This is a genomic window from Oryzophilus luti (assembly GCF_059726245.1).
This window is the reverse complement of record NZ_AP040874.1, coordinates 691,818-749,488: the sequence shown is the minus strand read 5'-3', so window position 1 is coordinate 749,488 and position 57,671 is coordinate 691,818. Positions and strand designations below refer to the sequence as shown.

Genomic DNA, 57,671 nt, shown 5'->3' with positions numbered 1-57,671 from the left:
GATACGCTGACTTGCGCTCGTGCCAGGGGGCCTTGCGCTCGTCGGCGGCCACAAGGCTGTCGCTCAGCCCCTCCACCATGCGCGAGACTTCCCCGCCAAACTGCACGGTAATCTCCTCGAGCCGCACGCGCCCGCCGTGGTCTTCGGCCACGTCATGCAGCACGGCGGCCAGCACCATCTCCTCGGTGACGGGGAATTCCACGTAGCCATGCTCGCCCATGACGAGGGCCGCCACGCCGATCAGGTGCGCCATGTAAGGGACACTGGTTCCCTTGCGATGCTCCGTGTGGTGTCGCCGGGCATACTCCACCGCCTCCGTGAAGCGCACGGTCAACACCAGCGGCGGCAGATCAGGAATCATGACGCTCCCCTGCTTGAGAGGGGGATTGTAGGCACAGGCGGGGTGCGGTTGCAAGCGAGGGGAGGAACTTGATTTGCCAGTTTCAGGTTTCGAGTTTCAGGTTTCAAGTTTTGGCGCTCATTATTGAAGCGTGGGCGGAAGCGTATCCCCGGTTAGCCGCTAACGGAAGGCGCCGAACCTGGGACACCCGATAAGCCGTGGCGCACACAAATGACATTCAATTCCTGTCCCCTGTTCTCTTTCCTCTAAGCCCTAGTCCCTACCCCCTAATCCCTGTTTCCCGATCCCTACCGTTTGCTCCTCATTCCTCACGCTTTACACGTTGATGAATGCGTCTGCGGCGGGCCACGCGCACCCCGGCAATGTGATAGCCTTTTCATGGGTGTGTCGTCTGATGAGAGGAGAGAAAGTGGGCTTTCCTCGGACGAACGCACAGGCATTTATCCAAAAGTTTCTGCAGATGAAAGCCGCCGCGCCGAGATCGCTGCCGGCGCGCGCCGCGAAAAGGACTTGCCACATTGATTAACAGCCTGATTGCCAAGGTGTTTGGGACCCAGAACGAGCGCGAAGTCAAGAAGCTGATGCCGCGCGTCGAGCGCATTAACGCGCTGGAACCGGAGATCAAGAAGCTCACGGACGAGCAGTTGCGGGCCAAGACCGACGAATTCCGCAAGCGCATCGCCGACCGTCTGGCGCAGATTCAAGACGACCCGGACGCCGATGCCGACCGCCAGAAGCAGTTCGAGAAGGAGCGCCAGGCGGCCATTGCCGAAGTGCTCGACCAGATTCTGGAAGAGGCCTTCGCCGTCGTCCGCGAGGCCGGACGCCGCGTGCTCAACATGCGCCACTTTGACGTGCAGTTGATTGGCGGCATGGTGCTGCACCAGGGCAAAATCGCCGAGATGAAGACCGGCGAAGGCAAGACGCTGGTGGCCACGCTGCCCGTCTACCTGAACGCCCTGCCGGGACGCGGTGTGCACGTCGTCACCGTGAACGACTACCTTGCCAAGCGCGACTCCGAGTGGATGGGCAAGCTGTACCGCTTCCTCGGGTTGAGCGTCGGCGTGATTGTGCATGACCTGAGTGACGAGCAGCGCCGCGTTGCCTACGGCTCCGACATCACCTACGGCACCAACAACGAGTTCGGCTTCGACTACCTGCGCGACAACATGAAGTTCGACCTGAGCGAACTGGTGCAGCGCGAGCACAACTTCGGCATTGTCGATGAAGTCGACTCGATCCTCATCGACGAAGCCCGCACGCCGCTCATCATCAGCGGCGCCAGCGAGGAATCGACCGACAAGTACGAACGGGTGAACAAGATCATTCCCCGCCTGGAGCGCGGCGAAGAGCTGCCCGGCCCCGATCCGCAGACCAAGATCATGACCGGCGACTTTGTCGTCGACGAGAAGCACAAGAACGCCACGGTGACCGAGCAGGGCTGGGAGAAGGTCGAGAAGATGCTCGGCATCACCAACATTGCGGCCCCGGAAAACTGGGAGCTGAAGCACCACGTGGAAGTCGCGGTGAAGGCGCACAACCTCTACCGGCTCGACGTTGAGTACGTGGTGAAGGATGGCGAGGTCATCATCGTCGACGAGTTCACCGGTCGCCTGATGCCGGGCCGCCGCTGGTCCGATGGCCTGCACCAGGCCGTGGAAGCCAAGGAAGGCGTCAAGGTGGAGCGTGAGAACCAGACGCTGGCCACCATCACCTTCCAGAATTACTTCCGCATGTACAACAAGCTGGCCGGCATGACCGGTACGGCCGAGACGGAAGCCGCCGAATTCGACAAGATTTACAAGCTGGAAGTGGTCGTCATTCCGACCAACCGTTCACTGGCGCGCATTGAGTACCCCGACGTTGTCTACCGCACGGAGCACGAGAAATACTTTGCGGTGGCTGACGAGATTCAGCAGATTCACGAGAAGGGCCAGCCCGCGCTGGTGGGCACCACGTCCATTGAGAAGAGCGAGCGCCTGAGCGAGCTGCTGAAGAAGAAGGGCGTGGACCACGTGGTGCTGAACGCCAAGTACCACGAGCGTGAAGCTGAGATCGTGGCGCAGGCCGGTCGCTTCGGCATGGTCACCATTGCCACCAACATGGCCGGCCGCGGCACTGATATTCTGCTGGGCGGCAACCCGGACTTCATGGCCAAGCAGGAGTGCGTAAAGAAGGGCGTAGCGCAGCCCGTAAAGGCCGCAGAAGGCGCGCTGGAAACCCAGCCCGACGACCCGACCACGACCTACTGGTACTACCAGGGGCAGGAATTCCTCGTACCCACCGAGCAGTGGAACGAAGTCCTGGCTAGGCACAAAGCCCTCACGGACTCCGAGCACGCCAAGGTCATTGAGGCGGGCGGCCTGTTCATTCTCGGCACCGAGCGCCACGAAGCACGACGCATTGACAACCAGCTTCGCGGACGCGCCGGACGTCAGGGCGACCCGGGCGCTTCGCGCTTCTACCTCTCGCTCGAAGACGACCTGATGCGCATCTTCGCCAAGGAGTGGGTGAGCACGCTGCTGCAGCGGCTGGGCATGGAAGAAGGCGTGCCCATCGAAAGCCGCATGATCACCAACCGCATTGAGAAGGCGCAGCGGGCGGTGGAAGCCCAGAACTTTGAATCGCGCAAACACCTGATCGAGTACGACGACGTGATGAACAAGCAGCGCGAGGCCGTCTATGGCCTGCGCCGCCAGTTGCTCGAAGGAATCGACCAGAAGGAGCTGATCCTCGACGACTACGTGCGCGACATGCTCGCCACCATGCTCGATAAATATGCCGGTGAGCATGTGCACCCGGAGAACTGGGACATTGCCAGCCTGCGCAAAGAGGTTCTCGGCAGCTTTGGCGTGGACTTCAAGCTCGACGGCGTAAAGCCCGAGGAGCTGAACCGCACCGAGCTTGGCGACGCCATCTACAAGTGCCTGGTGGACCGCTACGAGGCCAAGGAAAAGCTGGCCGGACCCGAGCAGATCCGCGGCAAGGAGCGCTTCTTCATGCTCCGCGCGCTGGATACGCTCTGGAAGGACCACCTGCTTGGCATGGACCACCTGAAGGAAGGCATCGGTCTGCGCGGCTACGGCCAGCACGACCCGCTGGTGGAGTACAAGAAGGAGTCCTTCGAGATGTTCGAGCAGATGATGCAGAGCTTCGAGGAGCAGACCGTCCGCGACCTGTTCCTGATGCCGATCATCGATGAGGTGGGCCAGCCCATCCAGTACGGCCCGCACTCGGAGCCGATTCTGCGCGCCGTGCCCGTGGCCAGCCACGAGCCGCAGCGGGCGCAGATGAGCAAGGACGACGAAGAGCAGTTCCAGCGCCGCAAGCGCCGCGAACTGGAGCAGGCGCGCATGGCCGGTCAGAACGAGCCGGAGCAGGTGCAGCAGGTCATCCGTGGAGAAAAGATCGGCCGCAACGATCCCTGCCCTTGCGGCAGCGGCAAAAAGTACAAGAAGTGCCACGGAGCGGGCCAGTAGGCTGGCTTCCGGATTCCAGTGGTGCAAAGGGCGAGGCCAACGGCTTCGCCCTTCGTTTTTGCAGAGGAACCGTGTTCCAAGGCGGCCTAACCGCCTGTTTTTCAAATTCTTTACGATTTCGCGCAACGGAAATTGTGCGGGTGGGTTTAAGGTTTGTGAGACGGTGTTCCGGTAGCCGGCCCTTGGGAAGCCAGGATTACCGGAGGGAGGTCTACGAGACCATGAAAGCAATGAAAGCAACTCAGCCGCTCTGGCTTACGGTACTGGGCATTCTGCTGCTGACGGGTATGGCTCTGGCGCAGGATCAGGTTCCGTATGACGACCAGCAGGCGCAGAATTCGCAGGACCCGCCTTCGCGCGTGGTGCGCTTGCGCTACCTGCAAGGGTCTGTGAGCCTGCAACCGGGCGGGGTCAATGATTGGGTAGAGGCGACACAGAATCGTCCGCTGACCACCAGCGACCGCGTCTGGACCGACAAGGGCGCGCGCACGGAGATGACGCTGGATTCCGGCTCCCTGCGCATGAACAGCGAAACCAGCCTGACCTTCACCAACGTCAGCGACAACACCACCCAGATCGAACTCGATCAGGGCGTGCTGGAGCTGACCATCACCCGTCTGTACCAGGGTGAAATCTACGAGATCGATACGCCGAACATCGCCTTCACCATCAACAAGGCCGGCGTCTACCGCTTTGACGTGCTGAATGAGGCTGACGAGACCTGGGTGACGGTGCGCCACGGCGAGGGCGTTGCCACCGGCGACGGCCCCTCCGTAAAAGTCACGCACGACCAGCAGGTTCGCTTCCGCAGCGGCACCACCATGGCGAATTCGCGCGAGCGTGCGCCGTATGAAGACCCGTTCGACCAGTGGTGTTCAGTGCGCGACCAGCGCGAGAGCAGCAGCGCTTCCTCGCAGTATGTTCCGCCCGGCACCATCGGCGCCGAGGATTTGGACGATTACGGTTCCTGGTCGGTTGTGGGCGACTACGGCCCGGTGTGGTATCCGCAGGTGGCCGTGGGCTGGGCTCCGTACCACTACGGACACTGGGTCTATATCTATCCGTGGGGCTGGACCTGGGTTGACGATTCGCCGTGGGGCTTTGCGCCCTTCCACTACGGACGCTGGGCCTACATTGGCAACCGCTGGGGCTGGTGCCCCGGCCCGTACTACGGCAGCGGCGGCGGATGGCATCATCCGCGCCCGATCTATTCCCCGGCACTGGTGGCGTGGGTCGGCGGCAGCAATTGGGGCGTCAGCGTAGGCATTGGCGGACCGGCGGTGGGATGGTTCCCGCTGGGCTGGCGTGAGCCGTATTACCCGTCATACCGCGTGAGCAATCGGTACATCACCAACGTCAACATCACCAACACGCGCATTGTGAACGTGAACAACGTGGTGCGCGACTATAACGGCGGCCATCCGCGCATGGCACCGATGAACTACGCCAACCGCAACGTGAATGGCGCCATGACGGTGGTGGCGCGCGACACCATGACGAACGCGCGCCCGGTGGGCAACCACTCCATCGCGCTCAACCAGAACCAGATGCGCTCGGCAGGCGTCATGCAGAATCCGGGCGTTGAGGCGCAGCGCAACAGCGTGCTTGGCCCTCGTGCCGGCGCACCTTCGGCCGTGCCTCCGAGCCGCGCCGTGGATCGCAGGGTATTCCGGCAGCAGCCGGCACCGACCATCACGCGTCCGCGGATCATGGGCGGACCGGTTCAGACGAACACGAACAATGCTCCGCTGACGCGCCAGGGCGGCAACGCTCCGGGAGCCAGCACGGGCACGACCCCGAATATGAATCAGCAGGGACGCCAGACTCCGGGCCAGGTGACGCCTGGCAACCGCGGAACGGCAGCCCCCGGTTCGGGATCTCGTGTGTGGACCAATGAAGGCCAGGGTGTCCCGACGCAGCAGCCCCAGGGCAACCAGGGGCAGGGGAACCAGGGGTACCAGCGCGGCAACCAGAACATGGGCAACCAGCCGTCCACGGATAGCGGACGCCAGCCACGGTACGTGCCGCGGCCTCCGGCGGCCGGTGGACAGCCGGCGCAGCAACAGCAGCAGCCTTCCGGTTCGCAGCCGAACTACCAGGGCGGGCAGGGCGCACGTCAGGCTCCGTCCAGCACCTCCGGCTCGCGCACCTATACCATGGAAGGCACGCCGAGCAATACGCAGCAGCAGAACCGCCAGGGCAATGCTCCGGCTGGCAACACTGCCAATCCGAATGTGCAGCGTCCGCAGTACAACGCTCCTCAGGCGGAGCAGCAGCGGCAGCAGAACACGGCCCCGCAGAGCCAGCCCAACGTGCAGCGCCCGCAGTACAGCGCTCCACAGAGCAGCACTCCGAGCCGCCAGCAGCAGCCGAGCCAGCAGCCTCAGAGCAACCAGGGCGGTGCTCGCTACGAACAGCAGCAGCGTCCGCAGGGCGGCGGCCAAGTGCACCGTCCGGCAGAGGGCAGCAAACCCAAGCAGGAATCCCATCCGAAGGAGGAGCCGAAACGCTCCTCCTATTACGACGGCGGGGGCAGCAGTTATGGGCGAAGCTACTCCGCGGATGCAAACAACAGGGGCGCCTATGGCGCCCCTTCGTACTCTAGAGGCAGCCGCGACTATGCACCGGCTTCCACCTATCGTGAAAGTCCGAGCTACGGCGGACGCAGCAGCTATCCAGCTCCGTCCAACAACGGCTACTACAGTGGGCGTAGCGACAGCCAGAGCTACTACGGTGGCAGGCGCAGCGCGTCGCCTTCCTATGGTGGGAACTACAGCGGCAATTACGGTGGACGCAGCAATGCCACGGCGCCTTCCTACGGCAGCCGCGGCAACTACTCTGCGCCATCCTCTTCGTATGGCGGAGGACGCAGTTCCAGCGCGCCTTCAGTACGCAGCACGCCCAGTGCCCCGGCGCAACACAGTGCCCCGGCTCCGCGCTCCAGCGGCGGCGAGTCGCACGGCGGACGCCGTATCTAACAGGTTTTTCTGATTGGTCTCCGGGCGCCCCGCGTGGGCGCCCTTCCCTTTTGTGGCGTAGACGGCCCGCGTTACTTTGCGCGCGGATGCGTCTGGTCGTAGACGTCCAGAACCTGGCGGGTGGTGAGCTGTGTATAGCGCTGGGTGGTGGAGAGGCGCTCGTGGCCGAGCATCTCCTGTATGGCGCGCAGGTCGGCACCCTCCTCCAGCATGTGCGTGCCGAAAGCGTGACGCAGAGTGTGCGGATGCACGTCTGGCGGCAGGCCGCGTGCGATGGCAATGGCCTTCACAATGCGTCCGACGCTGCGCGTGGTCAGCCGCTCGCCGCGCTGGTTCAGGATGAGCGCCGCCGTGTCGGACTTCTTTTTCTCCGCCAGCAACTCTGCACGGCGCGGAAGATAGGCACGCAGGGCCTGGGCCGCCGCGTCTCCGAACAGAACGTAGCGCTCTTTCTTCCCTTTGCCGCGAACCTTGATGGCCTCGCGCGCCCAGTGGATGTCGCCGAGGTTGATGCCGATCAGCTCGGAGTTACGCATACCGCAGCCGTAGAGCAGCTCGAAGATGACGCGGTCACGCTGGGGAAAGGCCGCGACTTCCGGCATCGCGGCATCCAGCACGCGGTTGATCTCCTCCTCGGTTGGCACGCGCGGCAGCTTCTTGGGCAGCTTGGGCGTGGCCACCAGCGAGGCCGGATTCTTCTGCACAAGGTTCTCGCGGGCCAGCCACTTGTAAAGCGAGCGCACAGCGGCCAGCGCGCGCGCCACGGAAGGCTTGCTCAAACCGCGTTCATACAGTTCGGCGAGAAATGAGCGGATGCGGACGTGATCCACATCACTCAACTTCTCCGTGCCGATGAAGTTGGTGAAGCCCTCCAGGTCGAGCGTGTAGGCCTTGATTGTGTGCTCCGAGGCATTGCGCTCCACCAGCGAACGCAGGAAGCGCTGCACCAGCTTTTCCGCTGGAGTCTCCGGCTGTTTTGCAGCCGTGGCTTTTACGGGCGTGGCGTTACCGGCCTTCGTCTTGTCCCCTACGCGGCTCATTCCTTGCCCTCGTCAGCAATCTGCGGACGCCGCTGCGCGCGCGGATGGTGCAAGCGGTAGACGCTGGTAAGCCGGTCGAGCGCGAGGTGCGTATAGACCTGCGTGGTTGAAATGTCCGAGTGCCCGAGGATGGTCTGCACCGTGCGCAGGTCGGCGCCGTGCTCCACCATATGCGTGGCCGCCGAGTGCCGCAGCATGTGCGGGCTGGCATGGCGGCCTGCCGCCTCCGAGGCGGCGTTGACAATCTGCCACAGCCGCTCGCGGGTCAGCTTCTCCCCGCCGCGCGGAAGAAACAAATAGGGCGAAACGTGCGGCCCGGCCAGCAGCGGCCGCGCGGTCTGCAGGTATTCGCTCACGGCCTCGACGGCGGCGCGCCCCAGCGGCACAATGCGCTCCTTGTCGCCCTTGCCGCGCACCATCATGTAGCCCTGGTCGAGCTTGGTGTCCGTAATGCGCACGCCAGCCAGTTCGCTCACGCGCAACGCCCCGGCGTAGAAGACCTCCAGCATGGCGCGGTCACGCATGGCAATCGCCGCTGTCACCTTGTCGGCCTTGCGCGTAGCTGCCCGCCCGGCCTCGGCGCGGTGTTCAGCCGCGCTCAACATTTTCTCCACCTCGGGCTGCGCCAGAGATTTCGGCAAGACCTTCCACTGCTTTGGCGTCTCAAGGTTCAGCGTGGGGTCGTGTTCAAGGTAGCGGTCGAGCAGCAGGTAGCGGTAGAGCTGGCGCAGGGCGCTCAGCTTGCGCGCCACGCTGCGGCCATCGTAGACCTTGCCTGTCTTCTCGTTGGGATGGCTGAAGAGGTGGTCGAGAAAGTCGCGCACATCCTGGCGTTCCGCCGTCATAAGAACGCGATGCCGCAGGGCGAGGAACTCAGCAAAATGCGCAAGGTCGCGCTCATAGCTCTGGATGGAGAGCGTGGCCAGCCCCTTCTCCACCTTCAGATAATCTCGAAAGCGGGCCAGCACCTGCGGGTTGTCTCGAACAGCCACGAGGACAGTATGGCAAGCGCCTGAGGCGCGGACAATGACCAACCGGGTACACGCCGCATGAGTCACGCAGGAGGCCTGCGCAGGCGCTCAGTACTCGCCGCGCATCTTCATCTTCACCGAGTGGGCCAGCTTCTCAATCTGCTCCAGCTTGTGCTCGGTGTCGGCCGGGTTAAGCTCCGCGCTGCCATCAGCGCTTCGCTTTAGTTCGGTGGCCAGCTCCAGCAGCCGCTGGCTCTCGCTCCGGATCTCCTTGTAGCGGCGCTTCTGGCGCTCCACGGCCATTTCATGCAACTGGCGCTCATCCGGACCTGTGTCTCCCCATCCCGGCGGACGTCCATGAGGCACCTGCACCTGAGAGCCGCCGAGCGTTGCCAGCGCCAGCACAGCAACCAGGCACGCCGAGCACCACTGCAACGGTTTGTGCCAGCGGGTCATTGCTGCCCCCGCGCCCGGCCACGCATCTCATGCGTGAGCTTTTCAATGGCCTCGGCCTTCCGCATCATGCCGAGCGAGAGCACGCCCTCGTTCGAGCGGTCGACTTGCTGCTTCAGGTCGGTGGCCAGTTGGAGCAGCCGGGCGGTGTCATCCTGGAATTGCTTGCGCTGAGGACTTACGGGCATAGTGGCGGCAGGGGCACTCACTTCCGCAGGCGTGGCAGGTTTCCCCTGCGGGGGAACCGCAACCGGTTCCTGCGCCGCAGTGGCCGCCAGCAACAGCAGCAGCACGCAGAAGATGAGCCTGGTACGCATGCAATGGGACCTCGGGCCCGCTCGTGATTCCCTGTTCTACACCCGCTCCGGCGGCCGCGCAATCGGCAATCAGCGGCAACTATATTCGACCGGGAACAGCCTGTGGAACATCCCGGGCGGGAACAGGTTATAATTCATTGCAGTGTGCGCCCGTAGCTCAGCTGGATAGAGCGAATGCCTCCGGAGCATTAGGTCGGGAGTTCGAATCTCTCCGGGCGCACCATTGAACTTTCCTTTCCGTTCGGCAATCTTCCCCTCCAGACTTCGCAGGCATTGATCGCTGGCAGATCCACTTGTTTTTTCGTGCTTTTGAGTCAACTTGCGCGTGTTTCCACGGACGCGGTTTGAGCAACCGGCGCTAGAATGTTGGCCCCATGCCGAGAGAGTCCATCTCCGAGCTGGTGGAACGCTTTGCCGCGCTTGGCTCCGAGCCGGCCTGCGTGGCGCGCTGCGGCCTGCGCACCGAGCGCTGGAGCTACGGCGATCTGACGGCCTGTGCCCGCCGCTTTGCCCACGAGTTGCAAGCGCGCGGGGTGCAACCGGGCGAGCGCGTCCTGCTCTGGGGCGCGAACTCTCCTGAATGGGTGGCCGCGTTCTTCGGCTGCGTCCTGCGCGGAGCGGTAGCCGTGCCCATGGACGACGGAGCGGCCCACGACTTTGCCCAGCGAGTGGCCCGCGAGGTTGAGGCCAAGCTCGTTGTCGGCGGGCGCAGGCATTCGCTCCCGGGGCTTCCCCACCTGGTTCTGGAAGAGTTGCGCGAGCGCATCGCGGCCCATCCGGCGGAGTACACGCCATATCCCGCGCACCGTAACGACACGCTGGAGATCATCTTCACCTCCGGCACCACCAGCGAGCCGCGCGGCGTGGTCATCACCCACGGAAACGTGCTCGCCAACCTGGAGCCGCTCGAACGCGAAATTGCGAAATATCTGTGCTGGGAGCGCTGCGTGCATCCGCTGCGCCTACTGAACCTGCTGCCGCTCAGCCATGTCTTCGGACAATTTCTGGGGCTGTTTGTGCCGCAGGCGCTCGCCGCCACAGTCGTCTTTCATGACTCGCTAAATCCGGCGGAGATCATCCGTCTCATCCGGCGCGAGCACGTTTCGGCCTGCATTGCCGTGCCGCGCATGCTGCAATCGCTACGCCATGAAGTGGAGACGCAACTGGAGCGCGCCGGACGCGGCGAGTGGCTCCGCCGCAGCATGGCGCAGACCGAAGGCAGGCACTTCTTATTGCGCTGGTGGCGCTTCCGCCGCGTGCATAACCTCTTCGGATGGAAGTTCTGGGCGTTCATCTGCGGCGGTGCGGCGCTGGACGAGCCAACCGAGCAGTTCTGGTCGCGGATGGCCTTTGCCGTGGTGCAGGGTTACGGCATGACGGAGACGACTTCGCTGGTCAGCGTGAATCACCCCTTCAAGATGGGGCGGCGCTCCATTGGAAAACTGATGCCGGGGCACGAAGTCAGGCTGGCGGCGGATGGAGAAATTCTTGTACGCGGTGAGAACATTGCCCGCTCCTACTGGCAGAATGGCGCGGCGCACCCAGCCGCCAGCGACGATGGCTGGCTCCACACCGGCGACCTTGGCGAGTTTGATGCCGCAGGCAACCTCTACTTCAAGGGGCGGAAGAAGAGCGTGATCGTCACCGCCTCCGGCATGAACGTGCACCCGGAGGACTTGGAGGCCGCCCTGCGCACGCAGCCGGGCGTGCGTGACGCCGTGGTGGTGGGCGTGCCCTTGGGTAGCGATATGGAGCCCTGCGCGGTGCTTCTGCTGGCCTCAGGGGCGGAGGCCGCGCCACTGGTTGCCGCCGCCAACGCCACGCTCGCCGAGCACCAGAAGATCCGCCAGTGGCGCGTGTGGCCGGAGCAGGACTTTCCGCGCACGCCGACGCAGAAAACACGACTTGGTGAGATTGAGGCCTTTGCGCGCGCAGGCGGGCAGCACGAGAGCCACGCCACGGTGCTGGGCTCGGTGCTGGCGCGTCTGCGTGGCGGCCACCCCCCGGAACTGGGCAATGACCTGACGCTCGACGCGCTCAACCTCAGTTCAATGGACAAGGTGGAGTTGATGGCGGCGCTGGAGGAGCGCTACCAGGTGGAGTTGCCGGAGCAGGCGTTCGCCTCAGCCAGCACGGTCGGCGAGATCGAGCGGCAGTTGCGCGAATCGACTGCGGAGGCCGAGGAGGTTGTCTACCCCTCGTGGCCGCTGACGCCTGCCATGCGAGCTTTGCGCACGGTCGTCTACTACGCGCTCACCCGGCCGGCCACGCGCTGGATGGCCCGCCCACGAGTGATTGGCGCGGAAAACCTGCGAGGCGTCACGGGACCGTTATTGGTGGTGGCCACCCACGTCACCTTCATCGACGTGGGTTTTGTGCTGCATGCGCTGCCTCACCGGCTGCGCTCGCGGCTGGCGGTAGCCATGCGCGCCGACCTGCTGATGCAGATGCGCCACCCACCGAAAACAATGAGCTGGCTGCGCCGGAAGCTTGAACGCCTAAGCTACATACTCGTGATCGGGCTGTTCAACGTCTTCCCCCTGCCGCAGGGAATGGGTTTCCGCCGCAGCTTTGAATTTGCTGGCCGCGCCGCCGACGAGGGGTACAGCGTGCTGATCTTCCCCGAGGGACACCGTACGCAGTCCGGAGAGATGGCCGCCTTCCAGGCCGGGGTGGGCGTTCTAGCCAACAAGTTGGCGCTGCCGGTGGTTCCCATCCGCCTGGACGGACTCTGGGAGGCCGCACAGTCGCACCGGCACTTCCTCCGAGCCGGGGAGATCACCGTCCGCGTTGGCGCGCCAGTGCGCTACCAGCCGGACGAGAATCCGAGCTCGATTGCGCAGGATCTGGAGAGGCGCGTGCGCTCGCTGTGAGGAAGCCCCTCTCAGGAACCTGTACGCAGCGTGCCACCTTGAAAGAAAGATGGATCGGAGACATTGTTCAAGTATTGCTTGAAGCTGCAATCGGCTCCTGCATGGTGTGATTGAAGCAGCAAACGCAGCTCCTTCCCCAGCTCCAGGGCGGTCCAAAGCTTGTTCTGCCGAAGCTCCGCCTGAAGCAGTTCGGCGGTTCCGAGGACGCGTTCGTGCTCCTGCTGGTGGGGAGTCCGCTCGGGGTAGGCCGAGCGCGACATGGAGGCCGTCTCCTCCGCAAAGCTGGCTTGGAGCGACAGCAGCAGGCAGCGGGCACGCTCCACTGACGCCTGCAGGCTGGAGCCATTCACCATGCCGCGCTCCCAGGCATCGAGCGCGCGCAACACGCCCTCAAACTGCCGGCTGTCGAAACCGTCACCACTCGATCGCTGCATGAAGATTCGCCTCAGAAGTTGTTATGACCTCTATCGGCAAACAGCGGCGAGGCTTGAAATCAACAGCGGGCGAACGCCTCAGCAAGACGCCAGCGCCGGTTCCTCGACCGTCATACCGAAGAGCCGGTCCTGCTGCACCGGGCTGGGACGGGACAAGTACTCGGACAAGTGACGATCCTCTAAAAGGTAATGCTCCGTGCTTTTCTCTTCCAGCAGCAGAAGAATCGCCGCCAACATCCACCGGCGTTCGTGTGCTAGTGCAGAGGCAACTGCCTGGAGATCCTCCAGAATTCGTTTGTGATCCTCCCGATGCCGCGCATAGTGAGGATAGTGGGTCCTGCGCATCGCGGCGTCTTCGGCTTCAAGGAGAACAAAGGTAGTTTCCCAAAGCTCCACCAGGGCACGCTCAATTGTCTGCGTGTCGAGCCCACGCACAATGGCCGCCTGCAATCGCAGCCTCTGGTTCTCCATCTTCTGATGATCTCGGTTGAGGGTAACGAGCAGGCTGTTCCTGAGTTCCATTTCTTTTCTGTGCATCAGCAGAACTTCCACCTCGATTCGATGAACGGTCTCTTGCACAAACAACAGCCGCGGCTCCGCCCCTGCCATGCCGGAAGCAATTCGGCTGCTCGCAACAAACTACTCCAGATTGTTGACCGCTTGAGGAGTATTACGAAGAGGGCAGACGGGTTCCCGCCGATTCGGGAATGGGAATGCAGGCCAGTTTGGAATTGGAGTTAATTGCCAATGAAATGAGGAAATCCACAACAATTTCAGCGTGCGGTATGGGTTGCTGCGGCGCCGAACCGCTTGCGTTACACGTTGCCGGAGACAAAGTTGCGCATCGACTTAAATAAATATATGCGAGAGTTTTTCCCGCCAGCAGCGTTCATGCTACCGAAACACCCGGAGAATGAAGGGAAACGGGGCAAGCACCGGAACCACGGCAGCAGCCCTTGGAAACCGGCTCCGGGCGGGCGCGGCAGGCGGAAGGCTGCCAAAGGTTTCCGGGCTGCCGCGCACGGGACACAGAAGGACGGGGCGTTGGCGGAGTACAATGCCAGACGTGGGGTGTCGGACTGGCTCCCACGCGTGTGGGTTCTGTCCCTGCGGTTTCCGCCAGTCCTCATCAGTTGCCGGAATACCGGCTTGCAGAAGGAGAATACGAAATGAAGCGTTTGTTTACGATGGCTGCCCTGTTTGTGATTGCCACTGGTATGCTCGCGGCGGAAGATGGCGCGGCTCTGTACAAGGCGAAGTGCGCCGGTTGCCACGGCGCCGCTGGCGAAGGCAAGATGGGCCCGGCTCTGAAGGGCACCACGGCTGACGTTGCCACGATCCTGGAGAAGGGTGGCAAGAAGGGCCCGCACGCCAAGGGCATGGTCGCAGATGCTGCGCAGGCCAAGGCGATCGCCGCTCACGTGAAGACCCTGAAGTAAGTCATCGTTCTATTGCGAAGGCCGGCCGCACGCGGTCGGCCTTTTTGCGTCCAGACACCTCCTCCCCACAGCGATGCCCGAACCCTCTATTCCCCGGCAACTTGCTGATTCTTCGGATTGAAACCAACAATTCACAGCGTAAAAGTGTTGAATCCGGGTCAGCAAAGTGTTATAAATGCGTGCTTTGTAGTCATCCTGTGGCCGAAAGGTCTCGGGAGCGGCGGCTCCGGATAACGGAGGCACCGTGCAGTGCAAAGCCCCAACGCGGCCAAGCCTCGCCATTCTGAAGTGGAAGCGCGTTCCGGGTACTGGTCTAGCAGGTCTGGGCCTCCGGATGCCTTATCGCTTCCCCTGTGTCTATTTCTGCGGCCGGTTGAGATACGCGGTTATATCCCAATGAACTCCCCTGCGAAAGTGGGCATGGGAGACCCGCAACGAGTCAAACCTCGGAGGAGATCCGTATGAAACCGTGGCTCGAAATGAGCCGTCTGTTTACCGTGGCTGCGCGCCGTCTTGCGCTGTGCGCAACAACTGTCTTAACCCTGCTATTCCTGAGCGGCACCGCTCTGGCCGAACCGGCCGGCGGCGAAGCCAGCCTGAAGCTCCCTCCTCTGGATTCGGTCAGCTTCTTCAATAACGCCATCAACGGTCACTATCTGCTGGGCATCGGCGCCCTCCTGAGCCTGTTCGGACTGGTCTTCGGTCTGGTGATTTACATGCAGCTCAAGAACCTGCCGGTGCACCGCGCCATGCGCGAGATCAGCGAGCTGATCTACGAAACCTGCAAAACCTACCTCCAGACACAGGGCAAGTTCCTGGCCATCCTGTGGGTCTTCATCGCCGCCATTATCGTTCTGTACTTTGGCTTCCTGGAGAAGATGGAAGCCGGGCGCGTCCTGATCATTCTGGCCTTCAGCGTAGTGGGCATCCTGGGCAGCTACGGCGTGGCCTGGTTCGGCATCCGCGTGAACACCTTTGCCAACTCGCGCACGGCGTTTGCCGGGCTCGAAGGCCGGGCGTTCCCGTGCTATGAGATCCCGCTCAAGGCCGGCATGAGCATCGGCATGATGCTGATCTCGGTCGAGCTGCTGATCATGCTCGGCATTCTGCTGTTCATCCCCGGCGAGTTTGCCGGCCCGTGCTTCATCGGCTTCGCCATCGGCGAGTCGCTGGGTGCGGCTGCGCTGCGTATCGCCGGCGGCATCTTCACCAAGATCGCCGACATCGGCTCCGACTTGATGAAGATCGTCTTCAAGATCAAGGAAGACGACGCGCGTAACCCGGGCGTCATTGCCGACTGCACGGGCGACAACGCAGGCGACTCGGTTGGCCCCTCGGCCGACGGCTTCGAGACCTACGGCGTCACCGGCGTCGCGCTGATCACGTTCATCCTCCTCGGCGTGCATGAGCCCAAGGTTCAGGTGCAGTTGATGGTCTGGATCTTTGTGATGCGCGTGACCATGCTGTTCGCCAGCGTGGGCTCCTACTTCATCAACCAGATCATCGCCAAGGCGCGCTACGCCAACAGCGAAAAGATGAACTTTGAGGCTCCGCTGACTTCGCTGGTCTGGATCACCTCGATTGTCTCCATCGTCCTGACCTACATCGTCAGCATGCTGATGCTGCCGGAACTGGGCGGCGACGGTTCGTTGTGGTGGAAGCTGGCGACGATCATCAGCTGCGGCACGCTGGCCGGCGCCATCATCCCCGAACTGGTGAAGGCGTTCACCTCCACCAACAGCGGACACGTGAAGGAAGTGGTCACCAGCTCGGAAGAGGGCGGCGCTTCGCTGAACATCCTCTCCGGCTTCGTGGCCGGCAACTTCTCCGGCTACTGGATTGGATTGGCGATGGTCGGCCTGATGGCGATTGCCTATGGCATCTCGCTGATGGGCTTGAGCAACCTGATGGTTGTGCCCGCCGTGTTCGCCTTCGGCCTGGTGGCCTTCGGCTTCCTCGGCATGGGCCCGGTCACCATCGCGGTCGACAGCTACGGTCCGGTCACGGACAACGCGCAGTCGGTCTACGAACTGTCGCTCATCGAGCAGGTTCCGAACGTCGAAGCCGAGATCAAGAAGGACTTCGGCATCACGGTCAACTTTGACCGCGCCAAGGACCTGCTGGAAGAGAACGACGGCGCCGGCAACACCTTCAAGGCCACGGCCAAGCCGGTGCTGATCGGCACGGCCGTCGTGGGCGCGACGACGATGATCTTCTCGATCATCATCTCGCTGACGGCAGTCAACGGACAGTTCATCGCCGAGAAGGTGCAGAACCTCTCGCTGCTGCACGCTCCGTTCGTCCTCGGCTTGATCACCGGCGGCGCCATCATCTACTGGTTCACCGGCGCGGCCACCCAGGCGGTTTCGACCGGCGCTTACCGCGCGGTTGAATTCATCAAGGAAAACATAAAGCTGGAAGGCGTTGAGAAAGCCAGCGTGACGGACTCGAAGAAGGTGGTTGCCATCTGCACCCAGTACGCGCAGAAGGGCATGTTCAACATCTTCCTCGGCGTCTTCTTCGGCGCCCTGGCGTTCGCCTTCGTCGACCGCTTCTTCTTCATCGGCTACCTGCTCTCCATCGCGATCTTCGGCTTGTACCAGGCCATCTTTATGGCCAACGCCGGCGGCGCGTGGGACAACGCCAAGAAGATCGTGGAAACCGAACTGAAGGCCAAGGGCACGCCGCTGCATGACGCCTGCGTTGTGGGCGACACCGTCGGCGACCCGTTCAAGGACACCTCGTCGGTGGCCATGAACCCGGTCATCAAGTTCACCACGCTGTTCGGACTGCTGGCGGCTTCGCTGGCGGAAAAGATGGCGGGCGAAAACCAGACGGTGACCTTGGTCCTCGCGTTGGTCTTTTTCCTCGTCTCCATGTTCTTCGTCTGGCGCTCGTTCTACGGCATGCGCATCGCCGGAGCCAAGGCGGAAAACTAGGCAGTATCCTCCAAGCAATGCAGAGCGCCGGTCCCATGGGCCGGCGCTTTTGTCTGCTGGCTCAGAATTCATTTGCTGGCGGCGAAAAGAAGGGATAGAAATCTCCGTATGAGCGGACCCGGTCCAGACGAGCATCCCGACATTCAGGAACCAACACTCTTGGAGCGAATTAATCTGATCACGTTCAACACTGTGGTCATCCTCCTGGTGAGTTGGGGCATTATCGTTGCTGGACGCAAGACACTCTCGATTTGGGGCGATCCCATACAACGCTCAAATCTAATTGAGCATGGAACATTGCCCGCGCTGGGACTGCTTGCGTGGGCCTCCCTGACGTTCGCATTTCGCAATCGCATACAAAGACTCGCTCGTGGAACTACGCGGTTTGTGGTGATTTCTTCCCTTCTCTTCGTGGCCGTTTTCTCTTTCACTTGCCTCGAGAATGCACTTGCAATTGCCAGCCGGAGCCCGTCGACGAGGAGCTTTCTGGAGAGAATTCTCTATTCCATTTTCATGAGCCTCCTCATGGGGGCATTCAGTATGCTTGAGGAATCGAAGTTGAAGACTCGAGGAAATCCTCCAGAATCCAACTAACTTTTCGAAACACTGCACTGGCTCTTGCAATTCCTCACTGCTATTCTTTCGCCATGGATCTGTTCGGGCTCACACGACAATTGATTGACGTTGAATCCGTCACCGGAAATGAAGGCCCGGTTTCGGAGTTCCTCGCCGGGGTTCTGGCGCAGGAGGGCTTTGCCGTGGAGCGCATGCCGGTGGAAGGCGAGCGCTTCAACTTGGTTGCCACCGATCCGAAACATCCGCAACCGGCACTGTTCTTCTCCACGCACACGGACGTGGTTCCGCCGTGGTTCGGCTCCAGTGAAGACCCGCAGAACATTTACGGCCGCGGTGCGTGCGACGCCAAGGGCATTCTGGCGGCGCAGGTGGCCGCCGCACTCGAACTGCGCAAGCAGGGCGTCTACGCCGGGCTGCTGTTCGTCGCCGGAGAGGAGCGTGATTCGCTGGGCGCGACGGTGGCCAACCGCAACGCGCGCGGATCGAAGTTTCTGATCAACGGCGAACCCACGGACAACCGCGTGGCGCTGGCAAGCAAGGGCGCGCTGCGCGTGGAGATCACCGCGCACGGACGCGCCGCGCACTCGGCCTACCCGGAACTGGGTGAATCCGCCATCGACAAGCTGCTGGACGCGCTGCAGAACGTGCGCGCCATTCCCCTACTCGACAATCCCGAGGTCGGCCCGACCACGCTGAACATCGGACTGATTGAGGGCGGGCGCGCCACCAACGTCATCCCTGACTTTGCCAAGGCGCAGATTCTCGTCCGGCTGGTGGCACCCTCGACCGGCCTTCGCCCGCAGATTGACCACGCGTGCAAGGGGCTGGCAGACGTTGCCTATGTGCTCGAAATTCCTTACATGCGCTTCCGCACCGTGCCCGGCATCCCGACCATGACGGCGGCCTTTACCACGGACATTCCCAAGCTGACGCACTGGGGCGAGCCACTGCTGCTCGGCCCCGGCAACATCCACGTGGCGCACACCAAGGATGAATTTGTGCGCAAGCAGGAGCTGGTGGACGCCGTGGAGTTGTACGTAAAGATGGCAAAGTATCTGCTGAACAACTGAGTGTCGCGCGTCACGGGTTCGCACCAGAAGAAGGCCGTCCCGGGGGCAGACTCCGGGGCGACAGAGTTTTCGCATCCCGGGTTAGCCTCGCTCTGCTCGGCGAACCCGGGGCACCCGGTGCACGCTAACCCGAAGACCGTCTCGCGCACGGTAAGTTCTGCGCGCTTTCTTCGCACCGCACGCGGCCACCGGCTCATCCCATAAGCATGACCACCGGCCACTCCAATTCCCTCTCCCAGTCCTCTTCCGCCTATCTTCGTTCCGCCATGCATCAGCCGGTGCAGTGGCATGAGTGGGGCGAGGAGCCGTTTGCGCTGGCGGCGGCGCAGAACAAGCCCGTACTGCTCGACATTGGTGCGGTGTGGTGCCACTGGTGCCACGTCATGGACCGCGAGTCGTACGAATCGGCGGAGACGGCAGAGATACTGAACGAGTTCTACGTGTGCGTGAAGGTGGACCGCGACGAGCGTCCCGAGGTGGATGCACGCTACCAGACGGCGGTGGCGGCGCTCACCGGCCGCGGCGGATGGCCGCTGACGGTGTTTCTCACGCCCGAGGGCAAGCCGTTCTACGGTGGCACCTACTTTCCGCCGGTCGACCGCTTCAACATTCCGTCGTTCGCAAAAATTCTGCACTCCATCGCGGCGGCCTTCCGCGATGACCGCGCCAACGTGGACAAGCAGGCCGACGAGGTGATGCACGCCGTCTCGCACGCCGAAGGACTGCTGGGCCGCTCGGCGAGCTTCTCGCCACGCATTGTGGAGCAGATGGTGCAATCCGGGCTGAGCAAGTTTGACCGCGTAAATGGCGGCTTTGGCGACGCGCCCAAGTTCGCGCACCCGGCCTCGCTCGACCTGCTGATGGACTGGTACGCGCGCACCGCCGAACCGCTGGTGGGTGAGATGGTGACGACCACACTGGAGAAGATGGCGCGTGGCGGCGTCTATGACCAGGTGGCGGGCGGCTTCCATCGCTACTCGGTGGACGAACGCTGGTGCGTGCCGCACTTCGAGAAGATGGCCTACGACAACTCCGAACTACTGAAGAACTACGTGCACGGCTGGCAGGTGACAGGCAACCGCTTCTTTGCCGAGGTTGCCATGGACATCATGCGCTGGATGGACCGCTGGCTCAGCGACCGCGAGCGCGGTGGCTTTTACTCCTCGCAGGATGCCGACATCAACCTGCACGACGATGGCGACCACTTTACCTGGACGCGCGACGAGGCCCGCGCCGTGCTGACGGACGATGAGTTTGAGGTGGCTGCTCTGCGCTGGGACATTGGCGAGCAGGGTGAGATGCACCACAACCCGGCGAAGAACGTGCTCTGGGTGGCCCTGACCGAAGATGAAATTGCCGCTCGCACCGGGCGCACACGCGAGCAGGTTGCCGCGCTGATTGAATCCGCGCGGGCAAAGATGGAGCACGCCCGCGAGCAGCGGCCCATTCCGTACGTAGACAAGACGATGTACACGAACTGGAACGCGCTCTGCATTGCCGCGTATTTGCAGGCCGCTCGAGTACTGGGCACGCAGACCGAGTGGAAGCCGAAGATGCAGGAGGCGGAGGCCTTCGCGCTGCGCTCGGCGGAACGGCTCTGGGCAAACGCTTGGCATGGCGAGCAAGGGCTCTCGCACGTGATTGCCTATGGCGACGGTGAGGCACCGAAGACGCACATGCCGGGCATGCTCGATGACTATGCCTACACCACGCTGGCGCTGCTGGAGGCTTTTGAGAGCACCTCCAACGGACATTGGCTGGAACGCGCGGAACAGGTAGCTCGGCAGATGATTGCGCGCTTCTGGGATGCGACCGGCGATGGCTTCTTCGATGCCGAACCGGTCAGCAGCGCGATTGGCGCGATGACGGCGCAGCGCAAGCCGTTTCAGGATTCGCCCACACCGGCGGGCAACTCCTCGGCGGCGGTGGCGCTGCTGCGGCTCTACGCATTCACCCACGCCGATGAATACCGTGAAAAGGCGCAGGAGACGCTGGAGGTCTTCGGCGGTGTGGCCGAGCAGTTCGGCATCTACGCCGGAACCTACGGCATTGCGGCCGCCATGCTGTCGGCACCGCAGGCGCAGGTGCTGCTGAGCGGCGAAGGCGCGGAGGCCGATGCGCTTTACTCAGAGGCCGTGCGCGGCTTCTCTCTGAACAAGACGGTGCTGCGCGTGAACGCCGCGATGTCCGCGTCCTTGTCGACTGCGCTGGCGGAGACCGTGCGCGGCCTTGCGCAACTTGGCGGAGGCCCCTGCGCGGTGTTATGTTCGGGAACCAGTTGCCAGCCTCCGGTGACTGACGCGGCACAGTTGGCACAAGCGCTGCACAAGAGCTTGCGGTAGAGTAGAACGAAGCAAGGAGACTATTTTGGCTACCAAGAAGAGCTCCACTCAGAAATCGCCCGCAAAGTCCCCCAACAAGAAACCGATTGCAAAGAAGCCGGCTGCGAAGGCCGCTCCGAAAGCCGGACACAAGTTTCTTCCGGGCACTTATGTAGTTCCGCGCGGCAACGTCAGCATTGCGCTGCCCACTTTCTGGACGCTGCGCCAGACCAACGAAGACCTTGAACTTGACGCGCCCAGCGGACACACCTCCATCGTGGTGAATGCCTACCAGCGCAACGCCGACTACGCTTCGCTCGACTCGCGCGACTACCTGAAGCATTTTCTTGAGACGGCCCCACGCAAGGGCCGCGCCACACCGCTGGCGGGCACCAAGGCCAAGGCCGCGGCGCGCTTCAAAGATCCTGAGGGCGATCACTGGCAGGTGGTGTTTGTCTCCAACGGAGACACGCTGCTGCTGGCGACCTGCAACTCGCACTGGCCGCTGACGGCGCGCGAAGGCAAGACCGCCGTCGAGGTCCTCGACTCCCTGAAGCTGAAGAAGAAGTGAGCGAGAACCGCATCCGTTCGCTGCACCTGGAAGGCAAGGCGGGCCCGCTGGAAGCGCTGGTAAACCTCGGCGCGCCGGAGGCCCGCTATGCCGCTGTTGTCGCCCATCCGCACCCGCTCTACGGCGGAACCATGCACAACAAAGTCGTCTTCCACGCCATGAAGGCGCTCAGCCACTTTGGCTTTCCGGTGCTGCGCTTCAACTTCCGCGGCGTGGGCACCAGCGCGGGCGAGCACGACTATGGACGTGGCGAGATTGACGATGTGCGCACGGCAATTGCATGGATGAAGCGCGAGTACGATCTTCCAATCGTCTTTGCCGGCTTCTCCTTTGGCGCCGCCACGGGCCTGCGCGCCGCCTGCAATGACGCGGGCGTGGTGGCCCTGGCTCTGCTCGGAACACCGATTGAGGCCGAAGGCCGCCAGTACACCTATTCCCTGCTTCGTGAGTGCCACCAGCCCAAGCTGTTTCTGAGCGGCGACCATGACCAGTACGCGGAGGCCGCAAAGCTGCGAGAGACGGTGGAGCGCGCCGCCGAGCCGAAGGAGTTGATCTTCATCCCCGGCGCCGACCACTTCTTTACCGGCCATTTGGAAGCCATGCGCTCGGCGCTGACCGAGTGGGTGCGCACAACAGTTCTGAACGAGCCGCCGCACACCGTATAATTCCCGCGATGACCGCCGACGCCAGCAGCCCGGACTTTCGCGCCGAAGCCATGCGCGAGACCGCACGCGAGATTTTTCTTCACGCGCTGAAGCGCTCGAGCATCGAGTACGCCTTCGATCAGCACATCGCCTATGAGCGCGGCATCCTGCGCGTGCGTGAAGACCTCTACGACCTCACCAGCTTCAGCAAGGTCTTCGTGGTCAGCATTGGCAAGGCGGCACATGCCATGGTGGAGGCGCTGATGAAGCGGCTGGGCGCTGGGGCGGGCGTCACCGGCATTGCGTGCGGCCCGGTGGAGCCGCCGTCGCAGATGTTCGGCTTCCGCTACTTCACCGGCGGCCACCCCATGCCGAATGCCGAGAGCGTCCGCGCCGCCGAAGCGACCCTGCGCGCGCTGCACCACCTACCGGAAAACACGCTGGTGATCTTCATGATCAGCGGCGGAGGCTCCGCGCTGGTGGAACGGCCTATCTCCGAAGACATCTCGCTCGATGACCTCATCGCCAGTTATCGCGTGCTGGTGCATTCGGGCGCGCCCATTGCGGAGATCAATGCGGTTCGCAAGCACCTCTCATCCGTGAAGGGCGGACGGCTGGCCTGCGCCGCCGCACCCGCTCACCAGCTCTCCATTCTCATCAGCGACGTGCCGGAGAACGCGCTCGACTCATTGGCCAGCGGCCCCACCATGCCGGACACGAGCACTGTCTCAGAGTGCTACGCGATTGCTGAAAAGTACGGAATGCTGGCGCGATTTCCGGCAAGTGTGCGCGAGATCTTCGAGCGGCGCGAACTGGACGAGACGCCCAAGGCGCTGGATGCGGAGTTTGTGAACTCGCGCTGGTGGAGCGTGCTCTCGAATGAGTCTGCGGTGCAGGCGGCAAAAGAACGGGCGGCAAAGGCAGGATTCAGCGTGCACATCGACAACACCTGCGACGACTGGGACTATCGCAAGGCCGCCGAATATCTATTGGCGAAGCTGCGCGAGCTGCGTGCGGCCAGCAATACGCCGGTGTGTCTGATGAACGGCGGCGAAGTCACGGTGACCATCGAGAGCGAAGCTGGATGCGGCGGGCGCAACCAGCAATTTGCCGCCTGGTGCGCCACGCAGATTGCAGATGAGAACATCACGGTTCTGAGCGCGGGCACCGATGGCATTGACGGCGCGAGCGATGCGGCCGGAGCTGTCGCAGACAGTACAACTGTTGTGCGCGCCAGGCAGACGGGCTTCCGCGTGGAGGGCGCGCTTGCGCGCTTTGACACCGAGCCGCTCTTTACAGCGCTCGGCGATAGCATCGTCACCGGCCCCACAGGAACGAACGTGCGCGACCTGCGCGTGCTGCTGGCGTGGTAGCACAAGTGTCTCGACGCGCGGAGCAAGAAGCAAATCCCTCGTCGCTTTGCTCCTCAGGATGACGCAACGGGGTGGTAGTTAATCTCTTCCGCTGCCATCGGTGGAGAGAATTGCGGTCACGCCCTCTTCCAGCACTTTCACACGGTTCGTGATCTCGCGGGCTTCGGCATCGGCCAATAGCCGCTCCACTGGCTCCTCCACGGGCTCCTGTGAGAGCTTGAAGGTGCCGTAGTGCATGGGGATCATGACCTGCGAACCCAGGTCGACAAAGGCCTGCGTGGCGTCCTCGGGCGACATGTGCACGTTGCGGAAGGATGGCGGGTGATAGGCGCCGATGGGCAGCAGTGCAACCTCCGGCTTCAGCCGCTCGCCAATTTCGTGGAAGCCGTCGAAGTAGGCGGTGTCTCCGGAGTGGTAGATGGAGCAGCCGGGCGCGCGCAACACAAAGCCGCAGTAGCCGCGGTGTCCGTCATGCAGCACGCGGGCTCCCCAGTGCTTGGCAGGAGTAGCCGTGATGGTAGCCGAGCCGAGCGTGAGCGTGTTCCACCAGTTCAGCTCGAACACTTCCTCGTAACCGAGATCGAAGACCAGGTCACGAAGGTTTGGCGGAACGATGATGATGGGCCTGCGCCGGGCCACGCGGTAGGTGTGCCGCGCAATTGCCCGCAGGGACGGCCGGTGCAGATGGTCAAAGTGTGCGTGGCTGACCAGCACGGCATCGATGGGCGGAAGGTCTTTGATGCGAAGACCGGGGCGGCGCAGGCGCTTGAGCACGAACAGCCACGGCGCCCAGTTCGGGTCGATGAGGATGTTCTTGCCGCCAATTTGCACGAAGAAGCTCGAATGCCCGACGAAGGTCACCGCCGATTGTTCCGGCTCCACCAGCAGAGGGCTGCGCGTAACGCCGGTGCGGCGCGTGAATGCCGAGTGACGGACCAGGCTGCCGAGTTGTCCGGCCTTGCGCCGAATATTAGTTCGCAACATCACCAATAGTTTAGACGCGCGCGCGCGGAATCGGTCGCAAAGCCGTAGATTCTGGCGCGGTCTGCGTGCAGAGTTGAAAACCCCGGAATTTGCCTTGCAATTGCCCACCGAAACTTGCACCTGTTCCGCGCATGGTTTTTAATCGTAGGTTCGAATGAGGGAGAGACGATGAAGGTTGCATTTCTGGGATTGGGCATTATGGGCCGCGGCATGGCGGCGAACCTTGTCAAAGCCGGGCACGAGGTGACGGTGTGGAACCGCACGGCGGGCCAGAGCGTGGCAGGCGCCCGCACGGCCGCCACGGCCGCCGAAGCCGCCAAAGGTCAACAGGTGGTGTGGATCTGCGTGGCCGATACCAAAGCGGTGGAAGACGTTTTGTTCGGCAAGAACGGCGTGGCCGAAGCGCTGACGCCGGGCATGATCGTTGCCGATTCAAGCACCATTCTTCCCGAGGGCAGCATGCGGTTTGCCAAGCAGATTGAGGCCAAGGGCGCGCACTTTGTGGATGCGCCGGTCACGGGCTCCAAGGTCGGCGCCGAGCAGGGCACGCTGACCTTCATGGTCGGCGGCGACGCGGCAGTGATCGACACGCTCGATCCGCTCTTCCAGGCCATGGGCAAGAAGGTCATACACATCGGCGCCACCGGCACCGGCTCGTCAGCCAAGATCGCGCTGAACATGATGAACGCGATGATCGTGGAAGGCTTTGGCGAGGGCCTGACGCTGGCGCGCAAGCTCGGCGTGGAGCCGAAGAAGATGGTGGAGCTGATACAGAATTCGTTTGTGCGCTCCGGCATCATCGACTTCAAGGCGCAGTACATCATCGACCACAACTATGAGCCGAACTTCCCGCTGCGTCTGATGCACAAGGACCTGCGCCTGAACCTGGAAGCCGCCAAATCCGCGGGCGTCGACATGCCAGGCCTGGAAGCCATTGAGAAGGTCTACCAGCAGGCGACCGCCGATGGCTCGAAGGACCTGGACTACATCGCTACCATCCGCGTGCTGGAAAAGAAGGCGGGACTCGACTAAGGGCCACGCGCACGATTGCTGCGGTTCGCCAGATGCTTGGCGGACCGCAATTCCCTCTCCTATTGCACGCCTCCGGGCATGTCCTTCCCGATGCGACACCTTCCTCTTGCGTCCGGCACCTTAAGGCCGTATCGTAAGTTTCAACAGGTTGAAGTCCGCGAGACTCTCTGCAAAGTACAACTCAGGGAACGGAGGCGCCGGCCAATTCTTCAGAGTCCGGCGCAGCAGGAGTGGAGACTTCATGAGGGAGACCACTGCATGAGACGCATTTCTTTTTTGATGGCGGCGCTGATCTTGCTGGGCGCCGTGGCTGTGGGGAATCCAGGCAAAAACAAGAATGAGGACAAGGCTCCGCTGCCGGATGCCGCAAAGTACCAGCGCCACTACTGGCTGCTGAAGAATGGCGGCGTGATTGAGTTTGCCTGCACCGCACCCTGCGCGCCGGAAACCGATGCTGCGCTGCAGAAGTACGTGACGGCCGTGAGCAAGCAGTTCGAGAAGGGCGATTTCGACGCCGAAAACGAAGGACTGAGCAAGCCTCCCGACAATCTGCCGCAGTTGAAGAAGCTGCGCGACGAGATCACGTTCTCCGCCGGCACCAGCGACAACGGCTGGTCGCTGCGCATGCTGACCATTAATCCAGCGGCGCAGGAAGCTATCCATCAGTATCTCAAGTACCAGATCACGGAGCGCAAGACGGGCGACCCGCTGGAAGTTCAATAGCGCGAAAAGCTGAGCACAATGTGAAACGGGGCGCGATGATCGCGCCCCATTTCATTTTCCATCCGCAATTTCAGTCGAGGTAGCGGGCAAAGATCAGCACCGCAATGGACGTGATGAGAAAGATGCCGGCGGTGATCGCCAGTGAGAGCGGCAGCACAAAATAGCGGCGAGGCTGGTCGGTATCCAGCTTCAGCTCAAACGGGTTGTTCGGGTTCACCCGCACCAGCACCTGCTTGCCCACGGGGAAGCGCTCCACCTCCCGCGCCACCATCTTGTAGTCTGAACTCTGGCGGAAGGAATTCACCTGCACCGGGCGTTCGCCAAGCCCCGGCGTCAGCACGCCGAACTCAAAGCGCGTGGCATAGAGCTTGGTACCGGCCATAGTCAACTCCACCACCTCGCTCTTGCGCACAATGGCATCGGCCGCCTGCCAGCTCTGCAGCAGCGAATACTGCACGTAGAAGATGGGCGCGGCCAGCGCCAGGGTGCCAATGGCAAACAGCAGGCAGGCAATGCCCACGGCCTGCATGGCTCCGCGACTGGGCATGCTAGTTGCGCTCCAGCTCGGCCTTCTCCAGCTTCAGGCGGCGATGGCGGTTCACAAGAAAAACGATATAGGCGGCGTGGATCAACCACGTGACGGCATAAGCAGCGTAGAGATAGTTCATCGTTCGGCCCTCATTTCTTCCGTCAAAGACATTTCTGCATGCGCGGCTTCCAGCCGCTTCTCTTCCATCACCAGGCGGTAGCGCTGCCAGCTGATGATGAGCGCCAACGCCAGGAACGCGACCAGGTTCCAGAGCACGGCCGTCCACATGTGCGCATCAAGACCGCTTCCCTTGCCGCCGCCAATCACCGGCTGCGGATGCTGCGTGCGGAACCAGCGGATAGCCATGTAGACCAACGGCACGTCAAGGAAGCCGAAGATGGCGAGCACGGCGGCCTCCACGGTGCCGTCAGGCGAATAACGCCGCAGGATCAAATAGCTGACGTAGATGAGCCAGAGCACGAGCGTGCTGGTCAGCCGCACGTCCCACGTCCACCAGATGCCCCAGATCGGTTTGGCCCACAGCGGCCCGCTGATGAGCACCACAGTGCAGAAGACGACGCCGACTTCGGCAGCGGTCTGCGCCAGCGCGTCCGCGCCCGGCCTGCGCCTGATGAGGTACCACACCGAGGCGAGGAAGTTCACGAAGAACATGAGGAATGCAATCCACGCCGAGGGCAGGTGATAGTAGAAAATGCGCTGCACATTGCCCATTGTGGCTTCCGTGGGAGCAATGTACATGGCCTGGCAGTAGCCGTAGCCAAGCAGCAGGGCCGTAATTACGCTGAAGAAGATCAGTTTGGCTTTCATTCTGCGTTCAACACCGTTTCAAACAAGCTCAAACAAACCGTTGTAAAGACCACGTCGTAGATCGCGAGCAGCCGTATCCAGAAGGCGAGACCGTCAAGGCCATCGCCGGTGAGGATGATGCGCGTGGATTCGACCATGGCGAGAATCGCGGGGATCGAGATGGGGAACAGCAGCAGCGGCAGCATCACCTCGCGGCTGCGCGTGCGCAGGCTGAGCGCGGCAAAGAACGTGCCGTTCACCACCAGTGCCCACGTACCGAGGGCCGCCACCGCAACCAACCATCCAGCCGGACCCACCGCGCGCAGGTTGTAGAAGACGATGAACAGCGGCGCCATCGCGCACTCCAGCACCGCCACGAACAGGAAGTTGCCGACAGCCTTGGCCGAGAACAGCGCCGCTGCCGGAGCGGGCGAAACGCGGTAGCCATCGAGCACCTGATTGCGAAGCTCGCGCGCCCAGGTCTGGTTCAAGGCCACCACGGCGGCGAATAGAAACGCCACCCAGATCAGTCCGGCGGCGATGACGCGCGACTCCTCGGCCGTGGGGTCAAAGGCGAAGCTGAAGATGACCACCACCAGCAGCGAGAAGAACAGCATGCTGTTGAGCGCGTCCTTCGAGCGCCACTCCAGCCGCAGGTCTTTGGCAAGCGTGGTGCGCGCGATGAAGGCGAACGATGGGCGGCTTACGCTTGTTGCCATGCGCCCTCCTTCACCTGCGGCTCGTCGGCCGTCCAAGGAGAAAGCAGCCGCTCGGGAATTCCCTGCTCACGGGTTTCGATGAGGCCACGGTTGATGACTACGCACTCGTCGGCGACCGGCTGCATGAGCGCCGCCTGGTGCGTGACCACGAAGATGGTGCGGCCCTCGTCGCGCATGCGTGCCAGCAGTTGCGTCATCGCGCGCGCCGACGACAGGTCGACGTTCGAGAACGGTTCATCGAGCAGCAGTAACTCCGGCCCGTGCACAATCGAACGCGCGAGCGAAATGCGCTGCCGCATGCCCTGCGAGTACTGGCCCACGCGGCGCTGGAGCGACGGATCGAGGCCGACCAACTCAATCGCACGCTCACAGGCCTTGTCGTCCTGCATGGCGTACAGGCCGGAGAAGTAGCGCAGGTTCTCCATGGCGCTCAACTCGTCATAGAGCAGCGGCGCGTGGCCCATGTAGCCGACGCGGGGAGCGACCTCGTGGATGTCATCCGTGCCCAACACGCTGACCGTTCCGCGCGTGGGCCGCAGAAGCCCGGCGATGATGCGCAGCAGCGTACTCTTGCCCGCGCCGTTCTCGCCAAGAATGACGTAGAGCCTGCCGGGAGTGAATTCGGCGGTGATGCCGCGGAGCGCGGCAAAGCGCCCGAAATGGCGGACGATGCCCTTCAGTTCGACGATGGGGGCGTTCGTGTTCACCTGGGACCCTATTGGCCCATCGCCGGGGCCGGGGCCGACGCCTCCGCCTTCTGCATCGGCGCAGAAGTGGCCGGAGCCGCATTGGGGTCGTTGGGCTTGGGCGCGTACTTGCTGGCGCACTTGGCCTGGAGTTGCTTGGCGCGGAAGACGCCGTCCTTGCCGTAGGAACCTTCGGCAAGAGCCTGCGAATCGTCCTTGAAGGTGTCCGGCGGGGCCTCGCTGCCGTTATAGACCACGGGCAGCGTGCGGCCTTCCTCCATTAGCACGAATTCCACGTGCGTTCCCTGCCGCTTGATGGAGCCGGGTTGCACGTTGCCAGCCACGCGGAGGCGCTTGCTGTGGGCGCTGTTGCCCATCTTCGCCAGCTCTTCCAGCGTAACGTAATAGCTCTTGCTCTCCTCGACGCCCGTAAAGGCCAAGTAACCGAGTCCGAGCAGGATGATGACGATGGGCACGCCAAAGCGCACGATGTTGTTCTTCTTCTTGGCCATACGGTTAAAAGATGTTTCTGCCAGCCCCCAGGCTGCACAAAAACGCTCACCCTCACGTGGAAGAGAGAGTAAAGGGCCGCGCCCGGGCGGTCAAGTCGGCTTTGCATGGCACTCCGCCTGGTGTGAGCCGCAGGAACGAGAGAAATCGTCTGCGTCCCGATCTGGATTTGCACATCAAAGCCGCTATAATTGGTGGGTTTTAGGCAGAGAGGTTCCCGGACATGAGTGAAGTACAGAACCACGACGGTAACGAACACCACATTCCCCAGAACCTTCCCCAACTGCGCGCGGAGTGGATTGAGCGGCGGCAGCGCGAAGGCGAGCGGATCGGCGACAGCAACATGACGCAGATGCACTTTGCGCGCAAAGGCATCGTGACGGAAGAAATGCTCTACGTGGCGGAGCAGGAAAAGCTCGCGCCCGAGCTGGTGCGCTCGGAGTTGGCCGCCGGCCGGCTCATCATCCCGGCCAACATCAAACATCCGGAGCTGCAGCCGATGGCCATCGGCGTGGCAACGCTGTGCAAGATCAACGCCAACATCGGCAATTCGTCGGTGACCAGCAACGTGGCGGAAGAGCTGAAGAAGATGCACACCAGCGTGCACTACGGCGCCGACACGGTGATGGACCTCTCCACCGGCGGCGACATTCATGCGCTGCGCGAGACGCTGCTGCGGCACTGCCCCGTGCCCATGGGCACCGTGCCCATCTACGAGGCCGTGGCCCGCGTGCGCCGCATTGAAGACCTGACGCCGGAGCTGATGCTGGAAGTGATTGAAGAACAGGCGCAGCAGGGCGTGGACTACATGACCATCCACTCCGGGCTGCTCATCCAGTACATTCCGATGGTGGCCAAGCGCATCACCGGCATCGTCAGCCGCGGCGGCGCCATTCTGGCGCAATGGATGACGCACCACCACAAGCAGAACTTCCTCTACGAGCACTTTGAGGACATCTGCAAGATCATGGCGAAGTACGACGTCGCATTCTCACTCGGTGACGGCCTGCGCCCCGGCTGCATTGCGGACGCCAGCGACGAGGCGCAGTTCGCGGAGCTGAAAACGCTCGGCGAGCTGACCAAGATCGCCTGGAAGCACGACGTGCAGGTGATGATCGAGGGCCCCGGCCACGTGCCCATCGACAAGATCAAGGAGCAGGTAGACAAGGAAGTGGAGTGGTGCGACGGCGCGCCGTTCTACACGCTCGGGCCGCTGGTCACGGACATTGCACCGGGCTACGACCACATCACGTCGGCCATTGGCGCGGCCATGATCGGCTGGTACGGCGCGGCCATGCTCTGCTACGTCACACCCAAGGAGCACCTGGGCCTGCCCAATGAGAAGGACGTGAAGGACGGCATCATCGCCTACAAGATTGCGGCGCATGCGGCCGACCTGGCGCGGCACCGCCCCGGCGTGCAGGACCGCGACAACGCGCTCAGCGCGGCGCGCTACAAGTTCGACTGGGAGTCGCAGTTCGCGCTCTCGCTCGACCCGGAGACCGCCCGCGCCATGCACGACGAGACGCTGCCGGATAACTTCTACAAGGAAGCGGCGTTCTGTTCCATGTGCGGCCCCAAGTTCTGCTCCATGAACTACTCGTCGAAGGTGGACGAGTACAACAAGCAGGTGCACGGACTGGACAAAGCAGACTACTCCGAGCTGGTGAACAAGCTGGTGACGATCAAGTAGACTGCCGCAGGCAGAAATGCGAAAGGCCACGCGCGAAGCGTGGCCTTTCTGTTTCCGGACGGAACGAGACTACTGGCCTGCGTGCTCCAGCGTTTCGGCAGCCTTGTTGAGCGCTGCGGTGAGCGCCGCAAGTTGCGTGCGGGCCAGTTCGGCATCGTCCTTGTCGATGGCTTCGCTGACGCCGGGAATGACGACGGCCGCATAGCCGGTGTATTCGCCGGGCGCGTAGATGGCATGGCGGAAGAAGTCGCGATGCGGCAGGCCGTGTTCGGTCAGCAGCGCGTGTTCCGCTCCCAGCAGCGCGGAGTTCAGCTTCACGGCCTCCGAGCCGGTGGCCTTGGCCTGCTTTGCGGCCACGGACTTGCCTGCGGCAGTGAAGCGGTCGGCGGCAGCCAGAGCGGGCGCAAAGTCCGGCGACGACTTCCACGCCGCACCGTCCGACCGCTTCTTCGCGGCATCCACGTACTCGTGAATCTCCTTGCCGTAGGTCTCATAGTCGTAGGGCAGCACGTCGGTCTGCGCCATGCGGAGCACCTGCAGGCCAAAGACGCGCGCCATCTGCTGCTCGTAGACGAAGGTTGGGTCGGCGAACTTCTTGAACCACGCGAAGTTGTCGAACGCCGAGTGGTAGACGCCGTAAGGCCCGCCGGAGCCGATGTCCGTGGAGGGCACGCCCAGGTGCTGGATGAAGGCCGTATAGTCGCTGCCGCTGCCCAGGTCGCCAACCGGAGCATCCAAATCAGCGCCGGCGGCCGGAGCGCGGCGGCCGCGCGGAGACACCTTCCATGCGTCGTACACGGTGCCACCCTTGGGGCTGGGCACCTCGCGCGTGATCTCGCGGATGAAGTTCTTCAGGCTCGGCACGCTGGCCGCGCCAAAGTTCGGGCCGCAGACGGCAACGTCCATGTTGAAGTAGCCAACCGCCTTGCTCAGCTGCGCCGCGTACTGCTTGGTGTATTCGGTGGAGCCGACGAGCCCTTCCTCTTCCGCGTCCCAACTGGCAAATACGATGGTGCGCTTGGGGCGCCAGCCGGATTTGAGCAGCTCACCCACGCCATGCACGGTCTCCAGCATGGCGGCCGAGCCGCTGTTCGGGTCCACCGCGCCGTAAACCCACGCGTCACGATGGTTGCCGGCCACCACGAGCGACTCGGGCTGCTCCGTGCCGCGAATGGTGCCGATGACGTTCCAGATGGTGGTCAGGTGCCAGTCCTGTTCGAGCTTCATGTGCACCTTCACCGGGCCGGGGCCAACGTGATAGGTGAACGGCAGCGCGCCCTGCCAGTCACGCGGAGACTCATTGCCGCCAAGGTTCTTCAGAATCGGCGTGATGTCCGCGTAGGAAAGCGGCGTGGTTGGAATCCTGGGCAGGCTCGTGGCGGTCTTCGGGTCAATGCGCTTGCTGGCGGGCAGGTCGGGCGTGGAGGCCACGCCGGGCGTCGTCGGGTCGCCCGGATACTCGAACATGAACTGCACCGAGCCGCGCTGCACGCCGGTCTCCGGGCGGTACGGCCCCTTTGGATACATATCGCCCTTGAAGTAGCCATCGTCGATCGGATCGGAGTAGATCAGCAGCCCGGCGGCACCCTTCTCCTGCGCCACCAGTGCCTTTACGCCGCGGAAATTCTGGCCATAACGCACGACGACGATCTTGCCCTTCACGTCCACGCCCATCGCGGCCAGCCGCGCAAAGTCCTCGGGCGTGCCGTAGTTGGCGTAGACGACCTCGGCCTCGGCCTCACCGCTGGGCGAGCCGCCGTTGTAGGGCGTCACCACGCGGGGATCGTCCTGAAATGGGTCGCCATCAACGTGCTCGCGCGTGGGGCCGTGCATCTTCACGTCAGCCGGAGCCGTGGTCTCCACTAGAATCTGCTTGGGGAAGTTCAGCCACACCTTGTATTCGTCGATGCGCGTCTCAAGACCGGCCTCGCGGAACTTCTGCGCCACGTACTGGGCGGTCTTGTAGTCCTCGGGAGAACCGGCGATGTGCGGCTCGGCGGTCAATACCCGCAGATGCTCCTCAGCCAGCTTCGCATCCGGCACTGCCAGGAACTTCTGCTCCAGGACGTGCTGTGGCGCGGAGTTGGTGAAGCCCGTGATCGGCGGCGCAGGAGCCGTGGGAGCCTGTTGCGCAAAGGTGGGGTTTGAAAATAGAGAGAACGCCAACAGCAGTGCTGCCAGTTGCTTCATCACTTCTCCTGAACTAGATGGTCCGAGGCCGCGGGAATAGTGCGTGGGCCTGAGTTTTGCGTGCGTGGCAATAGTCTAACGGAATTTGCGCCGTTTGCATCGTGAAACAGGGGGGAACCATCCGAGGCGCTTGCAGGCAGTTGCCAGATTTTGAGAACATGACGGTATTCCACGAGTTGGATGAATGATGGCCCAGGACCCTGCACCCAGGAAGACAGTTCGCGAGTTTTCGGCAGGCGGCGTGGTGCTGCGCATGATGCGCGGCATCTGGCATATCGCCATCATTGAACCCAACACGATCAACGCCGACACCGTCACGCGCCGCGCCCGTTCGCGCCCGGACGGCACCGTATTTGCCCTGCCCAAGGGCGCCATCGACGCCGGCGAGACCGCCATCCAGAGCGCCACGCGCGAAATCCGCGAAGAAACCGGCGTGGAGGCCGAGGCCATCCACAAGCTGACGGATACGCGCTATGTCTACGTGCGCTCCTGGGGCGGACGCGAGAAGGTCTTCAAGGTCGTGAACTTCTATCTCTGCCGCTACCTCAGCGGACGGCTCGGACAGATTCCGCCGGAGATGCGCGACGAGGTTCGACGCGCCTTCTGGGTGCCGCTGAACGAGGCGCACCGCAAGCTGACCTATGCCGGCGAGCGCGAAGTGGCGCGGCTGGCGCAGCGCTACGTGCGCGAACATTGGGACGAACTCTAGCCAGGAGGCAAACGATGTCGATCATTCCGCATCACCAGCACAGGGAGAAGCATTTCACGTCGAGCGAGGTGCTGCGCGATATCGTCATCGGCATGTCCGACGGCCTGACCGTGCCCTTTGCGCTGGCCGCCGGCCTGACCGGCGCCGTTGACACCACGCATGTGGTGGTGGTGGCCGGACTGGCCGAAATTGCCGCAGGCTCGATTGCCATGGGGCTGGGCGGCTACCTGGCCGCGCGTGGAGATGCCGAGCACTTTGCCAGCGAACGCGACCGCGAGGCGCGCGAGGTCGTCGAAATTCCGGAAGAAGAGAGCGACGAAATCTACGACATCTTCCAGGAATACGGAGTCACCAGCGAAGAGAGCCGCGGAGTCGTGGAGTCGTTGAGCAAGAAGCCCAAGCAGTGGGTGGACTTCATGATGAAGTTCGAGCTGGGGCTGGAGACGCCCGACCCGAAGCGCGCCCTGCAGAGCGCCATGACCATCGCCGGGAGCTACATCGCGGGCGGCTTCATTCCACTATCGCCTTACATCCTTCTGCCCAGCGCCCACCAGGCGCTCTATTACTCCGTGGCGGTCACCCTGGCAGCCCTGTTCTGCTTTGGCTACATCAAGGGCAAGTTCACCGGCATGAACCCGCTGAAGGGCGCGCTGCAGACCACCGTGATCGGCGGAGTGGCGGCGGCGGCGGCCTTCATGATCGCCCGCTGGATCTCATAAGCGGAAATCCACAAGCAGATTGAAAAATTCTGCTTGACTGAATGACGGCTCATTCAGTACACTCAGTTCAACTTAATAAGGCGCGCGTCGTTGCCATCCTCACCCCACATTTTCGGCGCGCGCCACTTCTGTTTTTACGGGGCATTTTCCAAGCAAGCAGTTTGAGCAAGACCGTTTACGGATCGGATAAGTTCCACGGGGGTGTGGAGTATGTCCAGACAGTCTCATCGGTTACAGTTCGTTTCCCAATCAGTCGAATAGCAGTGCAAACAACTGACGTGTATCTCCGTTGCGGAGAGTTGCGCCTCTCCGTGGCGGCACAGGCTCGTGGCTTCCTTACGCATTTGTTTTACGTACCCCGGAGAAGCACGCACGATGCACAAGCGGATCGAGAAGGTTGCAGTCCTCGGTGCGGGAACCATGGGATCCCGTATCGCCGCCCACTTAGCCAACGCTGGCGTCCCCTCCCTGCTGCTCGATATTGTTCCCCCTGGCGCCGAGGGCGCTGAGCGGAACAAGTTCGCCGCCGCCGGACTCGAGGGGGCGAAGAAGTCCAAACCCGCAGCATTCTATGAGTCCGCGCTCGCGCGGCTTATCACCATTGGAAACTTTGAAGACGACCTTGGCCAGCTCGCCACCTGCGATTGGGTGATTGAGGCCGTGGTGGAAGATCTCGGCATCAAGCGCGCCCTGCTGGAGCGCGTGGCCTCGGTCGTCAAGCCCGGAACCATCGTCACCACCAACACCAGCGGCCTGCCCGTGGCGCACATTGCCGAGGGCTTTCTGCCGGAGTTCCGCCGCAACTGGTTCGGCACACACTTCTTCAACCCACCGCGCTACATGCGCCTGCTGGAGATCATCCCCACACCGGAGAGCGACCCGGCGGCGATGCAGGCCATTGCGCACTTCTGCGATGTGCGGCTGGGCAAAGGTGTGGTGTGGGCCAAGGACACGCCCAACTTCATCGCCAACCGCATCGGCGTCTTCAGCATGCTGAACGTCATGCGGCTGATGCAGGAGCTGGACCTCAGCATTGAGGAAGTGGACGCCCTCACCGGCAGCGCCGTGGGATGGCCGAAGTCGGCCACCTACCGCACAGCGGACATGGTCGGACTCGACGTGCTGGGGCATGTGGTGGCGAACCTTGCCAAGACGCCGGGCGACGAACGCGCCGACCTGCGCCTGCCCGACTTCTGCCGCGAGATGCTGATGAAGCGCTGGCTTGGCGACAAGACCAAGGGCGGCTTCTACAAGAAGGAAAAATCCGCCGAGGGTGACAAGCGCTTCGCGCTCGACTGGAAGACGCTCGAATACAAGCCTGCCTCGCGACCCAAGTTCCCCGCCCTTGAGATGGCGAAGAACATGGAGAGCCTTGGCGAGCGCGTTCGTATGCTCATCGGCAGCGAGGGCGGCAAGCTCGACAAGGCCGGGCAGTTTCTGTGGACCGCGCTGAGCGAGCTGTGGACCTATGCGGCCAACCGCCTGCCCGAGATCAGCGACACGGTCGTGGAGATCGACCGCGGCATGAAGATGGGCTTCAACTGGGAGATGGGCCCCTTTGAGCTGTGGGACGCCGCCGGAGTGGAAGCCACCGTGGCGCGCATGAAGGCCGAAGGCAAGCCCGTAGCGGCCAACGTGGAGAAGCTGCTGGCAAGCGGAGCCAAAGGCTGGTACCAGGAGGCCAAGGGCACCAAGAGCGGCCGCGAGTACTTCGACCTTGCGACTGCCTCTTACAAACCGGTAGAGGTGCCGGAGGGCGTCTGGTCGGTGACGGTGGCGAAGAAATCGAACGGCGTGGTGAAGGAGAATGCAGGCGCATCGCTCATTGACCTGGGCGATGGCGTTGGCTGCATCGAATTCCACTCCAAGATGAATTCGCTCGGCGGCGACATCCTTCAGCTTGTGCAGCAGGCGCTGAAGCCGGGCGGCGCGGGCGAGAACTTCGACGCCTTCGTCATCACCAATGACGCCGCGAACTTCTCCGTCGGCGCCAACATCATGATGCTGCTCATGTCGATCCAGGAAGGCGAGTGGGACGAGGTCGACATGGCGGTGCGCCAGTTCCAGAACATGACGCAGGCCATCAAGTTCAGCGCCAAGCCGGTGGTGACCGCGCCGTTCGGCATGGCATTGGGCGGCGGCTGCGAAGTGAACCTGCATGCGCCGGTGCGACAACCACACGCGGAGCTCTACATGGGTCTGGTGGAGGTCGGCGTGGGGCTGCTGCCCGGCGGCGGCGGCTGCAAGGAGATGACGCTCCGTGCGGTGGATGCCGCGCAGAGCCTGCGTCCCGACGGCCGTGGCGAGAGCGTGGAGCTGATGGAGGCGATGAAGAAGGCCTTCGAGACCATCGCGATGGCGAAGGTCTCCATGAGCGCCAGCGAGGCGCGCAGCCTCGGCTTCCTCGCCAAGGGCGACGCCATCACCATGAATCGCGAGCGGGTGCTGACCGACGCCAAGGCGCGCGCGCTGGAGATGGCGCGCAGCGGCTACAAGGCTCCGGCCATGCGCACCGACGTCCCAGCTCCGGGGGAGAACGTTCTGGCAACTCTGAAGCTCGGCGTGCATCTGTTGCGGCAGGGCGAGTTCATCACCGATCACGAGGTGAAGATCGCGGGCAAGATCGCAGAGGTTCTCTGCGGTGGCGCGGTCACACCCGGCACGCCGGTGAGCGAACAGTACCTGCTTGACCTGGAGCGCGAAGCCTTCAAGAGCTTGTGCGGTGAGCGCAAGACGCAGGAACGCATCCAGGTGATGCTGAAGACCGGCAAGCCGCTGAGAAACTAACTGGATTTTTGAATTTGCGGATTTTCGAATCTTCGAATTTGAGAATCAGTTGCCGAGTGACAGTAAGCCGCTCGGATGCTGCGCCCCGGACTTCGAAGCCGAGAATCACGCACCTGCCCCGGTTCCACTGGGAACGGAGAACTAGGAACTGACTATGCGTGAAGTTGTGATCGCAAGCGCCGTCCGCACGCCGGTCGGCAAAGCATACAAGGGGACACTGCGCGCCACGCGTCCAGACGATCTGGCGGCGGTGGCCATCAAGGGCGCGCTCGAACGGCTGCCGCAACTGGATCTGCGCGAAATCGAGGACGTCATCCTCGGCTGCGCCATGCCCGAGGCCGAACAGGGCATGAACGTGGCCCGCATTGCCAGCCTGCGCGCGGGACTGCCCATTGAGGTCTCCGCGCTGACCATCAACCGCTTCTGCTCTTCCGGGCTACAATCCATCGCCATGGCCGCCGAACGCATCATGGCCGGTGGCGCGGAGGTGATCGTCGCCGGTGGCACCGAGTCGATGACCATGATCCCAATGGGCGGCAACAAGGTGAGCTGCAACCCGTGGCTGGTGGGCAACTATCCGGACTCCTACCTGAGCATGGGCCTGACCGCCGAAAACGTGGCGCGGCGCTACGGCATCACGCGCGAGCAGATGGATGAGTTCAGCTACCAGAGCCACCAGAAGGCGCTGAAGGCAATCGCCAGCGGCAACTTCGCGGATGAAACCGTCGAGGTGCCGGTGACCTTCACGACGCCCGCAAACGGCTCCAAGGGCAAGGTGAAGTGCGCGACCGAAGAGATTCACTTCAAGGTTGATGAAGGCCCGCGCGCGGACACCACGATCGAGGCCCTCGCGCAGTTGAAGCCCGCCTTCCACGCCAAGGGCACGGTCACCGCCGGCAACTCGTCGCAGATGAGCGATGGCGCGGCCGCGGCGGTGGTGATGAGCGCCGAGCGCGCGCAGCAGCTTGGCATCAAGCCGCTGGCACGCTTTGTGGCCTTTGCCACCGCCGGCTGTAAGCCGGAGGAGATGGGCATCGGCCCGGTCTATGCGATTCCGAAGGCGTTGAAGCTGGCAGGGCTGAAGCTCGAAGACATCGGCGTCTTTGAGCTGAATGAGGCGTTCGCGGCGCAGTCGCTGGCCGTGCTCAAGGAGGGCGGTATTGATCCGGCGCGGGTGAACCCCAATGGCGGCGCAATCGCTCTCGGGCATCCGTTGGGCTGCACCGGGGCCAAGTTGACGGCGACGGTGCTGCGCGAGATGAAGCGCGCCAGCCACCGCTACGGCATGGTCACCATGTGCGTGGGCGGAGGCATGGGCGCGGCGGGAATCTTCGAGAACATTGCGTAGAGTTCAACAACAAGACTGATTTTCGAATTGTTGAATTTTCAAATTTTCGAATGGAACTGCTGATGGGTGAGAGCGGCTTTCAAATTCGAAAATATTGAAATTCTCAAATTCGAAAATGGAGGTTTGGGATGGCTACCACGGTTTCGACCTTTGAAAAGCGCAAGATTGCGGGCGGCAGCTTCCTGCTGGAGGAGACCAACCCGCGCGAGGTGTTCACGCCGGAAGACTTCACGGACGAACATCAACAGATAGCCAAGACGGCCGAGGACTTCGCCAACAACGAAATTCTGCCCGTGGCCGACCGCATTGAGAACAAGGAATTCGCGGTGACGCGCGAGCTGATCCGCAAGCTGGGCGAACTGGGCCTGACCTCGGTCGATATTCCCGAGGCGTACGGCGGCATCGAGATGGACAAGGTCAGCTCGGCCATCATCGCCGACAAGATCGCCAAGTACGGCAGCTTCGCCGTCTCGTTTAGCGCGCACGTCGGCATTGGCACGCTGCCCATCGTCTACTTTGGCACCGAGGAGCAGAAGCAGAAATACCTGCCGAAGCTGGCGAGCGGCGAGTGGGTAGGCGCCTATGCGCTCTCGGAGAGTTCTTCCGGCTCCGACGCGTTGAACGCGCGCACCAAGGCCGTGCTCTCCCCCGACGGCAAGCACTACATCCTCAATGGCGAGAAGATGTGGATCACCAATGCGGGCTTTGCCGACCTGTTCGTGGTCTTTGCCAAGATCGACGGCGAAAAGTTCACGGCGTTCCTCATCGAGCGCACCTTTCCCGGCTTCAGCGTCGGCGCCGAGGAGCACAAGCTCGGCATCCGCGGCAGCTCCACCTGCCCGCTGATTCTCAACGACTGCCAGGTGCCGGTGGAGAACGTGCTCGGCGAAATCGGCAAAGGCCACATCATCGCTTTCAACATCCTGAACGTCGGGCGCTTCAAACTGGGCGCAGCGGCCATCGGCGGCGGACGCACCTCGCTCGCGCACGCCATCAAGTGGGCCAAGGAACGCAAGGCCTTCGGCAAAACCATCAGCGATTTCGGCCTGGTGCGCGAGATGATTGCGCAGTCGGCGGCGATGATCTACGCCGGTGAATCGCTCGTCTACCGCACAGTCGGCGCCATGGACGTGGCGCTGGGCGAGATTGCGAAGGACGATCCCGAGGCGGCAAAGAAGATCCGCGCAGGCATCGAGGAATACGCGGTCGAGTGCTCGATTGTGAAGGTGTGGGCCAGCGAGATGCTTGATGCCGTGGTCGACAACACCATGCAGATATTCGCGGGCTACGGCTTCGTTGAAGAGTATCCGGCCGAGCGCGCCTACCGCGATGCGCGCATCAACCGCATCTTCGAGGGCACGAACGAAATCAACCGGCTCATCATCACCGGCTGGCTGATGAAGCGCGCCATGAGCGGACAACTTGCACTGCTGCCCGCCATCAAGAAGTTGATGGACGAAGTGATGGAAGGCCCCAGCTTCGGCGAAGAAGATGAGCGGGCGCTGGCCGCCGAGCGCGCTCTGGTGGCAAATGCCAAGAAGATCGGCATGTTCATCGCTGGCGCCGCCTCGCAGAAATACATGATGAAGCTCGGTGACCACCAGGAGGTGATGGCTGCCATCGCCGATGTGGTGATTGAGGCCTACACCATGGACACCATGCTGGCGCGCACGCTCAAGCTGCGTGAGACGCAGGGCGAGAAGGCCGCTGACGTGGCCGTCGCGATGACGCGCGTCTACTTCACTGGAGCAATGTCGCGCATTGAAGCCTCGGCGAAGAAGGTCATCGCCGACGTGGCCGAGGGCGACATGTTGCGCACACAGGCATCGATCCTGAAGCGGCTAGCCAAGGCCGAGCCGATCAACGTGATTGCCGCTCAGGAAGCGGTTGCGGCGCGCGTGCTCGACGCGGGCAAGTACGTGGCCGGATAGCGGATGCTTGTTCCTTGCATTGCAAAAGGCGCGGGAGCTTCCCGCGCCTTTCTTCTTGCTCGTTCCGGCCAATTCTAGGCGTTCGCTTTGCGCTCTGCCTCGCGCTGGCGGCGAAGCTCTTCCATCACGCTGCTGACCAGTTCTTTCGCGTCGGTCAGAGACTTCAGAACAATCTGGATATCCATAGTGGGCTTGCCGGGCTGGCGCGCACTCTGGCAATAGACGCCGTGCTGGCCCACCATCACCAGCGCGTCGGTCAGCGAATCGAGCGCCACCGCAAGGCGTCCGCGCGGAACGCCCATCTGAAATTCGTGCGCTTCAATCTCTTCCTGCTTCTCGTCGAATACGCTCATGTCTTCATGTTAGATGCTGCGTGGCGGAATGGCGAACCGGGCAAAAGCAAAGGCACGGCCGAAGCCGTGCCCACGAGCCGTTGCTTCTGCAACTGGGCTATGGCTTCTCTGCAGGCGACGCAGCCGGGGCCTTGGCGGCATTCAACTCTGCGTTCAGGGCGTCAATTCCCTTCTGCGCCATGGCGCGGTCGCCATCGGTTTTGGCGGCGATTAACTGCTGGCGCAGGTAGGCCAGCGCTGCACGCACGGAGACGTTTGGCACCGCCGGAATAACTTCATTGATGAGGATGCCCTCGCGGTCCACCAGTGCAAAGGTGACGGAGCGCATGGATTCGCGCGGCAGCCAGCCCACGCCGTTCTCCCACTCGCCAAGGACTTTGTAGGTCACGGCCATGTAATCGGAGGGCTGCTCGGGAATGGGCACGTCAAAGCGTGAGACCACCGTGAAGTGCGTGAAATCAGGGTTCTCGCGGTAGCTGACAAAGGGCTTGATCCGCTGGAAGCCATTGGCCGTGAGGCGCGCGCCACTGAAGTCTTCGCGGCAGTAGCCGAGCACGACGCGGCGCTGCTCCGTATAGAGTTCCTCGTAGCTGCGCCACTTGGCCGGACGCTTCAGCGGAGTCGCCGCAGTTTGCGCGGTGGCCGCCAGCGGCAGAAGCAGTGCGGAGAGCAGCAGAAGATAGCGAATGAAACGCGACATAGGCATTGGTCCCGTATCAGCGTACAGGCGCTCAGCCGCAGCCGCAAGCTGTGGGGTGAAACTTCATTGCACGATGGGGCAATGAACGCCGTATCTGGAGCGCAGGGCCGAGGTGCTCGCAGGGCGACCTATCTAGAACTTATAGGGCAAAAGGAAACGAGGGGCGCGTGCCCCTCGTTCGGTGTTCTGGAAGAAGCATCAGTTTCCGGTTACGCGCTTGGTCTTCTCGTCGCCGGCAATCATGCCGTCGCGGATCATGACAATGCGGTGCGCGAACTCGGCAATGTCGTGCTCGTGGGTGACGAGGACGATGGTGTTGCCCTCGGCGTGCAGGTGGTCGAACAGCGCCATGATTTCCACGCTGGTCTTGCTGTCGAGGTTGCCGGTCGGCTCGTCGGCCAGAATGATGGAGGGCCGGTTGATGAGCGCGCGGGCAATGGCCACGCGCTGGCGCTGGCCGCCGGAGAGTTCATTCGGCTTGTGGTTCATGCGCTCTTCCATGCCCACGGCCGCCAGGGCCTGCTCGGCACGCGTGCGGCGCTCCTCGGCGGGAACGCCTGCGTAGATCAGTGGCAGTTCCACATTGTGGAGCGCGCTGGCACGGGCCAGCAGGTTGAAGGTCTGGAAGACGAAGCCGATTTCCTTGTTGCGAATGTGCGCCAGTTCATCATCGTCCAGCGAGCTGACCAACTGCTGGTTCAGCCAGTAATCGCCCTGGCTCGGCGTGTCCAGGCAGCCGATCAAGTTCATCAGCGTGGACTTGCCGGAACCGGAGGGGCCCATGATGGCGACGTACTCGTTGCGCTTGATGTCAAGATTGACGCCGCACAGCGCGTGCACCTGCTGCTCCGAGCCCATGTCGTAGGTCTTCCACAGATTGTGGGCGAAGATCACGCTGTCTTTGGGCGGATTGTTGACGGCCTGCGCCGCGCCTGCTGCCTGGGTTGCCATTCCTCGTCTCTCCTGAATGCTTGGGAACCGGGTTCAGATGAGGCGGCGCACACGCGGCGCGCCGCCCGGAATTCAGCACGGAAGAGGGCTAGCTCTTCTCTTCCTTCTTCGGCGCGGAATTATCGACCTTGATGCTGGCACCGTTCTTCAGCGTGCGCAGCACCTTGTAGCTGCCGGTCACAATCTCATCGCCTTCCTTGAGCCCGTTGGTCACTTCGATGTCGGTGGTGCCGGTCACGCCGGTATCCACCTGCACAAACTCGGCCTTGCCGTTGCGAACCACGAAGACGCCCTGCAGTTCTTCCTTATCCTTGGCCTGGTCTTCCTTGCTCTTGGGAGCGGCGGCCTGCACGCTGGCCTTCTTCTTGCCCTTCTGCTCCGGCTGCAGGTCGGCGCGCTGGCGCACAGTCAGCGACTGGATCGGAATCGACAGTGCCCCAGGCTTGGTGGCCGTGGTGATCTTGGCCGTGGTCGAAAGGCCCGGGCGCAGGTTCTCCGGCGGATCCTGCAGGGTGATGACGACCTTGAAGTCCTTGGCCTCCTGGCTGCTCGAGGTGGTCTGCGAGGTGGCCACGCCGGTGGAGCGCAGCAGCGCGTTGTTGCCGATCTCGGTGACGATGCCCTTGAACTTCTTCTTCGGTATGGCGTCGATGGTGATCTCGGCCGTCTGCCCCAGCTTGACGTTGACGATATCGGTTTCGTCGACCTTCACCTCGGCGGTGATGACCGAATTGTCGGCCAGCGTCATCAGCGTGGAGCCCGGCGAGTTCTGGATGCCGACGACGACGGTTTCGCCCTCGCGCACCGGCAGGTTGGTCACCACGCCGTCAAACGGAGCAGTGTAGACCGTCTTGCTCAGCACATCGTCATAGCGGCGCAGCGTGTACTTCTGCTGCGAGATGCGCTTCTGCGCGCCTTCAGCCTGTGCCTTGGCCTGGAGGATCTTGGTCTTTGCCTGGATCAAGCCAGAATCGGAAGCCTCATAGCTGGCCTTGCGGGTGTCGTAGTCGCTCTTGGGAATCAACTGCTGCTGGTAGAGCTTCTGTCCGCGCTGCCAGTCCAGAGCCTTCTGCTCGCGGTCGGCCTTGGCGCGCTCCAGGTCGGCGACGGCCGTGTTGTAGGCTTCCTGCGAGGCGGTGTAGTCGGTCTGCGCGGCGTTCATGGCAGCCTTCGTGGCCTGAACGTCGGACTCGGCCTGCACGTTTTCGAGCTGGGCCAGCGTCTGGCCCTTCTTCACGTGGTCGCCTTCCTTCACGTAGATCTTCACGATCTTGCCGAAGGCGTTGGCACCGACGTTGACATACGTTTTGGGCTTGATTTCGCCCGAGGCAGTCACCTGCGAAGCCAGGTCCTGCCGCACGACCTTGCCCGTCTGCACCTGCACCACGCCCTTGCGGCTCTGCAACACACTGAAGCCGATCACCGCGGCGACCACCACCACGATACCCACGCCAATCGCAATTTTCTTCCAGGTTTTCATCAGTCCTCGTTCCCCATCCTGATTCGGGGCTTGGCCGGAATTGCCGCTTGCACCGGCGGCCGAACGAAAAAATGCCAGCCGGTTGCACTTGCTATGCTACGCAGCCATGCAATGAAAAGTTCCTGACTTCATCAACATCCATGAATTCCGCCCCACCATAACCAGCACCCAACCGGGCGGGATACTTCCGCACGGCATTATAGCTGTTCACCCTCCTCCACAAAATACGCGGTTGCCCAGTGCCCGGACTGAGGGGAAAGCGGCCGCCGCTGGCCCCGATTGGGCCACGGGGAGACAATCGCAAGTTGCTGATAATGCGAGGTTAGGATTTCGATGGCCTTGCCTTGCCGCAGGCAAGAACTTACAATCTTCTCCAGTCTTACGCGGATTGCAGGAGCTTATGCCCATGCGGTTTTCATTCGCCCGTACCTTCACCGGCGCCATGTTGGCTGGCGCGCTTTTGAGCACGACATTCCTGATGGCACAGGCCCCGGCCACCGACTCCGGCAAGGACGAGGTGGTGGACAAGAAGGCTGCGCGCAACGAGGCGCGCGCCCAAGCCAACGCGGAGAAACAGAAGCAGAAGGAAGCCCGCAAGCGTTGGGACGAAGTCAGCAAGTCCTACAAGAGCTGGGTGGACCAGGACGTGCGCTGGATCATCAGCGGCGAAGAAGAACAGGCCTTCAAGTTGCTGGCCACCGACGAGGAACGCGACCAGTTCATTGAAAACTTCTGGTATCGCCGCGACCCAACGCCGGACACGGTGGAAAACGAATTCCGCGACGAGCACTACCGCCGCATGGCCTACGCCAACGAGCATTTTGCCGCCGGCATTCCCGGCTGGAAGACCGACCGCGGACACATCTACATTGCATGGGGCGCGCCGGACGAAATCGAGTCCCACCCTTCGGGCGGCACCTACCAGCGTGACTACAACGAAGGCGGCGGCTCGACCTCGACGTACCCGTTCGAGCGCTGGCGCTACCGTTACCTGGAAGGCATCGGCACCGAAGTCATCCTCGAATTTGTCGATAGCTGCATGTGCGGCGAGTACCGCCTGACCATCGACCCGAACGAGAAAGATGCACTGCTGCACACGCCGAATGCAGGCATGACGACGGCCGAGGAAATGGGCCAGTCCTCCAAGGCCGACCGCATCACGGGCGTCAACCGCTCCGGCGTGGGCACCACGGGCAACGGAAACACCAGCAAGCAGTTTGACGACCTGGAGCGCATGGCCAAGGTGCTGGCTCCGCCGCCCATCAAGTTCACCGACATGCTTGAAAAGGTGACCTCGACGGTGCGCTACAACCTGCTGCCGTTCGACTACCGCTATGACTTCGTGCGCGTGACGAGCGACACCGTGCTGGTGCCCATCACGATCTCCGTGAAGAACAAGGACGTCACCTTCTCCAACAAGAATGGGGTGCGGCGCGCCAGCATCAACATCCTCGGCCGCATCACCACCATCACCGGCAAAGTGGTGCAGACCTTCGAGGACACCGTCGGCATCGACGTGCCGGAGTCCCTGTTTGAGCGCACGCTGGAAAGCTCCTCGGTCTACTGGAAGGCGATTCCACTGCGCACCACGCCCTCGCGCTACAAGCTGACTATTGCCGTCAAGGACGTGAACGGCGATAAGGTGGGCAAGGACGAAAAAGGGCTTCAGGTTCCGACCTACGACGAAGACAAACTGGCAACCTCGTCGCTGATTCTGGCCGACGTGCTGGAGAAGGTGCCGCGCAGCCAGATCGTCAGCGGCAACTTCGTCATCGGCGACACCAAGGTTCGCCCGCGCGTGCCACCCGCGGACGGAAAGCCGATTACCTTCAAGCGCGATCAGCGTCTGAACCTTTGGATGCAGGTCTACAACCTGGCCCTGGACGAGAAGACCAAGAAGCCCTCGGCGGTTGTGTCCTACGAGATCGAGAACATACAGTCGCACAAGTCCGTGCTCAAGGTGGATCAGCCTTCGGACGACTTCTCCAAGGTCGGCGAGCAGATCACGATCGAAAAGAGCATGGCGCTGAGCAGTCTGGATCCGGGCGTTTACAAGCTGACCGTAACCGTGAACGATAACAACGGCAAGCAGTCGGTGAACCAGACAGCCCGATTCATGGTCCAATAACTTGCACCGGGGACTATAATATTTCGCACATCTGGGGCAGGGCCTTTCCGGCCCTGCCCGCAGTGGATTGAGCGGACTTCGGGCACCGCTCCGGCTCCAGCGTCAGGCTACGGGCGTGACACTGGTTTTACATTTCCACGAAACGGCTGCGGCTGCCTGCGGGCAGTTGTCCAGCGAGGCCACCTGAGAACGTGGGGGTGTGTATGAGTCGAAAATTCGGATGGCTTCTGTTGTATGTCGCCTTCTGGGCCCCGACGCTGGCGGCCGCGAACCCGGGCGCCATTACGGGCTTTGTCAAGGACGCCACCGGCGTTCCGCAGATGGGCGCGATGGTTGAGGTGCTGACCTCCGCGGCAGCGCCTTCCATGACGGCTTACACCGACGTGCGCGGCTTCTTCAGCCTGCGCGGCCTGCTCCCCGGCATGTACACGCTGCGGGTGAGCGCGCCTTCCTTCCTCCCTACCGTTCGCGAACAGATCGGCTTGCAGCCGGGCGCGAATCTGGTGCTGCACATCACGCTGAATACGCTCTTCCAAGCCATGAAGCTGAAGCCGCACCATTCGCACAACGCGCAGGACAATGACGATTGGCGCTGGACGCTGCGCTCCATGTCCAATCGCCCGGTGCTGCGCTTTGACAAGGATGGCAGCGTCGCCATCGTCCAGAAGGAACGCAAAAACGATGTGCCGCACGGCAAGCTGGCGTTCCTGGCCGGTTCGGAAGGCGAGGCGCTGGGCAACTCGGAGATGAGCACCGCCTTTCTGGTGCAGCAATCGGTCTTCGGCAACGGGCAATGGCGCTTTAACGGAAACGTGGGCTACAACGCAACGTCGCCCAATGCCGTGGTAAGCGCCAGCTACGCGCACGAGTTGGGCAACGGCACCAAGCCGGAAGTGACGCTGACGGCCAAGCGGGTTTCCACGCGCGGCATGGCGGACCACGATATTGCACTGCAGGCGCTGAGCGTGGGAGTGGCAAACTCCGTGGTGAGCGGCCCGCTGGAAGTGCGCTACGGCGGCGAAATGCAATCGATCCAGTTCACGCAGCACGCCACGGCCTTCCGTCCGTTCGCCACCGCCGACTACCACCTGGGCCGCAACACCATGCTGGAATACCGCATGGCAACCAGCGCGCCGAACATGCGCTACGCCAAGGGCTTCGATACGGCTCCGGCGGACCTGAGTGAGAGCGGCCCGCGTATTTCGCTGCTCGGCGGACGCCAGCAGGTGGAGCGCGCACAGCACCACGAATTCTCCATTTCGCAGAAGGTTGGCAAGAACACCTTCCAGGTTGCGCTCTACAAGGACCGTGTCCGCAGCGTGGCGTTGAACGGCGTAGGCAGCGAGTTCGGCTATGGCTCCGAGTTTGTGCCGGACGCTGCCAGCGGCATGTTCCTGCTCAACGGAGGAGACTTCCAGACCGATGGTGTCCGAGCCGTTTATCAGCGCAAGATTCTTGGCCTAACGAGCACGTTCGACTACGGCTTTGGCGGCGTGCTGACGCTGCCGAAGGAAATCGCACAGCTGAACGCGGTCCGCAACAACCTGGTGGTGCGCAAGCAGCATAGCGGAGCCATCAAGATCGCGGGCGTGTTGCCGGGCAGCAAGACAAAGATTCTGACCAGCTACAAGTGGCTGAGTGGCGAAGGCGCGCTGACGCCGGTCGACATCTTCAACGCCTCTGCCGGACAGACCGACCCGTATTTGAACCTGTTCATCCGCCAGCCAATTCCGGCGTGGCGCTTCCTGCCCGATGGCGTGGAGGTGCTGGTGGATGTGCGCAACCTGCTGGAGCAGGGCTACCAGCCGGTGCTTGGCCCGGACGGTCAGACGGTTTATCTGGTGCAGACAGCGCGCTCGATTCGCGGCGGAGTCGCCTTCTCGTTCTAGCGTTCTGCACTTAAAAAGCAGAAGCCCCGCACTGGCGGGGCTTTTTCATTGCGGAAATTCAGACAGAGCTTTTGACGCCGTGGCCTAGTCTTCGGGATAGTATTCGCAGACCTCACGGCAGGCGAGGCAGTAGTAGTGGCCATCCTGCACCAGACGCACGTCGTCAAACCCCATGCAGAGGCTGCAATACTTGTCGCAATCGCACTCGTCCTCGGAGCGTTCACACACGGCACAGCGGAAACGCTTTTCCTTCGCCATAGCCGCCAATGTAGACGTTTTCCCCGCGCCGCGCAATCGGCTTCTGCGCGGTTGACCCTGCGGATTGAGCGTGTTAACTTGAGGGGTTCCCAGTCGATCATCGATAGAATCTTGGGGTTCCCCGGAGAAATTTGAGCTGTGTCTGAGAATGTAGCCACTTCGCACGTCCGCAAAACCGCACTCAATCAACTTCATCGCCAGATGGGCGCCAAAATGGTCGACTTCAACGGCTGGGATATGCCGGTGGAGTATCCGGCGAACGCCCAGCGCAAGACGGGCGGCCTGGTGGCCGAGCACATGGCCGTGCGCCAGAGCGTGGGCCTGTTCGACGTCAGCCACATGGGCGACATTCGTGTGCATGGGCCGGAGGCGCTGGCCGCCGTACAGAAAATGTCGATGAACGACGCCGCCAAGCTCGCCATCGGACAGGCGCAATACTCTGCCCTGCTCTACCCGCAGGGGACGTTTGTCGATGACGTGATTGTGCACCGGCTGGGCGAGGACGATTACCTGCTGGTGATCAACGCCGGCACCCGCGAGAAGGATTACGAGTGGGTGCGCACGCAGGCCGCCGGCTTTAATTGCACGGTGGAGAACCTCAGCGACCTCTATACACAGATCGCGATTCAAGGTCCGAACGGCTGGCGCGTGCTGCAAAAGCTGACCGACGTGGACCTGACTCAGGTGAAGTTCTACTGGTTCACGCATGGCACCGTCTGCGGGCTGCCGAACACGCTGCTTGCGCGCACCGGCTACACCGCCGAGGACGGCTTTGAAATCTACGTGCCGAGCGACGTGGCGACCAGCGAGCGCGTGTGGAACGCCTTGATGGAGGCCGGCGCCGAGTTCGGCGTGGCCCCCTGCGGCCTGGGCGCGCGCAACACGCTGAGGCTTGAAGGCGCGCTCTCGCTCTACGGACACGAAATTTCCGACACCATCACCGCGCTGGAAGCCGGTCTGACGCGCTTCCTCAAGCTGGAGAAGGGCGACTTTACCGGCCGCGATGCCCTGTTGAAGCAGCAGGCCGAGGGCCTGACGCGCAAGCTCGTGGCACTGGAGGCCGTTGAGCGCGGCATTCCGCGCGACGGTTACAAGGTTTGCGACTTGGCGGGCAAGCAGATTGGCTACGTCACCAGCGGCTCGCCCGCGCCGTTTCTGAAGAAGAACATTGCGCTGGCGTATGTGCCGGTGGAGCTGGCCGCGCTGGAGACCGAGGTTGCGGTCGAAATCCGCGGCCAACTGGTGAAGTGCAAGGTTGTGCCGTCGCCGTTCTATAAGCGTCCGAAAAAAGCCTAGCAGGCATTAGAATTGAAGCAGGCGTGCGGCGCGCATTCGCCGCTACAAAAGTTCCGCTCCGCCAGGAGCATGAGGGAGACAACCGATGGCGTATCCCGCCGATTACAAGTACACGAAAGAACACGAGTGGCTCCAGGTGGAAGGCACAACCGGAACCATCGGCATCACGGACTATGCGCAGAATTCGCTGGGCGACATCGTCTTTGTGGAACTGCCGAAGGTCGGCGCTGAGCTGAAGGCCGGCGAAAGCTTTGGCACGGTGGAATCGGTCAAGGCCGTCAGCGACCTGTTTGCGCCGGTCACCGGCACGGTCACGGCCGTCAACGAGGAGCTGGCTGGCTCGCCGGAGAAGGTGAACACCGAGCCGCACACGACCTGGATGGTGAAGGTCGCGCTGAAGGACCCCGCCGAGTTGACCGCGCTGCTCTCCGCCGCCGACTACGAGAAGTTCGTCGCCGAGGAAAGCTAACCCGGCACACGACATCCTGTGCGGCTGCTGCGGCAGCCGCATCGCTTTGGACGCCAAACCGCATTCTTGCAGGGACGCTATGCGCTATCTTCCGAAATCTCCATCCGACCGCGAACAAATGCTGCGCGAAATCGGCGCCGGCAGCGTGGACGAATTGTTCTCACAAATTCCCGAGCAGTTCCAGCTCAAGCGTGACCTGGCGATTCCGCGCCAGATGTCGGAGCGCGAGATTATCTCGTGGTTCCGCGCACGCGCCGAAGAGAACGGCACGGACAACGCCATCTTCCTCGGCGCCGGAGCCTACAACCACTACCGCCCGGTGGCGATTGATTCGCTCGTCTCGCGCGGCGAATGGTTCACGGCCTACACGCCTTACCAGCCGGAAATTGCGCAAGGCACGTTGCAGTCGATCTTCGAATTCCAGACGATGATCTGCGAGCTGACCGGCATGGAGGTCGCCAACGCCTCGATGTATGACGGCTCGACCGGCGCGGCCGAGGCCATGATGATGGCCATGCGCATCACCGGACGCGACAACGCGGTCATCGCGCGCACGGTGCACCCCGAGTATCGCGAGGTCATCCGCACCTACGCCCACTACCAGGACATGCCGCTGAGCGAAGTCGGCTATACCGCGAACGGGCGCGTGGACCTTGTCGCGCTTGAGTCTGCCGTCACCGACAAGACGGCCTGCGTGCTCATCCAGTCGCCGAACTTTTTCGGCACCATTGAGGACGTTGCAGCCATCGCGGAGATCGCGCACAAGAAGGGCGCACTGCTGGTGGTCTCCATTGCCGAGGCGCTCTCGCTCGGCGTGGTGAAGCCCCCTGTGGAAGCCGACATCGTTTCGCTCGAAGCACAGTCGTTCGGCGTGCCGCTCAGCTTTGGCGGCCCCTACGTGGGCGTGCTGGCCACGCGCGAAAAGTACGTGCGGCAGATTCCGGGCCGCCTGGTGGGCGAAACCAAGGACCGCAACGGCAAGCGCGGTTACGTGCTCACGCTCTCCACGCGCGAACAGCACATCCGCCGCGAAAAGGCCACCTCAAACATCTGCACCAACCAGGCGCTGATCGCGCTGATGGCGAACATCTACCTGACGGTCTACGGACGTGAGGGATTGCGCGAGTTGGCCCAGCAGAACCTGGCGAAGGCCGCGTATGCGCGCAAGCAGTTCGCAAAGAACGCGAAGGTTTTGTTCGACGGCGCGCCACGCTTCAACGAGTTTGTGGTGCAGGGCGCGGAAGATGTAAATGCGCTCTCCGATGAGCTGGCGAAGAAGAAGATCATCGGCGGCTTCCCGCTTAAGCGTTTCTACCCCGAACTGGGCAACGCCGCAGTCTGGTGCTGCACGGAGCTGAACACGCGCGAGCAGATTGACGCCGCGGCGCAGGAGGTGAAGTAGCCATGGCCGAACAGGACATCAAGAAGGCAACCACACACCTGAGCCTGAATGAAGGTTTGATTTTCGAGAAGTCGTCGCCCGGCAAGAAGGCCTACCGGCTGGACCCGCTCGACGTGCCGGAAGTGGACGTTGCGGCCGAGCTTGGCGCGGCGGCGCGAAAGGAATCCGCGGCACTGCCAGAAGTGAGCGAGATTGAGATCATCCGCCACTTCACGCGGCTCTCAACGTGGAATTACGCGGTTGACTTTGGCATGTACCCGCTGGGTTCGTGCACGATGAAGTACAACGCCCGTGTGAATGAAGTGGTCTCGCGCATAGAAGGCCTGGCGGGCGTGCATCCCTACCAGCCGGAAGCGGTGACGCAGGGTGCGCTGAAGGTCATCAAGACCCTGAGCGAGCAGCTCATCGAAATCACCGGCATGGACGCCATCACCCTGCAGCCTGCGGCGGGCGCGCACGGCGAACTCACGGGCATCATGCTCATCCGCGCCTACCACGAGGCGCACGGCAACCCGCGCAAGAAGATACTGATTCCGGATTCCGCGCACGGCACCAACCCGGCGACAGCGGCGATTGCCGGCTACGCGGTCGAGAACCTGAAGTCAAACGAAGACGGCATGGTGGACCTGGCAGCGCTGGAAGCGCAGATGAACGAGGACGTGGCCGGGCTGATGCTGACCAACCCGAACACGCTCGGCGTCTTTGACAAGCAGATTGCGAAGATTGCCGAGATTCTGCACGCCAAGGGCGGCCTGCTCTACATGGACGGCGCGAACATGAACGCCTTGGTGGGCAAGGCGCGGCCAGGCGACTTCGGCGTGGACGTGATGCACCTGAACCTGCACAAGACGTTCTCCACCCCACACGGCGGCGGCGGCCCGGGCTCCGGCCCGGTCGCGTGCAAGAAGATTCTGGAACCGTTCCTGCCGGTGCCTGTGGTGAAGGAAAACGCAGACGGCACGCTCTGTCTCGACTACGACCGTCCGCAGTCCCTGGGGCGCGTGCGCATGTTCTACGGCAACTTCGGCATGCTGGTGCGGGCGCTGGCCTACATCATGGCCAACGGGCCGGACGGCCTGCGCCAGACCACCGAAGACGCAGTGCTGAACGCCAACTACATCCGCAAGCAGCTTGAAGGCGTTTATGACCTGCCCTACTCGACGCCGAGCATGCACGAGGTCGTCTTCAGCGACAAGCTGCAGCAGAAGAACGGCATCAAGACCGGCGACATCGCCAAGCGGCTCATCGACTATGGCTTCCACCCGTACACGGTCTCGTTCCCGCTGATCGTGCACGGCGCGCTGATGATCGAACCGACGGAGAGTGAATCGAAAGAAGAGCTCGACGAGTTCATCGACGCGATGAAGGCCATCGCCGCCGAAGCCGAGCAGTCGCCGGAGCTGATCCACGACGCGCCGCACCACACGCGGGTTTCGCGCCTGGATGAAGTGGCCGCCGCGCGCAAGCCGGTGTTGCGTTGGAAACCGCAGGCGTAAGCGACCGCAACGCTCTACCCATTGCATATAAAGGGCCTCCCCAACGGAGGCCCTTCCCATTTGCGCCCTCGGCCCATGCGCGAATGCCATACGCCGACGCGCCTCTGGAATCCTTGCGTCGAACAGGGTACCCTAACAACGTGCACACCTCTGCTCTCCGACGCTGGATGTTACTGTTGGCGCTCGCCTGCCTGCTGGCGGCAACGCCGGCACAGGCACAACTCGCAGCATCCGTAAAATCCTTGACTGCCACCAAGTCGACCGCTGCGCCAGCCGCCCCTGTGGACCCGCTGGGCCGCAACACGCCGCGCGGTGCGCTGTTGGGCTTCATGCAGGCAGCGCAGAAGGGTGACACCGCACGCGCCATCGAATACCTGCAGATTCCTCGCCAGCGCGCTTCGGAAAGCGAAAAGCTGGTGCAGGACCTGCGCCTGATGCTGGACCGCGCCTGGACCGGAAGAGTCACGCAGGTCAGCGATTCGCCCGATCCATCGTATAGTTCCCTGCTGCCTGCCAATTACGAGCGAGCCGCCAACTTCGTTGTGCAAGGCAAGTCGCTCGACCTGCTGCTGGTGCGGGTCGATGATTCCGACGGACACGTCTGGCTGATCTCGTGGACCACGCTCTCGCAGATCAGCGACATGGCCACCGAGGTGCAAGCCCACGAAATTGAACGGCACCTTCCTTCCGTGCTGGTCGACTACACGATCTTCGACCTGCCGCTGTGGGTCTGGTGCGCATTCCTGGCGGCTGTCCCCATTGCGCTGCTTGCCGGATGGACGGCAGTGCGTGTCATTCGAGCGCCGGCATGGGTGCTGCGCAAGCTCAAGCACAAGGCCGCCGAGTCGCTGACGTGGGAGACGGTCCGTCCGCCGATCGTGCTGTTTGCCACGGCCTTCGCGCACGTCTTTGTCATGTCGCGGGTCCGCACGCCGCTACTATTCCGCATCTATTACGGGCGCGTGCTGCAGACGGTGCTGATCATCGCCGCCGCGTGGCTGCTGTGGGATCTGGTTTCAGCTTGGACGCGCCGCACACGGACGCAACTCTGCGAACCGGTCGACCGTGGCACGCTCTCGCTGGTGCTGCTCGGCCATCGCGTACTCAAGGCCGCCATCGTCATGGTGGCCGCGCTGGGAGCGCTTGCCAATGTCGGCGTGAACCTGACGACCGCACTCGCAGGCCTCGGACTCGGCGGTATCGCCATCGCCCTGGCCGCGCAGAAAACCATCGAAAATCTCTTCGGCGGCGTCTCCATCCTCACCGACCGCGTCATCCGCGTGGGCGACTACTGCAAGATCGGCGACTGCACCGGAACTGTCGAGGACATCGGCCTGCGCTCCACACGCATCCGCACCCTGGAGCGCACGCAGGTCTCCATCCCCAACGGGTCGCTCTCCACCATGCTGGTGGAGAACTATGCCGTGCGGGAAAAGCTGCTGATCAAGATGAACGTTGGCGTGCGCTATGAGACAACGCCCGCTCAGTTGCAGGTGCTGCTGGCCGATGTACGCGCCATGCTCTACGCGCACCAGAAGATTGAAACCGAGTCGGCGCGAATCCGGCTGATCGGCTTCGGCGATAGCAGCCTGACGCTGGAGCTCTACGCATACGCGCTCACCAGCGACTACAACGAGTTTCTCGGTATCCGCGAGGATGTGCTGCTGCGCGTCATGAAGATCATCACCGACTGCGGTACCGGACTGGCCTTCCCTTCAAGCACGGTTTACCTTACGCGCGACCAGGCCAACGACGCGGCGCGCACAGCCGATGCCGAGCGGCGCATGCAGCAGTGGAAAGAGCTGAAGCAGGTGCCTTTCCCTGACTACTCGAAACAGAAGATCGCCGAAGTCGAAGGCACGTTGGCCTACCCGCAGGATGACTCCGCGGTGAAGGCCAAAACAAACGAGTAGGCAGATTCAGAAAAAGGAAGCAGGGCCGCCATGCGCGGCCCTATTTTTCGCGCTTCGGAAAGAGGAACTGCAGCCCGAAGTAGCCGATGTAGCTTGGCTGCGTGTGGTCGCTATCGAAGCGACGGCCGGACATCAGCAGCAATCGCACCTGCTGCGTAAGCCGCACGCGCGCACCCACGCCCCAGGTTTTGTCGCGGCCCTCGTCGGTGCCGATGCTGTGTACCTCGGCGAGGGCCTCCAGCGCTTCACCAAACTCGTGGCCCACCGCAAGGCCGCCAATCCAGCGGCGCGAAGTGTGCTGCTCAAACCAGTATCCGCCTTCGACATTCCAATCGAGGGGGCCTACTTTCTTCGTCACCTCGATCGGCAGCAGGAAAGCTGGAGCCTTGTCGACCAGTCCGCGCTTCAGGGAATCATCCGGGTTGTTCAATTCCAATTGCGGGTAAGTGGAAATCTGAAGGTCGAGCTTCTTGTTGTCAAAGAAGCGCCATTTAACGCCCATTAACGAATTGCCCAGCCCGTTATGATGCAGTTCATCGTCATGCTGCACTACCCATGGGATTTCAAATTTCAACTGCAGCCGGTCGCCCACGCCGTAGTTCATGTCGATGATCGGCGTCTCAAACTCGGTCTCGCCCGTGCGATGGTCGATTGTGAAGCCGGTATTGATCTCCCAGTTGTGATTGCCCGGCGTGCCGGGATCGTCGGTCAGCATTGGCGGACCGCCCTGCGCGAAGGCCATCGTGGCGGCAAGACACATGAATAGCGTGGCGGCAAAAAATGTACGCAACATTTGTTTCGTCATGAGTATGGGGTTAATTCTAACGGATAAAGAAACGCGCGGGACCGCACCTCAGTGCCAATCCCGCGCGCAGCGTTGCAGTCCGGTAAATATTCCGTTACCGGGCTATTTTAATTGTCTCTCGCAACTATTTTCCGCCACTCTCCGCAAGCAACGCGTTCACCTTGGGCATCACCTTGAAGGCATCAGCCACATAGAGAACATCAGCCTTGCCGCGAGCCCACCCGCAGTTGGCATCCAGGTTGATCGCTCTCCGCTCGTTGATGAAGCGCCAGCCGACCACGTGCGGCTCCTCTCCATGGCAGCAGGTGGAAAGCCCCTTGGGATGACGCGGCGTCGAGCCAGTCTGCCCCACCTGGTTCATGTGCGACATGAACTTCAGCACCTCACCATTTTCGCTTCCCTGATCGACCAGCGATTTGCTGCTGCCGAGCGACGAGGATGTGTTATGCAGGAACCCGAGAATGAGTCGTTCGGCTTCGGCGGCGTGAACCTGCCCGTCGCCTTGTTTCTTTGTCCATCCGGCACCCGCTACAAACAGCAGCTTCGCATCCGGACGAATGGTCTGCTCGTCCTGCTTTGGCGCACGAATGCCCAGAACCTTGGTTCGTGTTTGAGGAGCGCTGACCGTTACGTTCTCAACGGTTGCAACCGCCGCTTCGCCTGACCATGCCGCGCGCGTGCCGGCATCGAGCAACAGCACCCAAGGCCGCGTGGTGCGCGTAAGCACGGCCTCCACACGCTGACGATAGAACCAGCGCGTCACTTCCACGCCGTTTGCCGATGAGATCGCGGTGATGTGGGTATCCACGGCGCCACCCAAGCGGTGCGCCACGCCAGGCAGCACGCGCGCAAAGCGCGAGGTGGAAGGTGCCAACACAAGTGTGGCCCCGGTCGCGCGGCAAAGGGCCTCGCAGGCCGCGGCATCCGTTGCATAGCGAGGCTGCGCGAACTCAGCACCGGAGGCTCCCAGAATCTTTGCCCCTGTGCCGGCGATGCTGTTGGCCACCGTCTGCACCTGCTCGCCCACAACGCCAATCACCAGCGCAGCTCCCGTGGTCTTCGACAGTTCTACCCCGGCGGCAACCGCTTCCAACGCGGCTTTTGGCAGGGCCGCGCCCGATTCATCCACATGCGTCAATACAAGAATGTTTTCCATGCTCGCCTCTACTCCGCCAGAATCCAGTCCACAATTTCGCGTGCGATCTCATCCTCGGATGTGTCTTTCACGATCCGCGTCTCGCGCTGCTGCTTGGGAAGGCTGACAGAGGAATACGTCAGTCCCCCTTCGCTGAGCTTCACACTCTTCGCCTTCTGCAAAGCGGGCA

Annotated in this window: 48 protein-coding genes and 1 tRNA gene (2 of these 49 cut by a window edge); 26 read left to right on the top strand and 23 right to left on the bottom strand. The window is 62.5% G+C overall.

The window, feature by feature from the left end; all coding sequences use genetic code 11:
• Positions 1-361 carry the 5' portion of an HD domain-containing protein gene (locus tag AC6IZO_RS03230; RefSeq protein ID WP_497807956.1) on the bottom strand. It extends 263 nt beyond the left edge of the window, so only the first 361 of its 624 coding nucleotides appear in the window; it begins with the start codon at positions 359-361; the stop codon falls past the left edge of the window.
• Positions 362-879: 518 nt separating this feature from the next.
• Between AC6IZO_RS03230 and secA the strand changes: the two genes are divergently transcribed.
• Positions 880-3,840, top strand: coding sequence for a preprotein translocase subunit SecA (gene secA / locus AC6IZO_RS03225; protein ID WP_497807954.1), 2,961 nt, complete (start codon positions 880-882; stop codon positions 3,838-3,840).
• 230 nt (positions 3,841-4,070) lie between these two features.
• Positions 4,071-6,818, top strand: a complete 2,748-nt coding sequence (locus AC6IZO_RS03220; RefSeq protein ID WP_497807952.1) for a DUF6600 domain-containing protein — start codon at positions 4,071-4,073, stop codon at positions 6,816-6,818.
• Positions 6,819-6,889: 71 nt separating this feature from the next.
• Here AC6IZO_RS03220 and xerA read toward each other — a convergent pair whose 3' ends face one another.
• From xerA to AC6IZO_RS03200, 4 genes are all read right to left on the bottom strand, one after another.
• Complete coding sequence (gene xerA / locus AC6IZO_RS03215) at positions 6,890-7,858, bottom strand: site-specific tyrosine recombinase/integron integrase (RefSeq protein WP_497807950.1); 969 nt, start codon at positions 7,856-7,858, stop codon at positions 6,890-6,892.
• Complete coding sequence (locus AC6IZO_RS03210; RefSeq protein ID WP_497807948.1) at positions 7,855-8,850, bottom strand: tyrosine recombinase; 996 nt, start codon at positions 8,848-8,850, stop codon at positions 7,855-7,857. Before AC6IZO_RS03210 ends, xerA begins: the two co-directional genes overlap by 4 nt.
• A gap of 87 nt (positions 8,851-8,937) precedes the next feature.
• Positions 8,938-9,285, bottom strand: coding sequence for a hypothetical protein (locus AC6IZO_RS03205; protein ID WP_497807946.1), 348 nt, complete (start codon positions 9,283-9,285; stop codon positions 8,938-8,940).
• Positions 9,282-9,599, bottom strand: coding sequence for a hypothetical protein (locus tag AC6IZO_RS03200; RefSeq protein WP_497807944.1), 318 nt, complete (start codon positions 9,597-9,599; stop codon positions 9,282-9,284). Before AC6IZO_RS03200 ends, AC6IZO_RS03205 begins: the two co-directional genes overlap by 4 nt.
• Positions 9,600-9,745: 146 nt before the next feature.
• Between AC6IZO_RS03200 and AC6IZO_RS03195 the strand changes: the two genes are divergently transcribed.
• Positions 9,746-9,822, top strand: a tRNA-Arg gene (locus AC6IZO_RS03195).
• Between the two features lie 151 nt (positions 9,823-9,973).
• A complete protein-coding gene (locus AC6IZO_RS03190; protein ID WP_497807942.1) occupies positions 9,974-12,472 on the top strand; it encodes an AMP-binding protein in 2,499 nt (832 codons plus the stop codon).
• Positions 12,473-12,483: 11 nt separating this feature from the next.
• Here the strand turns inward: AC6IZO_RS03190 and AC6IZO_RS03185 are convergent, their stop codons facing one another.
• On the bottom strand, positions 12,484-12,906 hold the full coding sequence (locus AC6IZO_RS03185) for a hypothetical protein (protein ID WP_497807940.1): 423 nt from the start codon (positions 12,904-12,906) through the stop codon (positions 12,484-12,486).
• A 78-nt stretch (positions 12,907-12,984) separates the two neighbouring features.
• Entirely contained in the window at positions 12,985-13,515 is a 531-nt protein-coding gene (locus AC6IZO_RS03180) for a hemerythrin domain-containing protein (RefSeq protein ID WP_497807938.1), read from the bottom strand.
• 560 nt (positions 13,516-14,075) lie between these two features.
• Here AC6IZO_RS03180 and AC6IZO_RS03175 point away from each other — a divergent pair.
• The 7 genes from AC6IZO_RS03175 to AC6IZO_RS03145 all read left to right on the top strand — a co-directional run bounded on the left by AC6IZO_RS03175 (position 14,076) and on the right by AC6IZO_RS03145 (position 23,839).
• The gene (locus AC6IZO_RS03175) at positions 14,076-14,345 is read left to right on the top strand and encodes a c-type cytochrome (protein ID WP_497807936.1); all 270 of its coding nucleotides are present in this window, start codon (positions 14,076-14,078) and stop codon (positions 14,343-14,345) included.
• Between the two features lie 461 nt (positions 14,346-14,806).
• Positions 14,807-17,284, top strand: coding sequence for a sodium-translocating pyrophosphatase (locus tag AC6IZO_RS03170; protein WP_497807934.1), 2,478 nt, complete (start codon positions 14,807-14,809; stop codon positions 17,282-17,284).
• A gap of 674 nt (positions 17,285-17,958) precedes the next feature.
• Positions 17,959-18,930 carry a M20/M25/M40 family metallo-hydrolase gene (locus AC6IZO_RS03165; RefSeq protein WP_497807932.1) on the top strand — a complete coding sequence of 324 codons (972 nt, stop codon included), beginning with the start codon at positions 17,959-17,961 and terminating at the stop codon, positions 18,928-18,930.
• Positions 18,931-19,136: 206 nt separating this feature from the next.
• The gene (locus AC6IZO_RS03160; RefSeq protein WP_497807930.1) at positions 19,137-21,272 is read left to right on the top strand and encodes a thioredoxin domain-containing protein; all 2,136 of its coding nucleotides are present in this window, start codon (positions 19,137-19,139) and stop codon (positions 21,270-21,272) included.
• Between the two features lie 25 nt (positions 21,273-21,297).
• Positions 21,298-21,822 carry a hypothetical protein gene (locus tag AC6IZO_RS03155; protein ID WP_497807928.1) on the top strand — a complete coding sequence of 175 codons (525 nt, stop codon included), beginning with the start codon at positions 21,298-21,300 and terminating at the stop codon, positions 21,820-21,822.
• Complete coding sequence (locus AC6IZO_RS03150; protein WP_497807926.1) at positions 21,819-22,487, top strand: alpha/beta hydrolase; 669 nt, start codon at positions 21,819-21,821, stop codon at positions 22,485-22,487. Before AC6IZO_RS03155 ends, AC6IZO_RS03150 begins: the two co-directional genes overlap by 4 nt.
• 8 nt (positions 22,488-22,495) lie before the next feature.
• Positions 22,496-23,839, top strand: a complete 1,344-nt coding sequence (locus tag AC6IZO_RS03145) for a glycerate kinase type-2 family protein (protein ID WP_497807924.1) — start codon at positions 22,496-22,498, stop codon at positions 23,837-23,839.
• Between the two features lie 78 nt (positions 23,840-23,917).
• On the opposite strand, the gene AC6IZO_RS03140 is transcribed toward AC6IZO_RS03145, so the two are convergent.
• Positions 23,918-24,823 (bottom strand): MBL fold metallo-hydrolase, encoded by a 906-nt coding sequence (locus tag AC6IZO_RS03140; protein WP_497807922.1) that lies wholly within the window; start codon positions 24,821-24,823, stop codon positions 23,918-23,920.
• 168 nt (positions 24,824-24,991) lie between these two features.
• Between AC6IZO_RS03140 and AC6IZO_RS03135 the strand changes: the two genes are divergently transcribed.
• Together AC6IZO_RS03135 and AC6IZO_RS03130 are read left to right on the top strand one after the other, a co-directional pair.
• Positions 24,992-25,855: an NAD(P)-dependent oxidoreductase gene (locus AC6IZO_RS03135; protein ID WP_497807920.1), complete on the top strand. Its 864-nt coding sequence runs from the start codon at positions 24,992-24,994 to the stop codon at positions 25,853-25,855.
• Positions 25,856-26,113: 258 nt separating this feature from the next.
• Positions 26,114-26,578, top strand: coding sequence for a hypothetical protein (locus tag AC6IZO_RS03130; protein WP_497807918.1), 465 nt, complete (start codon positions 26,114-26,116; stop codon positions 26,576-26,578).
• A gap of 70 nt (positions 26,579-26,648) precedes the next feature.
• On the opposite strand, the gene AC6IZO_RS03125 is transcribed toward AC6IZO_RS03130, so the two are convergent.
• From AC6IZO_RS03125 to AC6IZO_RS03100, 6 genes are read right to left on the bottom strand one after another with little or no spacing between them, the layout of a single operon-like run.
• Positions 26,649-27,125, bottom strand: a complete 477-nt coding sequence (locus AC6IZO_RS03125; RefSeq protein WP_497807916.1) for a DUF3592 domain-containing protein — start codon at positions 27,123-27,125, stop codon at positions 26,649-26,651.
• Position 27,126: 1 nt separating this feature from the next.
• A complete protein-coding gene (locus tag AC6IZO_RS03120) occupies positions 27,127-27,246 on the bottom strand; it encodes a CcmD family protein (protein WP_497807914.1) in 120 nt (39 codons plus the stop codon).
• The gene (gene ccsA / locus AC6IZO_RS03115; protein ID WP_497807912.1) at positions 27,243-27,935 is read right to left on the bottom strand and encodes a cytochrome c biogenesis protein CcsA; all 693 of its coding nucleotides are present in this window, start codon (positions 27,933-27,935) and stop codon (positions 27,243-27,245) included. The genes AC6IZO_RS03120 and ccsA overlap by 4 nt, the downstream gene beginning before the upstream one ends.
• Positions 27,932-28,633: a heme exporter protein CcmB gene (locus tag AC6IZO_RS03110; RefSeq protein WP_497807910.1), complete on the bottom strand. Its 702-nt coding sequence runs from the start codon at positions 28,631-28,633 to the stop codon at positions 27,932-27,934. Before AC6IZO_RS03110 ends, ccsA begins: the two co-directional genes overlap by 4 nt.
• On the bottom strand, positions 28,618-29,340 hold the full coding sequence (gene ccmA / locus AC6IZO_RS03105; RefSeq protein ID WP_497807908.1) for a heme ABC exporter ATP-binding protein CcmA: 723 nt from the start codon (positions 29,338-29,340) through the stop codon (positions 28,618-28,620). Before ccmA ends, AC6IZO_RS03110 begins: the two co-directional genes overlap by 16 nt.
• An 8-nt stretch (positions 29,341-29,348) precedes the next feature.
• On the bottom strand, positions 29,349-29,831 hold the full coding sequence (locus tag AC6IZO_RS03100) for a cytochrome c maturation protein CcmE (RefSeq protein ID WP_497807906.1): 483 nt from the start codon (positions 29,829-29,831) through the stop codon (positions 29,349-29,351).
• Positions 29,832-30,052: 221 nt separating this feature from the next.
• On the opposite strand from AC6IZO_RS03100, the gene thiC reads away from it, so the two are divergent.
• On the top strand, positions 30,053-31,522 hold the full coding sequence (gene thiC / locus AC6IZO_RS03095; RefSeq protein WP_497807904.1) for a phosphomethylpyrimidine synthase ThiC: 1,470 nt from the start codon (positions 30,053-30,055) through the stop codon (positions 31,520-31,522).
• Between the two features lie 69 nt (positions 31,523-31,591).
• On the opposite strand, the gene AC6IZO_RS03090 is transcribed toward thiC, so the two are convergent.
• Positions 31,592-33,712 carry a M28 family metallopeptidase gene (locus AC6IZO_RS03090; protein ID WP_497807902.1) on the bottom strand — a complete coding sequence of 707 codons (2,121 nt, stop codon included), beginning with the start codon at positions 33,710-33,712 and terminating at the stop codon, positions 31,592-31,594.
• A gap of 184 nt (positions 33,713-33,896) precedes the next feature.
• Between AC6IZO_RS03090 and AC6IZO_RS03085 the strand changes: the two genes are divergently transcribed.
• From AC6IZO_RS03085 to AC6IZO_RS03065, 5 genes are all read left to right on the top strand, one after another.
• Entirely contained in the window at positions 33,897-34,421 is a 525-nt protein-coding gene (locus tag AC6IZO_RS03085; protein WP_497807900.1) for an NUDIX hydrolase, read from the top strand.
• 14 nt (positions 34,422-34,435) lie between these two features.
• Positions 34,436-35,140, top strand: coding sequence for a VIT1/CCC1 transporter family protein (locus tag AC6IZO_RS03080; RefSeq protein ID WP_497807898.1), 705 nt, complete (start codon positions 34,436-34,438; stop codon positions 35,138-35,140).
• 375 nt (positions 35,141-35,515) lie between these two features.
• Positions 35,516-37,927: a 3-hydroxyacyl-CoA dehydrogenase/enoyl-CoA hydratase family protein gene (locus AC6IZO_RS03075; protein ID WP_497807896.1), complete on the top strand. Its 2,412-nt coding sequence runs from the start codon at positions 35,516-35,518 to the stop codon at positions 37,925-37,927.
• 154 nt (positions 37,928-38,081) lie between these two features.
• The gene (locus AC6IZO_RS03070; RefSeq protein WP_497807894.1) at positions 38,082-39,275 is read left to right on the top strand and encodes a thiolase family protein; all 1,194 of its coding nucleotides are present in this window, start codon (positions 38,082-38,084) and stop codon (positions 39,273-39,275) included.
• Between the two features lie 128 nt (positions 39,276-39,403).
• The gene (locus AC6IZO_RS03065; RefSeq protein ID WP_497807892.1) at positions 39,404-41,206 is read left to right on the top strand and encodes an acyl-CoA dehydrogenase FadE; all 1,803 of its coding nucleotides are present in this window, start codon (positions 39,404-39,406) and stop codon (positions 41,204-41,206) included.
• A gap of 74 nt (positions 41,207-41,280) precedes the next feature.
• On the opposite strand, the gene AC6IZO_RS03060 is transcribed toward AC6IZO_RS03065, so the two are convergent.
• The 4 genes from AC6IZO_RS03060 to AC6IZO_RS03045 form a co-directional block, all read right to left on the bottom strand.
• The gene (locus AC6IZO_RS03060) at positions 41,281-41,559 is read right to left on the bottom strand and encodes a hypothetical protein (RefSeq protein WP_497807890.1); all 279 of its coding nucleotides are present in this window, start codon (positions 41,557-41,559) and stop codon (positions 41,281-41,283) included.
• A gap of 97 nt (positions 41,560-41,656) precedes the next feature.
• Positions 41,657-42,259: a hypothetical protein gene (locus AC6IZO_RS03055; protein WP_497807888.1), complete on the bottom strand. Its 603-nt coding sequence runs from the start codon at positions 42,257-42,259 to the stop codon at positions 41,657-41,659.
• Between the two features lie 198 nt (positions 42,260-42,457).
• Complete coding sequence (locus AC6IZO_RS03050) at positions 42,458-43,210, bottom strand: ABC transporter ATP-binding protein (RefSeq protein WP_497807886.1); 753 nt, start codon at positions 43,208-43,210, stop codon at positions 42,458-42,460.
• A gap of 88 nt (positions 43,211-43,298) precedes the next feature.
• Entirely contained in the window at positions 43,299-44,690 is a 1,392-nt protein-coding gene (locus AC6IZO_RS03045; RefSeq protein ID WP_497807884.1) for an efflux RND transporter periplasmic adaptor subunit, read from the bottom strand.
• A 406-nt stretch (positions 44,691-45,096) separates the two neighbouring features.
• Here AC6IZO_RS03045 and AC6IZO_RS03040 point away from each other — a divergent pair, with 406 nt between their 5' ends.
• Positions 45,097-46,818, top strand: a complete 1,722-nt coding sequence (locus tag AC6IZO_RS03040) for a GWxTD domain-containing protein (RefSeq protein WP_497807882.1) — start codon at positions 45,097-45,099, stop codon at positions 46,816-46,818.
• Between the two features lie 203 nt (positions 46,819-47,021).
• On the top strand, positions 47,022-48,707 hold the full coding sequence (locus AC6IZO_RS03035; protein ID WP_497807880.1) for a carboxypeptidase-like regulatory domain-containing protein: 1,686 nt from the start codon (positions 47,022-47,024) through the stop codon (positions 48,705-48,707).
• A gap of 84 nt (positions 48,708-48,791) precedes the next feature.
• On the opposite strand, the gene AC6IZO_RS03030 is transcribed toward AC6IZO_RS03035, so the two are convergent.
• On the bottom strand, positions 48,792-48,965 hold the full coding sequence (locus tag AC6IZO_RS03030) for a hypothetical protein (protein WP_497807878.1): 174 nt from the start codon (positions 48,963-48,965) through the stop codon (positions 48,792-48,794).
• A gap of 138 nt (positions 48,966-49,103) precedes the next feature.
• Between AC6IZO_RS03030 and gcvT the strand changes: the two genes are divergently transcribed.
• The 5 genes from gcvT to AC6IZO_RS03005 all read left to right on the top strand — a co-directional run bounded on the left by gcvT (position 49,104) and on the right by AC6IZO_RS03005 (position 55,541).
• Positions 49,104-50,261 carry a glycine cleavage system aminomethyltransferase GcvT gene (gene gcvT, locus AC6IZO_RS03025; RefSeq protein ID WP_497807876.1) on the top strand — a complete coding sequence of 386 codons (1,158 nt, stop codon included), beginning with the start codon at positions 49,104-49,106 and terminating at the stop codon, positions 50,259-50,261.
• 85 nt (positions 50,262-50,346) lie between these two features.
• Positions 50,347-50,730: a glycine cleavage system protein GcvH gene (gene gcvH / locus AC6IZO_RS03020; protein ID WP_497807874.1), complete on the top strand. Its 384-nt coding sequence runs from the start codon at positions 50,347-50,349 to the stop codon at positions 50,728-50,730.
• A gap of 79 nt (positions 50,731-50,809) precedes the next feature.
• A complete protein-coding gene (gene gcvPA / locus AC6IZO_RS03015) occupies positions 50,810-52,132 on the top strand; it encodes an aminomethyl-transferring glycine dehydrogenase subunit GcvPA (RefSeq protein WP_497807872.1) in 1,323 nt (440 codons plus the stop codon).
• 2 nt (positions 52,133-52,134) lie between these two features.
• Entirely contained in the window at positions 52,135-53,628 is a 1,494-nt protein-coding gene (gcvPB, locus tag AC6IZO_RS03010; RefSeq protein ID WP_497807870.1) for an aminomethyl-transferring glycine dehydrogenase subunit GcvPB, read from the top strand.
• Between the two features lie 176 nt (positions 53,629-53,804).
• Positions 53,805-55,541, top strand: a complete 1,737-nt coding sequence (locus AC6IZO_RS03005; RefSeq protein WP_497807868.1) for a mechanosensitive ion channel family protein — start codon at positions 53,805-53,807, stop codon at positions 55,539-55,541.
• A 40-nt stretch (positions 55,542-55,581) separates the two neighbouring features.
• On the opposite strand, the gene AC6IZO_RS03000 is transcribed toward AC6IZO_RS03005, so the two are convergent.
• The 3 genes from AC6IZO_RS03000 to AC6IZO_RS02990 form a co-directional block, all read right to left on the bottom strand.
• Positions 55,582-56,334: a hypothetical protein gene (locus tag AC6IZO_RS03000; RefSeq protein WP_497807866.1), complete on the bottom strand. Its 753-nt coding sequence runs from the start codon at positions 56,332-56,334 to the stop codon at positions 55,582-55,584.
• 136 nt (positions 56,335-56,470) lie between these two features.
• Positions 56,471-57,502, bottom strand: coding sequence for an electron transfer flavoprotein subunit alpha/FixB family protein (locus AC6IZO_RS02995; protein WP_497807864.1), 1,032 nt, complete (start codon positions 57,500-57,502; stop codon positions 56,471-56,473).
• 8 nt (positions 57,503-57,510) lie between these two features.
• Positions 57,511-57,671 carry the end of a hypothetical protein gene (locus AC6IZO_RS02990; RefSeq protein ID WP_497807862.1) on the bottom strand. It continues 652 nt past the right edge of the window, so only the last 161 of its 813 coding nucleotides appear in the window; its start codon lies off the right edge, out of view — the gene reads right to left on this strand; the stop codon is at positions 57,511-57,513.

What these genes read in the sequence shown, in the direction of transcription:
- AC6IZO_RS03220 (WP_497807952.1), top strand. Translation starts at nt 4,071, where the DNA reads ATGAAAGCAACTCAGCCGCTCTGGCTTACGGTACTGGGCATTCTGCTG.
- xerA (WP_497807950.1), bottom strand. Translation starts at nt 7,858, where the DNA reads ATGAGCCGCGTAGGGGACAAGACGAAGGCCGGTAACGCCACGCCCGTA.
- AC6IZO_RS03205 (WP_497807946.1), bottom strand. Translation starts at nt 9,285, where the DNA reads ATGACCCGCTGGCACAAACCGTTGCAGTGGTGCTCGGCGTGCCTGGTT.
- AC6IZO_RS03200 (WP_497807944.1), bottom strand. Translation starts at nt 9,599, where the DNA reads ATGCGTACCAGGCTCATCTTCTGCGTGCTGCTGCTGTTGCTGGCGGCC.
- AC6IZO_RS03190 (WP_497807942.1), top strand. Translation starts at nt 9,974, where the DNA reads ATGCCGAGAGAGTCCATCTCCGAGCTGGTGGAACGCTTTGCCGCGCTT.
- AC6IZO_RS03185 (WP_497807940.1), bottom strand. Translation starts at nt 12,906, where the DNA reads ATGCAGCGATCGAGTGGTGACGGTTTCGACAGCCGGCAGTTTGAGGGC.
- AC6IZO_RS03180 (WP_497807938.1), bottom strand. Translation starts at nt 13,515, where the DNA reads ATGGCAGGGGCGGAGCCGCGGCTGTTGTTTGTGCAAGAGACCGTTCAT.
- AC6IZO_RS03175 (WP_497807936.1), top strand. Translation starts at nt 14,076, where the DNA reads ATGAAGCGTTTGTTTACGATGGCTGCCCTGTTTGTGATTGCCACTGGT.
- AC6IZO_RS03170 (WP_497807934.1), top strand. Translation starts at nt 14,807, where the DNA reads ATGAAACCGTGGCTCGAAATGAGCCGTCTGTTTACCGTGGCTGCGCGC.
- AC6IZO_RS03160 (WP_497807930.1), top strand. Translation starts at nt 19,137, where the DNA reads ATGACCACCGGCCACTCCAATTCCCTCTCCCAGTCCTCTTCCGCCTAT.
- AC6IZO_RS03145 (WP_497807924.1), top strand. Translation starts at nt 22,496, where the DNA reads ATGACCGCCGACGCCAGCAGCCCGGACTTTCGCGCCGAAGCCATGCGC.
- AC6IZO_RS03140 (WP_497807922.1), bottom strand. Translation starts at nt 24,823, where the DNA reads ATGTTGCGAACTAATATTCGGCGCAAGGCCGGACAACTCGGCAGCCTG.
- AC6IZO_RS03135 (WP_497807920.1), top strand. Translation starts at nt 24,992, where the DNA reads ATGAAGGTTGCATTTCTGGGATTGGGCATTATGGGCCGCGGCATGGCG.
- AC6IZO_RS03130 (WP_497807918.1), top strand. Translation starts at nt 26,114, where the DNA reads ATGAGACGCATTTCTTTTTTGATGGCGGCGCTGATCTTGCTGGGCGCC.
- AC6IZO_RS03125 (WP_497807916.1), bottom strand. Translation starts at nt 27,125, where the DNA reads ATGCCCAGTCGCGGAGCCATGCAGGCCGTGGGCATTGCCTGCCTGCTG.
- AC6IZO_RS03120 (WP_497807914.1), bottom strand. Translation starts at nt 27,246, where the DNA reads ATGAACTATCTCTACGCTGCTTATGCCGTCACGTGGTTGATCCACGCC.
- ccsA (WP_497807912.1), bottom strand. Translation starts at nt 27,935, where the DNA reads ATGAAAGCCAAACTGATCTTCTTCAGCGTAATTACGGCCCTGCTGCTT.
- AC6IZO_RS03110 (WP_497807910.1), bottom strand. Translation starts at nt 28,633, where the DNA reads ATGGCAACAAGCGTAAGCCGCCCATCGTTCGCCTTCATCGCGCGCACC.
- AC6IZO_RS03100 (WP_497807906.1), bottom strand. Translation starts at nt 29,831, where the DNA reads ATGGCCAAGAAGAAGAACAACATCGTGCGCTTTGGCGTGCCCATCGTC.
- thiC (WP_497807904.1), top strand. Translation starts at nt 30,053, where the DNA reads ATGAGTGAAGTACAGAACCACGACGGTAACGAACACCACATTCCCCAG.
- AC6IZO_RS03090 (WP_497807902.1), bottom strand. Translation starts at nt 33,712, where the DNA reads ATGAAGCAACTGGCAGCACTGCTGTTGGCGTTCTCTCTATTTTCAAAC.
- AC6IZO_RS03085 (WP_497807900.1), top strand. Translation starts at nt 33,897, where the DNA reads ATGATGGCCCAGGACCCTGCACCCAGGAAGACAGTTCGCGAGTTTTCG.
- AC6IZO_RS03080 (WP_497807898.1), top strand. Translation starts at nt 34,436, where the DNA reads ATGTCGATCATTCCGCATCACCAGCACAGGGAGAAGCATTTCACGTCG.
- AC6IZO_RS03075 (WP_497807896.1), top strand. Translation starts at nt 35,516, where the DNA reads ATGCACAAGCGGATCGAGAAGGTTGCAGTCCTCGGTGCGGGAACCATG.
- AC6IZO_RS03070 (WP_497807894.1), top strand. Translation starts at nt 38,082, where the DNA reads ATGCGTGAAGTTGTGATCGCAAGCGCCGTCCGCACGCCGGTCGGCAAA.
- AC6IZO_RS03065 (WP_497807892.1), top strand. Translation starts at nt 39,404, where the DNA reads ATGGCTACCACGGTTTCGACCTTTGAAAAGCGCAAGATTGCGGGCGGC.
- AC6IZO_RS03060 (WP_497807890.1), bottom strand. Translation starts at nt 41,559, where the DNA reads ATGAGCGTATTCGACGAGAAGCAGGAAGAGATTGAAGCGCACGAATTT.
- AC6IZO_RS03055 (WP_497807888.1), bottom strand. Translation starts at nt 42,259, where the DNA reads ATGTCGCGTTTCATTCGCTATCTTCTGCTGCTCTCCGCACTGCTTCTG.
- AC6IZO_RS03050 (WP_497807886.1), bottom strand. Translation starts at nt 43,210, where the DNA reads ATGGCAACCCAGGCAGCAGGCGCGGCGCAGGCCGTCAACAATCCGCCC.
- AC6IZO_RS03045 (WP_497807884.1), bottom strand. Translation starts at nt 44,690, where the DNA reads ATGAAAACCTGGAAGAAAATTGCGATTGGCGTGGGTATCGTGGTGGTG.
- AC6IZO_RS03040 (WP_497807882.1), top strand. Translation starts at nt 45,097, where the DNA reads ATGCGGTTTTCATTCGCCCGTACCTTCACCGGCGCCATGTTGGCTGGC.
- AC6IZO_RS03035 (WP_497807880.1), top strand. Translation starts at nt 47,022, where the DNA reads ATGAGTCGAAAATTCGGATGGCTTCTGTTGTATGTCGCCTTCTGGGCC.
- AC6IZO_RS03030 (WP_497807878.1), bottom strand. Translation starts at nt 48,965, where the DNA reads ATGGCGAAGGAAAAGCGTTTCCGCTGTGCCGTGTGTGAACGCTCCGAG.
- gcvH (WP_497807874.1), top strand. Translation starts at nt 50,347, where the DNA reads ATGGCGTATCCCGCCGATTACAAGTACACGAAAGAACACGAGTGGCTC.
- gcvPA (WP_497807872.1), top strand. Translation starts at nt 50,810, where the DNA reads ATGCGCTATCTTCCGAAATCTCCATCCGACCGCGAACAAATGCTGCGC.
- gcvPB (WP_497807870.1), top strand. Translation starts at nt 52,135, where the DNA reads ATGGCCGAACAGGACATCAAGAAGGCAACCACACACCTGAGCCTGAAT.
- AC6IZO_RS03000 (WP_497807866.1), bottom strand. Translation starts at nt 56,334, where the DNA reads ATGTTGCGTACATTTTTTGCCGCCACGCTATTCATGTGTCTTGCCGCC.
- AC6IZO_RS02995 (WP_497807864.1), bottom strand. Translation starts at nt 57,502, where the DNA reads ATGGAAAACATTCTTGTATTGACGCATGTGGATGAATCGGGCGCGGCC.